At 60.0% G+C, this 56,550-nt stretch carries 57 protein-coding genes and 2 pseudogenes (2 of these 59 cut by a window edge); 28 read left to right on the forward strand and 31 right to left on the reverse strand.

Annotated elements, in window-relative coordinates; genetic code table 11:
- Positions 1-301, forward strand: partial view of a GntR family transcriptional regulator gene (locus N2601_RS28720; RefSeq protein WP_260304444.1) — the end only. Its footprint begins 425 nt before the window's first position; the window shows 301 of its 726 coding nt (coding positions 426-726); its start codon lies beyond the left edge, outside the window; its stop codon occupies positions 299-301.
- 62 nt (positions 302-363) lie between these two features.
- Here the strand turns inward: N2601_RS28720 and N2601_RS28725 are convergent, their stop codons facing one another.
- Complete coding sequence (locus tag N2601_RS28725) at positions 364-621, reverse strand: hypothetical protein (protein ID WP_260304445.1); 258 nt, start codon at positions 619-621, stop codon at positions 364-366.
- Between the two features lie 260 nt (positions 622-881).
- Between N2601_RS28725 and N2601_RS28730 the strand changes: the two genes are divergently transcribed.
- Positions 882-1,760, forward strand: a complete 879-nt coding sequence (locus tag N2601_RS28730) for a hypothetical protein (protein WP_260304447.1) — start codon at positions 882-884, stop codon at positions 1,758-1,760.
- A 145-nt stretch (positions 1,761-1,905) separates the two neighbouring features.
- Here the strand turns inward: N2601_RS28730 and N2601_RS28735 are convergent, their stop codons facing one another.
- Entirely contained in the window at positions 1,906-2,868 is a 963-nt protein-coding gene (locus tag N2601_RS28735) for an asparaginase domain-containing protein (protein ID WP_260304448.1), read from the reverse strand.
- Positions 2,865-4,316, reverse strand: a complete 1,452-nt coding sequence (locus N2601_RS28740; protein ID WP_260304449.1) for an amino acid permease — start codon at positions 4,314-4,316, stop codon at positions 2,865-2,867. The genes N2601_RS28735 and N2601_RS28740 overlap by 4 nt, the downstream gene beginning before the upstream one ends.
- A 283-nt stretch (positions 4,317-4,599) precedes the next feature.
- On the opposite strand from N2601_RS28740, the gene N2601_RS28745 reads away from it, so the two are divergent.
- Entirely contained in the window at positions 4,600-6,027 is a 1,428-nt protein-coding gene (locus N2601_RS28745) for an aspartate ammonia-lyase (RefSeq protein WP_260304450.1), read from the forward strand.
- Here N2601_RS28745 and N2601_RS28750 read toward each other — a convergent pair.
- The gene (locus tag N2601_RS28750) at positions 5,999-6,712 is read right to left on the reverse strand and encodes a FadR/GntR family transcriptional regulator (protein WP_260304452.1); all 714 of its coding nucleotides are present in this window, start codon (positions 6,710-6,712) and stop codon (positions 5,999-6,001) included. The two genes, N2601_RS28745 and N2601_RS28750, sit on opposite strands and share 29 nt — an antisense overlap.
- 280 nt (positions 6,713-6,992) lie before the next feature.
- Between N2601_RS28750 and N2601_RS28755 the strand changes: the two genes are divergently transcribed.
- From N2601_RS28755 to N2601_RS28780, 6 genes are all read left to right on the forward strand, one after another.
- Positions 6,993-7,961: an AraC family transcriptional regulator gene (locus N2601_RS28755; protein WP_260304453.1), complete on the forward strand. Its 969-nt coding sequence runs from the start codon at positions 6,993-6,995 to the stop codon at positions 7,959-7,961.
- A gap of 115 nt (positions 7,962-8,076) precedes the next feature.
- Positions 8,077-8,730, forward strand: a complete 654-nt coding sequence (locus N2601_RS28760; RefSeq protein WP_260304455.1) for a nitroreductase family protein — start codon at positions 8,077-8,079, stop codon at positions 8,728-8,730.
- 34 nt (positions 8,731-8,764) lie between these two features.
- Positions 8,765-9,310 (forward strand): carboxymuconolactone decarboxylase family protein, encoded by a 546-nt coding sequence (locus N2601_RS28765; protein ID WP_260304456.1) that lies wholly within the window; start codon positions 8,765-8,767, stop codon positions 9,308-9,310.
- A gap of 43 nt (positions 9,311-9,353) precedes the next feature.
- On the forward strand, positions 9,354-10,010 hold the full coding sequence (locus tag N2601_RS28770) for an FMN-dependent NADH-azoreductase (protein ID WP_260304457.1): 657 nt from the start codon (positions 9,354-9,356) through the stop codon (positions 10,008-10,010).
- A gap of 118 nt (positions 10,011-10,128) precedes the next feature.
- Positions 10,129-10,596 carry a DUF3788 domain-containing protein gene (locus N2601_RS28775; RefSeq protein ID WP_260304458.1) on the forward strand — a complete coding sequence of 156 codons (468 nt, stop codon included), beginning with the start codon at positions 10,129-10,131 and terminating at the stop codon, positions 10,594-10,596.
- A gap of 180 nt (positions 10,597-10,776) precedes the next feature.
- Positions 10,777-11,694 carry an NADP-dependent oxidoreductase gene (locus N2601_RS28780; RefSeq protein ID WP_260304459.1) on the forward strand — a complete coding sequence of 306 codons (918 nt, stop codon included), beginning with the start codon at positions 10,777-10,779 and terminating at the stop codon, positions 11,692-11,694.
- A 285-nt stretch (positions 11,695-11,979) separates the two neighbouring features.
- Here N2601_RS28780 and N2601_RS28785 read toward each other — a convergent pair whose 3' ends face one another.
- Together N2601_RS28785 and N2601_RS28790 are read right to left on the reverse strand one after the other, a co-directional pair.
- Positions 11,980-13,098 (reverse strand): site-2 protease family protein, encoded by a 1,119-nt coding sequence (locus tag N2601_RS28785; RefSeq protein WP_260304460.1) that lies wholly within the window; start codon positions 13,096-13,098, stop codon positions 11,980-11,982.
- 272 nt (positions 13,099-13,370) lie between these two features.
- Positions 13,371-13,736, reverse strand: coding sequence for a winged helix-turn-helix transcriptional regulator (locus N2601_RS28790; RefSeq protein ID WP_260304461.1), 366 nt, complete (start codon positions 13,734-13,736; stop codon positions 13,371-13,373).
- Between the two features lie 347 nt (positions 13,737-14,083).
- Between N2601_RS28790 and N2601_RS28795 the strand changes: the two genes are divergently transcribed.
- Positions 14,084-14,503 (forward strand): GlcG/HbpS family heme-binding protein, encoded by a 420-nt coding sequence (locus N2601_RS28795; RefSeq protein WP_260304462.1) that lies wholly within the window; start codon positions 14,084-14,086, stop codon positions 14,501-14,503.
- Between the two features lie 23 nt (positions 14,504-14,526).
- A complete protein-coding gene (locus N2601_RS28800) occupies positions 14,527-15,543 on the forward strand; it encodes a zinc-binding alcohol dehydrogenase family protein (protein ID WP_260304463.1) in 1,017 nt (338 codons plus the stop codon).
- 412 nt (positions 15,544-15,955) lie between these two features.
- Here the strand turns inward: N2601_RS28800 and N2601_RS34275 are convergent, their stop codons facing one another.
- Together N2601_RS34275 and N2601_RS28805 are read right to left on the reverse strand one after the other, a co-directional pair.
- Positions 15,956-16,396, reverse strand: a complete 441-nt coding sequence (locus N2601_RS34275; RefSeq protein ID WP_445945022.1) for a tetratricopeptide repeat protein — start codon at positions 16,394-16,396, stop codon at positions 15,956-15,958.
- A gap of 422 nt (positions 16,397-16,818) precedes the next feature.
- The gene (locus N2601_RS28805; RefSeq protein WP_260304464.1) at positions 16,819-16,956 is read right to left on the reverse strand and encodes a hypothetical protein; all 138 of its coding nucleotides are present in this window, start codon (positions 16,954-16,956) and stop codon (positions 16,819-16,821) included.
- A 218-nt stretch (positions 16,957-17,174) separates the two neighbouring features.
- Between N2601_RS28805 and N2601_RS28810 the strand changes: the two genes are divergently transcribed.
- On the forward strand, positions 17,175-17,357 hold the full coding sequence (locus N2601_RS28810) for a hypothetical protein (protein WP_260304465.1): 183 nt from the start codon (positions 17,175-17,177) through the stop codon (positions 17,355-17,357).
- Between the two features lie 455 nt (positions 17,358-17,812).
- On the opposite strand, the gene N2601_RS28815 is transcribed toward N2601_RS28810, so the two are convergent.
- Positions 17,813-19,138 carry an aminotransferase-like domain-containing protein gene (locus N2601_RS28815; protein ID WP_260304466.1) on the reverse strand — a complete coding sequence of 442 codons (1,326 nt, stop codon included), beginning with the start codon at positions 19,136-19,138 and terminating at the stop codon, positions 17,813-17,815.
- Between the two features lie 101 nt (positions 19,139-19,239).
- On the opposite strand from N2601_RS28815, the gene N2601_RS28820 reads away from it, so the two are divergent.
- The 6 genes from N2601_RS28820 to N2601_RS28845 all read left to right on the forward strand — a co-directional run bounded on the left by N2601_RS28820 (position 19,240) and on the right by N2601_RS28845 (position 26,691).
- Positions 19,240-20,220, forward strand: coding sequence for a nitrate ABC transporter substrate-binding protein (locus tag N2601_RS28820; RefSeq protein ID WP_260304467.1), 981 nt, complete (start codon positions 19,240-19,242; stop codon positions 20,218-20,220).
- A 34-nt stretch (positions 20,221-20,254) separates the two neighbouring features.
- Positions 20,255-21,145 (forward strand): ABC transporter substrate-binding protein, encoded by an 891-nt coding sequence (locus N2601_RS28825; RefSeq protein WP_260304468.1) that lies wholly within the window; start codon positions 20,255-20,257, stop codon positions 21,143-21,145.
- Entirely contained in the window at positions 21,142-22,092 is a 951-nt protein-coding gene (locus N2601_RS28830; protein ID WP_260304469.1) for an amino acid ABC transporter permease, read from the forward strand. Before N2601_RS28825 ends, N2601_RS28830 begins: the two co-directional genes overlap by 4 nt.
- The gene (locus tag N2601_RS28835; RefSeq protein WP_260304470.1) at positions 22,092-22,871 is read left to right on the forward strand and encodes an amino acid ABC transporter ATP-binding protein; all 780 of its coding nucleotides are present in this window, start codon (positions 22,092-22,094) and stop codon (positions 22,869-22,871) included. The genes N2601_RS28830 and N2601_RS28835 overlap by 1 nt, the downstream gene beginning before the upstream one ends.
- Positions 22,872-22,945: 74 nt before the next feature.
- Complete coding sequence (locus tag N2601_RS28840; RefSeq protein WP_260304471.1) at positions 22,946-24,127, forward strand: M20 aminoacylase family protein; 1,182 nt, start codon at positions 22,946-22,948, stop codon at positions 24,125-24,127.
- Positions 24,128-24,918: 791 nt separating this feature from the next.
- A complete protein-coding gene (locus N2601_RS28845; RefSeq protein WP_260304472.1) occupies positions 24,919-26,691 on the forward strand; it encodes an adenylate/guanylate cyclase domain-containing protein in 1,773 nt (590 codons plus the stop codon).
- A 383-nt stretch (positions 26,692-27,074) separates the two neighbouring features.
- Here N2601_RS28845 and N2601_RS28850 read toward each other — a convergent pair whose 3' ends face one another.
- The 3 genes from N2601_RS28850 to N2601_RS28860 form a co-directional block, all read right to left on the reverse strand.
- Positions 27,075-28,364, reverse strand: a complete 1,290-nt coding sequence (locus tag N2601_RS28850; RefSeq protein WP_260304473.1) for an MFS transporter — start codon at positions 28,362-28,364, stop codon at positions 27,075-27,077.
- 140 nt (positions 28,365-28,504) lie between these two features.
- Positions 28,505-28,921 (reverse strand): GlcG/HbpS family heme-binding protein, encoded by a 417-nt coding sequence (locus N2601_RS28855; protein ID WP_260304475.1) that lies wholly within the window; start codon positions 28,919-28,921, stop codon positions 28,505-28,507.
- 71 nt (positions 28,922-28,992) lie between these two features.
- Positions 28,993-29,691, reverse strand: a complete 699-nt coding sequence (locus N2601_RS28860) for a type 1 glutamine amidotransferase domain-containing protein (RefSeq protein ID WP_260304476.1) — start codon at positions 29,689-29,691, stop codon at positions 28,993-28,995.
- Positions 29,692-29,843: 152 nt separating this feature from the next.
- Between N2601_RS28860 and N2601_RS28865 the strand changes: the two genes are divergently transcribed.
- Positions 29,844-30,755, forward strand: a complete 912-nt coding sequence (locus N2601_RS28865) for a LysR family transcriptional regulator (protein ID WP_260304477.1) — start codon at positions 29,844-29,846, stop codon at positions 30,753-30,755.
- A 157-nt stretch (positions 30,756-30,912) separates the two neighbouring features.
- On the opposite strand, the gene N2601_RS28870 is transcribed toward N2601_RS28865, so the two are convergent.
- The 6 genes from N2601_RS28870 to N2601_RS28895 form a co-directional block, all read right to left on the reverse strand.
- Complete coding sequence (locus N2601_RS28870; RefSeq protein WP_260304479.1) at positions 30,913-31,782, reverse strand: nucleotidyl transferase AbiEii/AbiGii toxin family protein; 870 nt, start codon at positions 31,780-31,782, stop codon at positions 30,913-30,915.
- Complete coding sequence (locus N2601_RS28875; protein ID WP_260304480.1) at positions 31,775-32,392, reverse strand: type IV toxin-antitoxin system AbiEi family antitoxin domain-containing protein; 618 nt, start codon at positions 32,390-32,392, stop codon at positions 31,775-31,777. Before N2601_RS28875 ends, N2601_RS28870 begins: the two co-directional genes overlap by 8 nt.
- A 306-nt stretch (positions 32,393-32,698) precedes the next feature.
- Complete coding sequence (locus tag N2601_RS28880) at positions 32,699-33,124, reverse strand: hypothetical protein (protein WP_260304481.1); 426 nt, start codon at positions 33,122-33,124, stop codon at positions 32,699-32,701.
- 74 nt (positions 33,125-33,198) lie between these two features.
- A complete protein-coding gene (locus N2601_RS28885) occupies positions 33,199-33,696 on the reverse strand; it encodes a histidine kinase (protein WP_260304482.1) in 498 nt (165 codons plus the stop codon).
- A gap of 623 nt (positions 33,697-34,319) precedes the next feature.
- A complete protein-coding gene (locus tag N2601_RS28890; RefSeq protein WP_260304483.1) occupies positions 34,320-35,399 on the reverse strand; it encodes an alkene reductase in 1,080 nt (359 codons plus the stop codon).
- A 30-nt stretch (positions 35,400-35,429) separates the two neighbouring features.
- Positions 35,430-36,170, reverse strand: coding sequence for an SDR family oxidoreductase (locus N2601_RS28895; protein ID WP_260304484.1), 741 nt, complete (start codon positions 36,168-36,170; stop codon positions 35,430-35,432).
- A gap of 101 nt (positions 36,171-36,271) precedes the next feature.
- Here N2601_RS28895 and N2601_RS28900 point away from each other — a divergent pair, with 101 nt between their 5' ends.
- Both N2601_RS28900 and N2601_RS28905 read left to right on the forward strand, forming a co-directional pair.
- Complete coding sequence (locus tag N2601_RS28900) at positions 36,272-37,240, forward strand: LysR family transcriptional regulator (RefSeq protein WP_260304485.1); 969 nt, start codon at positions 36,272-36,274, stop codon at positions 37,238-37,240.
- 23 nt (positions 37,241-37,263) lie between these two features.
- Entirely contained in the window at positions 37,264-37,398 is a 135-nt protein-coding gene (locus tag N2601_RS28905) for a hypothetical protein (RefSeq protein ID WP_260305289.1), read from the forward strand.
- Between the two features lie 7 nt (positions 37,399-37,405).
- Here the strand turns inward: N2601_RS28905 and N2601_RS28910 are convergent, their stop codons facing one another.
- The 3 genes and pseudogenes from N2601_RS28910 to N2601_RS28920 form a co-directional block, all read right to left on the reverse strand.
- A complete protein-coding gene (locus tag N2601_RS28910; protein ID WP_260305291.1) occupies positions 37,406-37,627 on the reverse strand; it encodes a hypothetical protein in 222 nt (73 codons plus the stop codon).
- 4 nt (positions 37,628-37,631) lie between these two features.
- Positions 37,632-37,810 (reverse strand): annotated as a pseudogene (locus N2601_RS28915) (metal transporter); the annotation flags it as partial.
- Positions 37,804-38,304 (reverse strand): winged helix-turn-helix transcriptional regulator, encoded by a 501-nt coding sequence (locus N2601_RS28920; RefSeq protein ID WP_260304486.1) that lies wholly within the window; start codon positions 38,302-38,304, stop codon positions 37,804-37,806. The pseudogene N2601_RS28915 and the gene N2601_RS28920, both read right to left, overlap by 7 nt.
- A 138-nt stretch (positions 38,305-38,442) precedes the next feature.
- On the opposite strand from N2601_RS28920, the gene N2601_RS28925 reads away from it, so the two are divergent.
- The 5 genes from N2601_RS28925 (at position 38,443) to N2601_RS28945 (ending at position 44,049) form a co-directional block, all read left to right on the forward strand.
- Positions 38,443-38,967, forward strand: coding sequence for a hypothetical protein (locus tag N2601_RS28925; protein WP_260304487.1), 525 nt, complete (start codon positions 38,443-38,445; stop codon positions 38,965-38,967).
- A gap of 31 nt (positions 38,968-38,998) precedes the next feature.
- Positions 38,999-39,625 (forward strand): isochorismatase family cysteine hydrolase, encoded by a 627-nt coding sequence (locus tag N2601_RS28930; RefSeq protein ID WP_260304489.1) that lies wholly within the window; start codon positions 38,999-39,001, stop codon positions 39,623-39,625.
- Positions 39,626-39,736: 111 nt separating this feature from the next.
- Positions 39,737-41,065, forward strand: a complete 1,329-nt coding sequence (locus N2601_RS28935; RefSeq protein ID WP_260304490.1) for an epoxide hydrolase family protein — start codon at positions 39,737-39,739, stop codon at positions 41,063-41,065.
- Between the two features lie 196 nt (positions 41,066-41,261).
- On the forward strand, positions 41,262-42,578 hold the full coding sequence (locus N2601_RS28940) for an epoxide hydrolase family protein (RefSeq protein ID WP_260304492.1): 1,317 nt from the start codon (positions 41,262-41,264) through the stop codon (positions 42,576-42,578).
- Between the two features lie 421 nt (positions 42,579-42,999).
- A complete protein-coding gene (locus N2601_RS28945; protein ID WP_260304494.1) occupies positions 43,000-44,049 on the forward strand; it encodes a DMT family transporter in 1,050 nt (349 codons plus the stop codon).
- Between the two features lie 352 nt (positions 44,050-44,401).
- On the opposite strand, the gene N2601_RS28950 is transcribed toward N2601_RS28945, so the two are convergent.
- The 7 genes from N2601_RS28950 to N2601_RS28980 form a co-directional block, all read right to left on the reverse strand.
- Positions 44,402-44,845 carry a DUF411 domain-containing protein gene (locus tag N2601_RS28950; protein ID WP_260304495.1) on the reverse strand — a complete coding sequence of 148 codons (444 nt, stop codon included), beginning with the start codon at positions 44,843-44,845 and terminating at the stop codon, positions 44,402-44,404.
- Between the two features lie 29 nt (positions 44,846-44,874).
- Entirely contained in the window at positions 44,875-46,329 is a 1,455-nt protein-coding gene (locus N2601_RS28955; protein WP_260304496.1) for a multicopper oxidase family protein, read from the reverse strand.
- A 119-nt stretch (positions 46,330-46,448) separates the two neighbouring features.
- Positions 46,449-46,808: a hypothetical protein gene (locus N2601_RS28960; protein ID WP_260304497.1), complete on the reverse strand. Its 360-nt coding sequence runs from the start codon at positions 46,806-46,808 to the stop codon at positions 46,449-46,451.
- A 233-nt stretch (positions 46,809-47,041) separates the two neighbouring features.
- On the reverse strand, positions 47,042-50,212 hold the full coding sequence (locus N2601_RS28965) for an efflux RND transporter permease subunit (RefSeq protein ID WP_260304498.1): 3,171 nt from the start codon (positions 50,210-50,212) through the stop codon (positions 47,042-47,044).
- A complete protein-coding gene (locus N2601_RS28970; RefSeq protein ID WP_260304499.1) occupies positions 50,209-51,666 on the reverse strand; it encodes an efflux RND transporter periplasmic adaptor subunit in 1,458 nt (485 codons plus the stop codon). Before N2601_RS28970 ends, N2601_RS28965 begins: the two co-directional genes overlap by 4 nt.
- Entirely contained in the window at positions 51,663-52,070 is a 408-nt protein-coding gene (locus N2601_RS28975) for a FixH family protein (protein WP_260304500.1), read from the reverse strand. The genes N2601_RS28970 and N2601_RS28975 overlap by 4 nt, the downstream gene beginning before the upstream one ends.
- A gap of 123 nt (positions 52,071-52,193) precedes the next feature.
- The gene (locus tag N2601_RS28980; protein WP_260304501.1) at positions 52,194-52,556 is read right to left on the reverse strand and encodes a hypothetical protein; all 363 of its coding nucleotides are present in this window, start codon (positions 52,554-52,556) and stop codon (positions 52,194-52,196) included.
- Positions 52,557-52,725: 169 nt separating this feature from the next.
- Between N2601_RS28980 and N2601_RS28985 the strand changes: the two genes are divergently transcribed.
- Positions 52,726-53,913, forward strand: a complete 1,188-nt coding sequence (locus N2601_RS28985) for an IS481 family transposase (protein ID WP_104822956.1) — start codon at positions 52,726-52,728, stop codon at positions 53,911-53,913.
- Positions 53,914-54,306: 393 nt separating this feature from the next.
- Positions 54,307-54,558: pseudogene (locus tag N2601_RS28990) on the forward strand (carboxymuconolactone decarboxylase family protein); the annotation flags it as partial.
- Between the two features lie 60 nt (positions 54,559-54,618).
- Here the strand turns inward: N2601_RS28990 and N2601_RS28995 are convergent.
- From N2601_RS28995 to N2601_RS29005, 3 genes are all read right to left on the reverse strand, one after another.
- Positions 54,619-55,002, reverse strand: a complete 384-nt coding sequence (locus N2601_RS28995) for a DoxX family protein (protein ID WP_260304502.1) — start codon at positions 55,000-55,002, stop codon at positions 54,619-54,621.
- 104 nt (positions 55,003-55,106) lie between these two features.
- On the reverse strand, positions 55,107-55,856 hold the full coding sequence (locus tag N2601_RS29000; protein WP_260304503.1) for an SDR family oxidoreductase: 750 nt from the start codon (positions 55,854-55,856) through the stop codon (positions 55,107-55,109).
- 437 nt (positions 55,857-56,293) lie between these two features.
- Positions 56,294-56,550, reverse strand: partial view of an MBL fold metallo-hydrolase gene (locus N2601_RS29005; RefSeq protein WP_260304504.1) — the 3' portion only. It continues 559 nt past the right edge of the window; 257 of the gene's 816 nt are visible here — the last part of the coding sequence; its start codon lies beyond the right edge, outside the window; it ends in the stop codon at positions 56,294-56,296.

The raw sequence follows: 56,550 nt of genomic DNA on the forward strand, positions 1-56,550 counted from the left end.
AAGGTTCCATCGCGCCTTTCATGCGCTTCTCATTGGCGGCTGCGGATCGAAGCCTCTGATCGGCTTTTGCGAACAGCTTGCTGACCGGCTTTACCGCTATCGAGCCCTTTCAATTCGCAAGGCCTTTCGGGTCCGCAAGGTCAGCGACGAGCATGCTCGTATCCTGAAAGCCGTGCTTGATCGAGATACCGCTGAAGCTGAGCGGCTATTGCAGCAACATTATGAGAAGACGGCAGAGATCATCCGCGTTGATCTTGAAGCTGAAACAGTGAGCTCTGACCCGCGAGGCAGAGTAGCCTGATCCCGTCATGAAAGAGCTCGGCAGCGTCTACTTAAAAAGAACGAGGGCGTCGGCGTCGCTCCTCAGTCGAATTGTTCACCATGCCCGATCTGTTCACGAACCGCATCGCCAATTGGCGGATCATCCACCGGATCCGGGTCCGCACTGTTGGCGTCCTCGATAGAGTGAGCCGCCGCGACCAGCGCGCCAAGTACCTCTCGAGTGCCCCACCCCACTTCGTTCGCTGAGGCGATAACTTCTTCTAGGGTTTCTCTGGCCGCCGCCTTCAATTCCTCGAAGCGCTGCTGCAAATCCTGGGATCGTGGTGATGGAAACGGCATGGTCGGCTCCTTTCGTTAACGAGGTAACCCGCAAGACATCGGTCGGTTCCCGCCGACGCCTTAACGGATCCCAGCGGACCAACATTCATCATGACGATGCATAGCTCGCCTCCACAGTTCGCTTGGCGGTATCTTTCTTCAGCCATTGGATGAGAGAGTTGCCAAACATGCCGGTAGCGCCTATCCATCCGGATAGTTTCTAAATTTCCTCTCTTATACCCCTCGCATTTTTATAAAGATACGCGCTCACTAAAATGCCAATGCATGCTGATTCAGCCAAATTGCGAGACAGGTGCCGCGCTTTCAGCATCGACGATCTGCTGGCAGATTCCTCCTTTGCAGCCGCTCTGCGCGATGCCGCATTGGAGTTGCTGGCGATCCATCGCACGGCGCCGAGAGTGGTGCGCTATGTCGCCGACCTGCAGAAGTGGTTGCTCAGCCAGGCGACATTGGCAATGCATTTCGAGCGCAAGCTCAATCCGAGCTGCCCGCCAGTCACGGTCTCCAACCTGAGAAAATTCTTGGCCGAGAACCATGTTGCCAGCCACAACACGGCGATCGCGCATCTGAAGGAGATGGCGCACTATAAGCTATTCGAGCCGGTAGAAAATGCGGACCGGCGCACCAACGCCATGCAGGCTGCCGCCCATACGGAACAGCTGATCCGGCAATGGCTCGACGGACACCTGCGCTCGCTCGATAGCATAGATGCAGGCGATCGATATCAACGGTCCCAAGCCAATCCGACGATATTATTTCGCGCCCAGCCGCAGATCGCGCGTCGGCTCTTCCATCACCCAGGCTGGTACAGCCCTCCCGAAAGCATCACGCTTTTCGTCAAGTCGGAATCCGGCAGCAACATATTGCACGACCTTATGTCGCGTGTGCCAGCAACCGTGGAGGTGGCTGAGCGCTCATGGATAGGTGCTGTTTCGGCACGACTTGCCGCCGCTGACTATCTCATTTCCCGCACTCATACCGGCAGGATACTCGCAACCGCCCAGTCCAAGGGGCTATTAGGATGGGAGACGGCCAAGAAGAGCGGCGACTGCTGGGTTTCGGCGAACCTGGTGCTCGGCTATAGACGGTGGCAGGCCGTGAAATTTGCCGTCATCTCAGACGTCTTTGCGGATATCTAGGGTTTTCGGGCGGCGGCCGGCGATTGCTGCTCCTTGTGGCGCCGTCTGGCGGGGTGCGACGCGGATCTGTCCTACAGCGAGATCATCCGACGGACCGGCGCGGTCACCCATTATTCAATGACCGGCCAGCTCGCATGGCTGGCGTTCAGGGCTTCGCGTCGCCGGCGAAATCTGCAAACGCTTGTTCGATCAACTCGGCCGTCGCGCCGGAGGCGACGAGAGTTGCCAACAGGATCCTCGCCTGCCCCGGCCGTAGGGTCGAGGAATGACTGGCGCCGGCGCCGGCAAGATCGTGACCGCCACCGCCGCCGCCATAGCTTGAAAGCAGCAGCCCATCCGAAACCCGGCTGGAGACCACGACGGGGACGCCGATACCCGCGCAGCGCCTAACGGCTTCCACCAGCCGCGGATTGGCATTGCCCGAACCGAGAGCGGCAAGAATGATGCCATTAGCATCGGCCCTCAGGCTCGCATCCATATGCACAGAGTCACAACCCGGATAGATCGCCACGACGTCGACACGCACGTTGTCCAATGTTGCTTCAAGACGCGGACTTGGCGGATTTTCGAGCGGCCTTGATTGCCGAAAAGCGTCGGCAACATCCGAGGAATGTTTGTAGAGCCCCCAGGCAGGCAGCAGGCGACCGCCGAAAGAGATGAGTACGCCGCGACCCGCATTGACCGGATCGATCGCGGCGGCCACGGCCGCGCCAAGATTGGCAGGCCCATCAGCTTTGGGATGATCTGCGGTGAATTGCGCACCCGTGAAGACGACGGGCTTGTTCAATCCGTGCTGCAGATGGACGAGCAAAGCCGTCTCTTCCATCGCGTCCGTACCATGCAGGATGACGATGCCGCTCACGGCTGCATCCGCTAGCAATTCACCCACCTTCTTGCTGATCTCCTGCATGTCGGCGAGCGTGAGACTTGCCGAGTCCTTCGCCATCAACTCGATGGGCCTGAGATCGACAGGCATATCGGGCAGAAGCGCGAGTAGGCTCCCCCCCGACAATGACGGCGCGCTTGCGCCATTCTCGGCCCGCTCGCTTGCAATGGTGCCGCCGGTGGCAATGACTGCCACCAGCGGATTTATGCCTGTTGCCGTCACGAGTAGCCCCGCTCGATCGCCAGTTGCTGGATGCGGTCGCGCAACAGGTACCAGCCTATGACAAGGGCCGGCGCGATCAGGACGAGCGACGCGATCGTCCAGGTGCCGACGGGATAGTCGAGCGCCATCAGCACTAGCACCGCGAAGAGGAAGACAAGGGTCAAAATGCCGGTATAAGGTGCGCCGAACATGCGGAAATCCGGGCGTGCCATCTCACCGCGCTTGGATAGCTTCCAAAGCTTCAATTGGCACAACACGATAACGGCCCAGGCCGAGATGATGCCGAGCGCCGAGAGATTGAGCGCAATCTCGAATGCCGCTGACGGGACAACGGCGTTCAGCGCCACGCCGATGACGGTCACGGCAGCCGTTACCGCAATGCCGCCATAAGGCACGCCGGCCTTGTTCATCTTCGCAAGCGCTGCCGGCGCCGAGCCGGAAACCGCCATTGAATGCAGGATACGGCCGGTGGAATAGAGACCTGCGTTGAGCGAGGACAGAACGGCCGTCAGCACGACGAGGTTCATGACGATGTCGGCGCCTTCGATGCCGATCGTCCCGAAAAAGGTAACGAAGGGGCTCTCGCCGGCCTTATAGGCCGTATAGGGCAGAAGCAGCGACAGAAGCAGAACCGAGCCGACATAGAAGATCAGCAGGCGTGCAACGACAGTGCGGATCGCACCTGGCATGACCTTACGGGGATCCTCGGTCTCGCCTGCCGTCGTACCGATCAGCTCGATCGACGCATAGGCAAAGACCACGCCCTGTATGATGACGAAGGCCGGCAAGATGCCATTCGGGAAGAAGCCGCCGCTATCGCCGATGATGCTGAACCCTGCCGAATGACCGGCAATCGGCGTTCCGGAGACGACGAAATAGATGCCGATGACGAGGAAGCTGGCAAGCGCGAGAACCTTCACGAGGCTGAACCAGAATTCGAGTTCGCCGAAAACCTTGACCGACAGTAGGTTCATGGAAAGCACGACCATCAGCGCGATCAGCGCAAAGACCCACTGATCGACGCCTGCGAGCCATGGAACGTATTGCTTAAAAAAGTTCATGTAGAGCGCGACGGCGGTCACGTCGGCAACGGAGGTCATGGCCCAGTTCAGCCAATACATCCAGCCAACCGCAAAGGCCATCTTCTCGCCGTAGAATTCGCGGGCATAGGAGACGAAGGAGCCGGAGCTCGGGCGATGCATGATCAATTCGCCGAGCGCGCGCAGCACCAAGAAGGCAAAGAAGCCGCACAGCGCATAGACGAAGATCAAAGCGGGACCGGCTGCGGCAAGCCGCCCGCCTGCCCCGAGGAAAAGGCCGGTGCCGATCGCGCCTCCAATGGCGATCATCTGGATCTGCCTCGGCTTCAGCGCCTTGTGATAGCCAAGCTCCTCATTGGCCGGCGGCCGGCGATCTGCCGGCACATTCTGGATGGTTTTGACTGACATTGCTCCTCCCTTGAGCCGTTTGTCCGTGGACGGGTCCGGGGTGCTCTTTGCACCCGATAGGATGCCGTTCGCTTTGATCAAGCCGTCGATCGCGGTTTACGATCTCCGGTCATGCTGTAATGCTGTAATGCTGTATGACAGATTTTTCCTCTTACACGCTGAATTTGGTGCAGGTCAACCCGGCTCTAAACTTATTGACGCGGTTGGGCGCAATCGATAACAGCTATGCAATCTGTCTTACAGCTTGACAGATATGGCTTGATTTCGACTGCAGGAGGGTAATGTGATCAAGACACGAAGCGAATATGATCTACTGGGCGAAAAGGATATTCCGGCCGATGTCTATTGGGGGGTGCACACCGCACGAGCGGTTGAAAACTTCCAGGTAACGGGCACGCCGATCGGGCGTTACACGCATCTCATCCGCGGCCTGGCCTTCGTCAAGGAAGCGGCTGCCCTTGCTAATCACGAACTGGGTCTGCTCAGCAAAGAAAGGCTCGATCCGATCGTGCGCGCCTGCCGCGAAATTCGTGCCGGCGAGCTCCATGAACAATTCGTCGTTGATGTCATTCAGGGAGGTGCCGGCACCTCGACCAACATGAATGCCAATGAGGTCATCGCTAATCGCGCGCTTGAGCTGCTCGGCCATCCCAAGGGCGATTATGCCCACCTTCATCCGAACGATCACGTCAATCTCAGCCAGTCGACCAATGATGCCTATCCGACAGCCGTCAACGTCGCTGTGATCGAAGCCATCGACAGCCTGGCTGCAGCAATGGAGACATTGCAGACAGCCTTCGAGCGGAAAGCCAAGGAATTCGACAGCATCCTGAAAGTCGGCCGCACGCAACTGCAGGACGCGGTACCGATGACGCTCGGCCAGGAATTTAGAACCTTCGCCATCATGCTCGGCGAAGACAGATCGCGGCTGATCGAATCGGCGGCCCTCCTGCACGAGGTCAATCTCGGTGCCACCGCCATCGGCACAGGCCTCAATGCGCCCCTCGGCTATGCGGCGCTTGCCTGCGCCCATCTGGCCCGGCTCACCGGCCGGCCTCTGGTTACCGCAAGCGACCTCATCGAAGCAACGCAGGATCCCGGCGCCTTCGTCCATCTCTCCGGCGTGCTGAAGCGCGTCGCGGTCAAGCTGTCGAAGACCTGCAACGACCTGCGCCTCTTGTCTTCCGGACCACGGGCCGGCATCGGCGAGATCACACTGCCAGCCATGCAAGCAGGTTCGAGCATCATGCCCGGCAAGGTTAATCCGGTCATTCCGGAAATGGTCAACCAGGTGGCCTTTTCCGTCATCGGCAACGACATCACTGTCACCATGGCTGCGGAAGCAGGCCAGTTGCAGCTCAATGCCTTCGAACCGATCATCGTGCGCTCGCTATCGGAAAGCATCATGCATCTGACCGCAGCCTGCCATATCCTTGCAGAGCGCTGCGTCGACGGCATCACGGCCAATCCGGCTCTCATGGCGCAGCGCCTTCAAGAATCGATCGGCCTTGCCACGGCGCTCAATCCGTTGATCGGCTATCAGGCTGCCACCAAGGTTGCCCGCGAGGCGCTGGCAACGGGACGCACCATACCAGAAATCGTGCTCCAGCATGAATATCTGACCGCCGAACAACTGGTCGAGGCACTACGGCCGGAGCGGCTGGCCAACCTGCCCGCCGCTCTCAATGCTGCGGTTGATCCTCGCCAATGATCGTGGTCACCGCACGCTTCACCTGACCGAGATGCGCTTCCATCGCCGCGATGGCCCCTTCTTCCGATCCCGCCGCAATCGCTTCAACGATGTGGCGGTGCTCGACATTCGAGGCCACGCGGCGCTGCGCCATCATGTTGACCAGCTCAGATTGCTGCATTAACGCATCGCGGGCATCCGTCACGATCTTGGCGAAGACGGCATTTCCCGAGGATTCCGCGATCATCGAGTGAAATTCAGAGTCCAAATTCACCCACTTCAAGGGATCCTCTTCGTGGTCCATCACATCGCAAAGCTCAAGCAGGCGTGCGAGCTGCTGCTCTGTCCGCCGCAGAGCCGCCCAGCCTGCGGCGGGAACCTCAATAAATGGGCGGGCCTCAATCAAATCACGTGCAGAATAACCGCCGTAACGCAGCTCCGGTCCGGGTGTCGACGTTATGACATAGGTGCCGCTGCCGGTGCGAGTCTGGGTTAAGCCGAGTGTCTGAAGGGAGCGGAGCGCTTCGCGGATAATCGGGCGACTGACACCATAACGCGAAGCAAGCTGCGCCTCAGCGGGCAGTCGCGTCCCGACCACCAACCGTCCCGATGTGATTGCCGAACGAATATCCTCAAATACTGCCTCAGCAGCATTTTTCCGACTGATCGGACTTGTATAAGATAACCAATCAGCCACCTCACTCATGCCATCCAACCTTCACAAACATTCTCTGCTTGTCAAGGATCGAACGCCAAACGGGCGCAGCTCTGCGATTCCCTGCCGAACGGCGGCGCCTTGAAGGAATCAGAACCGTCACGCCCCTGAAAATTGGGCCAAGATATTGATTTTTCTGTTACGTCATAAATACTGTAGGGCGATTCCGATTGTCTGTCATATGCTACCGCGACGATCCATTAATTCACTATTGATACAGCCATCGTGCGAATAGGATAGGACGCTTGAGCGTTCTAAGTCCCGAGGTCCTATGTCTGAAGTCGACTGGCTGAGCCATCTCCTAGAAATCATCACGGTCACTGGTCAGCTCGAGGTCCGCTGTGCCTACGGTGCGCCATGGCGGGTGGCCTGGGGCCGCGCGGCGGCGAACGAAATCCCCTACCACGTCATCGTCAAGGGTCGAGCCGTTTTCGAGAATCCGGAGACGAGAACAGCGAGGGAACTGGTGAGCGGAGATATCGTGCTGTTACCTCACGGTGCGGCGCATGTGCTGCACGACGGTAGCGGGCAAACACCCATCCCCACTCAGCAGCGTCGAGGGTCTGCCGGTTGGATGCTGAGCGAAAACGCCAGCCAGGGTGAGCAGCTCGATCTGTTGTGTGGTCGATTTTTTATTGCACCGCCGCATGATCGACTGATCCGCAACTACCTGCCCACAAACCTCGTGGCGCGGGCCATGGATGGCCAGGGAGAAGACGGTATCGGTTCCGCTTCCAACCAGCTGGCCAGTCTGGTGGGGCTGATGCGAATGGAATCGACCGGCGACCGAGCCGGAGGGCGCGCGGTTCTCAATGCACTTTCTTCGGCCCTTTTCACACTCGTGCTTCGCGCCGCGAGCGAGTCCGAGAGAGCCCCCGAAGGTCTATTGGCGCTGGCCGCCCATCCGCGGCTGGCTCCAGCCATCGCGGCCATGCTTGCCGACCCAGCCCAGCCTTGGAAACTGCCTGATCTCGCGGCCTTGTGCGGCATGTCACGTGCTACGTTCATGCGGCACTTTCAAGACAGGCTGGGTTGTTCAGCCCTCGATCTCTTGACTGATCTGCGCATGAGCCTGGCAGCCAACGAGTTGAAAAAGCCTGCGATCAGCACGGAGGCTGTGGCCGAAACGGTTGGCTATCAATCTGTTTCGGCATTCCGACGTGTCTTTGCCGAGAGAATGGGGATGACGCCCGGGGAATGGCGCAGACAGGCGTATGGCGGCGAGACGGGCGCGGGTTAGGTTAGACACGCGGGATTTGATCCTTTCGCGCATCATATTGAGGTAATAAAGTCTCGTTATTCTCAAATAGGTCAGTAAATTGGGCTCCGTAATCACTTGATGAGGGAGCCACTCAATGAACTACATCAGCAACGCAGCCAACGAACCGACGCCGACGAATGCCGTCATCGAAACCATTCTGAGTCGTAGCGCTGCCAAATACTACGACACCACCGCCGCGCTGAGCGACGATCAGATCCGCGATTTGGTGCGGATCGGCACTTCCGCGCCGACATCGTTCCACCTGCAGAACTGGCGGTTTATCGCTGTCCGTACGCCAGCGGCAAAGGCTCGGTTACGTCCGATCGCCTGGAATCAGCCGGCGATCAGCGACGCCGCCGTTACCTTCATTATCGTCGGCCGGTTGGCCGATGCCAGCACCGTGCCCGCCCGTCTGGCGCCGGTGGTGGAAGCCGGCATCATGCCGGCGCATCTGGTGCCGGAATGGGAAGCGCCCGCTCGCGGGCTCTATGACGATCAACCCCAGCGACAGCGCGACGAGGCGGTACGCACTGCTACTTTTGGCGCCGCGGCGATCATCTATGCAGCGCGCTCCCTTGGTCTGGGTTCGACGCCGATGATTGGGTTCGACGCAGAAGCCGTGCACAGCGAGTTCGGCCTGGCCGAAGACGAAATCCCAGTCATGCTCCTGAGCGTAGGGCCGGAGCGGGCCGGCAACTGGCCGCAGAAGCCGCGCCTGCCGGTGGCCGATGTCCTGGACTTTGCATAATTCGCAACCCAATCAGAAACTTACGGAGATTATGATGCCTAGAACTATTGCCCTGAAGCCTGAACAGGTCCCGGCCGAATCGAAACAGACTCTCGATGCTTTCACCAAGAGCATCGGGTTCACCCCCAACATGATGGCGGCCTTCGCGCAGAGCCCGATCGCGTTCAACGCGTGGGCCATTCTGCTCGGCTCCCTGAGCAAGGCGCTTGACGTGAAGACACGAGACAGCATCGGCCTCGCCGTCTCCGAAGTGAACGGTTGCAATTATTGCCTGACGGTTCACAGCTTCACCGCCGAACACATGGCCAAGCTGCCGGCCGATGACATCATTCTCGCCCGGAAGGGTCATGCCAACGATCCGAAACGAGATGCCGCCGTCCAGTTTGCGCAAAAAGTCATAGAGACTCGAGGGCAGGTCAGCGACGCCGATCTGAGCGCCGTCCGCGATGCCGGCTACACCGACGCGAACATCATCGAGATCGTCACACTGGTGGCGATGTACTCCCTGACGAACTTCTTCAACAACGTATTCGATCCCGAGAAGGATTTTCCCGCGGTACTGCCGGCCGGGTCGATCTGACCCTATCCCGTCGCAACATCTTGAAATCATTGGGATCGATCACATGAACATCCTCCATCTTGATAGCAGTTCGCGTCGACAATCGCATAGCCGTCAGCTGTCGGCGGCGATCGTCGAAAAGCTTCTCGAGGTTGCGCCTGGCGCAAGCATCAGCCGGCGTGGTTTGGGGACCGAACCCTTGCCTCACGCCGTGGCTGATTATGCGGTCGCGCTATCGACGCCGGCCACATTGGCCGCCCCACCGAAGGGTTCTCTGGATCTTTCCGAAGCGCTTGTCCAGGAGGTGGAAGCGGCCGATGTGGTTGTCATCGGAACGCCGATGCACAACTTCACGATCCCCTCGGCCCTCAAAGCTTGGATCGATCAAATCCTGCGCGTCGGTCGCACGATGAAGTCGACGCCGGCGGGGAAGGTAGGAATGCTTCTAGACCGTCCGGTGTTTATCGGCGTCGCCTCCGGCGGCATTTTTAGCGGTGGCCGAGCCAACCAGCCGGACTTTCTCACGCCCTATCTGTCGCTGGCACTCAGCTCCATCGGGCTGAAAACCCAGCAGTTTCTCCTCCTGCAGGGCACCGCGTTTCTCGACTGGGACCAAGCACCCTTGGCGAGAGAGAAAGCCCTCGCCGCTCTCGACCTTACTGTGGTGAGGGAGCTTGAAGTCATGCACAGCGGTCCTGCCGTCCTGTCGAGCGCCGGCTGACCCTAACGCGATGCTGCCTGCTTTGGAGGGTGTCGCCAGACACATTCTGCGCCGCAAGCTTGGCACAGCCGCATCCTAACCCCTCCGGCCCACCGGACTACGAAAACGAGGCCTTCAGATGACTTTACCAACCAACCCGCGCCCCCAGATCGGCGACAGGATCATCGACAATTCAGCACCGCCCGATGACAGCGCAGTTCGAGAATGGATCGGACCGCAGGCATTCGGACATTGGGCGGAACTGCGGAATTGGATCGACGAGTTCTATCCTGCCGTTTTCGAGCCGGACTGGCTCTACGGTGGCAAGAACCGCGGTTGGTCCTTGCGCTACAAGAAAACCAAGGCATTCACCACCTTGGTTCCGGAATACCGGCGGTTTTCGGCTGTCATGGTCATGGGCGGAGCAGAACGAGAGAAGTTTGAGGAGCGGCGTTATGTCTGGCGCCCACAACTGGTCAAGCTCTACGATGAAGCCAAAACATACATCGACGGTAAATGGCTGACCCTTGGCATCGCATCGACAGACGATCTGCACGATGTAACTGCGCTTTTAACGATGAAGCGCCCGCCACCATCGTGCGGTTGAACGTCACGGAAATCACCGATTTGTGGCGCCGCGGCTCCGCGGAACTCGAGCGGCGGTCTCATCGACATCGCACACCAATTCAAAATCAAGGTCATCGCCGGAGCGAGAGACAGCCAAGATCGAAAGGCTTTCCGCAAGCAATCTAGTCTGAACCAACAAATGTCTGAGGAGATAATTCCCATGAAAGCGATCATAGCAACTAATCAAGCCGCGGGAACGGCCGGCATGAAGCTGGTGGAGCAGCCCGAGCCGCAGGCGGCCATAAACGACGTCATCGTTGAGGTTCATGCGTCGGGGTTCGTCCCGACCGAACTGACCTGGCCCTCGACCTGGGTCGACCGCGTTGGCAACGAGCGAACACCGTCGATACCCGGGCATGAGCTGGCCGGGGTGGTCACCGCTCTAGGTTATGGCACGACGGGACTGTCGGTAGGTCAACGGGTGTTCGGCCTCACGGACTGGTATCGCGACGGGACCCTGGCGCAATACGTGGCTGTCGAGGCGCGCAACCTTGCGCCGCTGCCGGGTGAAGTCGATTTCACGGTGGGCGCGAGCTTGCCAATCTCAGGCCTGACCGCGTGGCAGGGATTGTTTCAGCACGGCCGTCTCCAGCCCGGCCAGAGTATCCTTGTTCATGGTGCCGCCGGCGCAGTTGGCTCGCTTGTGGCACAGTTAGCGCGCGACTTTGGTGCCTATGTCATTGGCACCGGGCGCTCCGCCGACCGTCACAAGGCTCTCGAGTTCGGCGCGCAGGAGTTTGTGGATCTTGAAAACGATGTCCTCGAAGACGTGGGTGGCGTCGATCTGGTGTACGATGTCATTGGCGGCGATATTGGAAAGCGTTCCGCAGGCCTGATACGCGCAGGAGGAACGCTGGTGTCCATTGTTGGGCCAGTCGAGACGCGGCCCGCCGACGGTCTGGCGATCGACTTCGTCGTCGAATCCGATCGTGCCCAGCTGGGCGAAATCGTCCAGCGGATACGGGACGGACGCCTACGGACGAACATCGGCAATGTCTCTACGCTCGATAGCGCCGTCGCCGCTCTCAGCTCGACCGAGCGACGCACCGGGAAGACGATCATCCGCATTCGTCCATGAGAGACTTCGGGGATCGATACATCGAGCCACCGGATAGCGAACGCGGTCCTCGACCTGAGTCTTGTCGGCCGAAGCAACAACTCCGGCCGACACGCTAGCGAAATTTCCGGGCCGCCAACAACTACGGGGCGGCCGCAGCCGTGCTCTTGAAGGGATGCCGTTCAACATCTGCTGTGACCCGTCTGAAAAGGGAACAGTCTTTGGCGCTATCGGTTGGCTCAATATGGTCTTCGCTTTGTCGCCTCTCGACGTCCATTGCAGCAAAGCTGTAACAAATATTGGCGTTTAGGTGACGTTTGAGGCGTTTGGGACCGTTGTTGGCCGATCCGAATTTTTCCTTGGCTCAAGCAACACATGGCTGATTTCGGCGATGACGCTATCTACAATTCGGGCGGCGAATACGTTTGTCCAATTCTGCGATTGCACGATTGCGGTAGAAATCTCGAGCTCGACAGTCGCCTGATCTTTCCGACCGGCATGGAAATGCGCAAGCCCTCGGAAAGCAGCGTTCAAACAACGGTTCGTGTCATTGCTGTCGTCGGCTTCAGCGAGTAGGGCCAGGGCCTCCTCATGACGTCCGAAACGGGCCAGCGCAGCGCCGCGAGTACCCTTCAACGTGGCAAGTTCGGGCGCAAGCAGGAGCGCTTTCTGTGTCAACCGGTCGAGATATGCGTTATCGCGCAGACCTTCATTTGCGAGGACATGCATGGAGATGCTCTCCATGATTAGGAGTTGCTCACTACGCGAGGGTGCAATGGACAGCTCGTGCTCTAGAGCAACGATTTGCTGCTCAGGCTGACGATGGATCAAGCTGTTGAGTTCGAGAAGAAGATAGGCAATCCGATCCGACTGGCGACTGAGCGCAGGCTCTTCAATACCTGCATAGGGTCGCAATGCATTCAGGTAAAGCTGCCGGTGCATTGCAAGGTAATCGACCTTCGGCCACACGGTTTGCCACAAGGCCAGCATGTCATTCGCCATGCGCTTGCCATATAACGTGGAGTAATGTGGCATGAGATTGGAGTAGATCATAGGGACCTGAAATGCGAGGGCGGGAAAGAGCACCACCCTCAGGGCAACTGCATCACTCGAAAACCGTAAGGCAACGATCAGGATGGCGAACCAGGCCAGATCCATCACTGGCCCGCCAGCAATGAAAAGCAGCCGCGCCGCTTTAGCGTAACGCAACTTCGGAACGCCGGTTACCCTGCCCCCAAGCGGGATGAGCCCGACAATAATTTCCGTCCCAGACCAGCGGCCGCGAAAGATGATCGGCCCTCGGCCGAGACGAATTTCCTGTATCTCCATTTTCACGCTGAGGCCGGCCAGCACATGGCCCATCTCATGCAAGATGAAACTTATCCAAGGGCTGACGAACAGAGACAAAATAAATAAAACAAACATAATAAGAATATTTTCCGCCGGTTTCGGTAGGACTTAGAGGAGTTTCGTGACGAGCGATCCTAAGGCAGGCTCATCGGTTTCCGGTGTCGCAGACAGCTGCGCAGCACCTAGGCGCCGATGCCGATGACACTCTCGCGAACACCCATTAGTTTCGCAGCTCTCTCGTTCAAGCGGCTTCGTCGTCGGGCCGCTCTGGGGTGCGAGCACATGACCGGGCTGGAAGGAGACTGGTGCGCGACGCGGTTTCCTTGCCTTGAAGGACTGGCGAAGAGCTAGGCAGCGTTCGCCGCGACAGGCTTCCCGAACCTGCCGATGTTCCCGTCGCCCCATGCCTTCAATGCGACAAGGATCGGCTCGAGACTGCGTCCCAGCGGCGAGATCGTGTATTCGACCTTCGGCGGAACCTGCGCGTAGACCTTGCGCTCGATCAGACCGTCGTCCTCGAGCTCGCGCAACTGGTTTGTCAACGTGCGCTGCGTGACACCCGCCACCTGCCTGCGGATCTCGTTGAACCGCATGGTTCCTCCTAGAAGATGGAAGAGGACGACGCATTTCCACTTGCCATCGATCAGGCTGATCGCCGCCTCGACCGAGCAGCCGGGATTGCAGTCGAAGCGGGAATGACGAGCCTTGGCCATGACGATATCCTTTTGATCCTTAGATGCGTCTTCGCATGTAGTTCGTACTGTTGTAGTTATTGCAGGTTTCTCGTCGCTGCAAGATGCGAGATTCGTATTCCGCGGCCTGCGGCGACATTGGAAAGACGATCACCTAGCGCAAGCAATCTATTGAATTTACGTCGTAAAGACGAGAAGTCGCCGCTTCCTGCAATCAGCTTCACGGTATCCAGAAGGATACTATTGGCAAGCGTTGTGCGTATCCAAACAGAACGCCCGTACGGCTATATGGAGGTGACTGGTTCGACGATCCCACCAACTGGAGGACCGCTGAAGCCACCCAGGAAAGCAACCTCAAGGAATTTCCAATGTCAGAAAATAGCTTCACCTCCCGTTCGATCACACGGGAAGCCGCCGCAAGGCTCGTCGCAGAAACCATCGCCGCATCGGAGCGCGTCGGCTTCGAACCAGTCGTCGCCATCGTCGACGCTGCAGGAAACCTCAAGGCTTTCGAGCGCAGCGACCGCAGCTCGTACCTCGCCGTCAACATCGCCATCGACAAGGCCTACACGGCAGCCTCCTTCGGCCTCTCGACCGCGCAGTGGGTCGACCTCCTTGAAGACCGAGGTGCGTCGAACCTTCGCCACGTCCCGCGTGTGATGGCGGCGGCCGGCGGTTTCCCGATCATGGACGACGGCATGATCGTCGGCGGCCTCGGCATCTCCGGCGGAAGTTGGGCGCAGGACCAGGAAGCTGGCGAAGAAGCGCTTCGCAACTTCGCCAAGTGAAAGCAGTTCAAGGAGCACAGAAAATGAAAGCAGTCGGATACAAGACCCCCTCGGCCGTCGACGGGGCAGATTCCCTCGTAGACATCGAGATCGCCAAGCCGGTCCCGGAAGGCCACGATATCCTGGTCGAGATGAAGGCGGTTTCGGTGAACCCCGTCGATTACAAGATCCGTCGCAGCACGCCCCCGGCGGAGGGCATGGACTGGAAGGTTATCGGATGGGACGCTGCAGGCATCGTCGCCGCCGTCGGCCCCGAGGTCACCAGGTTCGCTCCAGGCGACGAGGTCTGGTATGCGGGTTCGATCCTTCGGCCGGGCACCAACGCGGAGTTCCATCTCGTCGACGAGCGCATCGTCGGCCACAAGCCGTCCAAGCTGGACTGGTCCGACGCCGCCGCTCTGCCGCTGACCACGCTGACAGCCTGGGAAGCTCTCTTCGACCGGATGAATGTGAAAAAGCCGGTGTCGGGTGCTGCGAACGCCATTCTGATCATTGGCGGTGCCGGCGGCGTCGGCTCGATCGCCATCCAGATTGCCCGGCAGTTCACCGACCTGACCGTCATCGCCACCGCGTCGCGTCCGCAGACGCGTGAGTTCGTGACGAAGATGGGCGCCCATCACGTCGTCGACCATTCGAAGCCCCTGGCACAGCAGATCGCGGATCTGGGCATCGGCGCGCCTGCCTTTGTGTTCTCCACCACCCAGACGGAGAAGCATGTGGTGGAGATCGCAGAGTTGATATCGCCGCAGGGCCGCTTCGGCCTAATCGACGACCCGAAGAGCTTCGACATCATGCTGTTCAAGCGCAAGGCAGTGTCGATTCATCACGAGCTGATGTTCACCCGCTCGATCTATCAGACGCCCGACATGATCGAACAGGGACGGATTCTCGACGAGGTCGGCGCCGCCGCCGATGCCGGCCGCATCCGCTCCACGGCGACGGTGCGCCTCGGCACGATCAATGCCGACAACCTGAAGAAGGCGCATGCTCAGCTCGAGAGCGGCTCGACCATCGGCAAGGTCGTCCTCGAAGGGTTCTAACAACCGAGAGCGGCCTTTCGCGGCCGCCCTTCTGTTGCATCCGACGTTCCTATTCGTCGCCACTGCAAAATCCGGGCAGACGCAAATCCGTTTGATCCGAAGTGGGACAGCTACTTCACTGCGAGGAGGGTCTGCCATCGAAAATTACAGATCCACGCGGTGAGTCCGCATACTCTCCCGACACACAGGAACCGGCGGCTCTGGTCAAACAGGGTTTAGCGGAGGCTTGAGCCCTATGCGGGGAAACTCGCACGTACAGTTCTTAGGGAGGAGCGACCCCGCAACGGATCGTTCCTATCCGCGGCTGCCTGAATTGGGCAGCCCTGCGACGCTGCATTAAGGATCAGATGACCGACCGGCGAACACAAGAGCGTAAGCACGGAACGTAGCCGCGCCACTATCACTGCATCCGTCACCTGCTCCCTCGGAACGGGACAGCGCTATCGCCTGCCACACTAGGGAAGACACTCGCCAATTCTCGGTAACTTATTGTCTGGTCCCGACAACGCATAATCACCGTCCTTGCTTCTACGAGACCTTGATCGGCTGCTTTGCGAAACCAGGCTAGGGCTTCGGCCTTGTCCTGAGCCACACCCCACCCGCGCGCATACATATTCCCAATATGATCCTGCGCAACCGCGTTTCCTTTATCCGCCGCCTTGCGGTACCACAGCATTGCCTGGCTGTAGTCAAGGGGTGTTCCTTTGCCACAAACATACATATCGCCAACGTTAACTTGGCCGGCGGCACTACCGGCATCTGCCGCCTTGGGGCAGACTAAGCTAACCGCACTTTTCGATTGGTTTTTCGGAAGGTCGCGTACCAACCCAATCCAATTTCGCTTTTCGGCCATTCAACACCGTTGCGCAATTGCAAATCATATATTTTGATTGCGCATCACTGCCTGAAATCACCATCAGCAGCAACTGAATTTATTGCGTTTTCCCGGCTGAATGCAATGGTGTGTAAACGATCCTTAACGGGTGGTTTTTTGAACTACACCACGAAGATAGGTGCACCGGCATCCTACCCCGTCTGGCCCCGCTTGGGGAGAGCTGTTTGATTGTCGATATACAGTAGTGACTGGTCTGTCTGCGGCTTTCCTGCCTAGCTTCCTCACCGAAAGTGCGGGATTCCGATGAGGCCGCAGGAGCAACGATGCGATGCATTATCTCAAACCCGCGCGTCAATGCTCTCATAGTCTGTCGCAGACATAGGGTGGCGGGAAGTGCAGCGTTTCAGTGCGGCTCAGTGAACGATATTGCAACCAGCCTTCTAAATATGGAGATGTTGTCTTCTCGATGATTGAATCGGCTCACCATAGGCTGCAGGCAAGTCGAGGAGACCGCTCATGACGCGCAGGCAGTTTGCGATATCCAGCAGCATATTCACAGTGGTGATGATCGTATTCATCGCTAACTTTCCATTTCTACTTATGACCCTTGTACGCATGACCCACTGCGCGGCCGATACATGTGGGGCTGTCGGACTCGTCTTTGGTATGTATGGTCGGATGCTGGGTGTTCTGATCTACGGGACAGCAATGTTGCCGTCATTTCGCTCGCTGCTGGTTGAGTTTCTGGTGGGTTGTCGCGTCGTTCTTTTGGCTTCTCGCTGCCCGCGACGCGCTGATGACCGGCTTGAATTTTTGGGCCGTAGGCTTGTCCTTGGGAATTCTGTCGTTCCAATGGCCGGTGACGCTGATTTTCCTTCTCGCCTTCCTTATCTTCCTCTCGCTCTGGAAAGGGTTCGACGAGAACGCCGTCGGCCGGTCCGCCATCGACGGTTTTAAGACGCATGGGATGGGTCCTTGAGCCACGTTCCAAATTGTAACAATGCGAGCTATTTGGTGACGGTGGAGGCGCCGATAACTGTGGATGGCCAGCCCGCAACTGTAAGCGTACGTCCGGCTTCGTGGCTGAGGTGGCTTGCCCTACACAATGAAATTGGGGCACCGCTAGTTGCAATTAGCTGTCACTTGCCGGGGCCAGACCGTTACCAGATTGTAGTCAGCGGCGCCGTATACGGCTGTGTCTCAAACGAAATTGACCTAAACCCGAAAGGCGCTGCTTATGTAGTCGCCTCGGGCCTGGCTTTTTCCCCTCTTGAGAAAAGACATGGATGTTATTCGCGGCATCGCAAATGACATTTCCGATGTACGTCATCGTCGCATTTGGAGCGACGATCGAGATCATCGGTATCTGGCTCACGATGCTTTCTCGCAAAATGGAACGCGCCAGCAACCGCTCCACCGGCGAGTAACGCCCCATCACTGCACGGCGGCGAGCGCAATGCCGTCGGCGACTTCCTGGCAGCGATCGGTCAGAGTGGCGGTCGCGACACGCAGATGGCTGCTCGGCAGTACCGAGAATTTCGCTCCGGGATGAACGGCAATGCCCCTCGCCGCCAGCGTGACCAGCGCAAACGGTTCCGAGGACACAGGGATCCAAGCGCAAAGACCACCTCCATGGGCAGCCTCGACGCCGCGCTCGGCGAGCGCATCGATCAGTGCCGCCCGGCGTTTGGCGTAGAGGTCGCGGGCCCGGAAGAGCGTCTCGTCCGTCGCCGGATCGCGCAATAGCCAGGCCGCCGCCGATTGCAGGATGCGGCTCGTCCATCCGGCGCTGAAGGCACGGTAGGACTGGATCTGTTCGATCATTGCCCGCGAACCGGACAATACGGCGAGCCGGAGGTCCGGTCCGTGCGTCTTCGAGAAGGACAGGACATGAATGACACGGTCGGGATAGAGTGTGCCGAGCGAGTGGCGCGGCGCCGACGAGATGTCGGCCACCCCGTCATCCTCGACGACCAGCGTATCGCTATCCTTGAGGATCGCGCCCAGTTTTTCCATGCGCGCGGCACTGACGCTTTGGCCGGTAACGGAGTGAACGCGCGGCTGGAAGATGAAAGCGGCCGGCCGGTACTTCATCGCATTCTCCAGCGACGCCGGCACAGGTCCCTCGTCATCGCACTGGACCGGCAGTATACGGACTCCGCGATCTTCGAGAATATCGAGAAGCCGCATGCCTGTCGGCATTTCAATTGCGACTGAAGCGCCCGGCGTTACCAGGGCATGGATCAGCGTATAGACGGCATTGTAGCCGCCATTTGTCGCGAGCAATGCTTCCGGCTGATAGGGCCATGAGCGTCTGACGGCTTCTTCCAGCTCGGGGAGAATGCGGCTGCGCTGGTAGCTGTTTACATTCTCCGCATTCGCGCCATAGGCCATCGCCTCGGCAAGTTTCGGCAGCAGCCGGACATCCGGCACTGCTGCCGTCAGGTCCAGAACGCCCTCGCCGTAGTCACCGACGCTCGCCAGACGCTCCGGCTTGGCGATGAAGCGGTCGCCGCTCACCCAGGTGCCGTTTCGGCCGCGGCCGCTGATGATTTTCTGCCGCCGCAGCTCGCTCCAAGCTTCCGAGATGGTTGCCGGGCTGATTCCGAGCGCAAAGGCGAGGTTACGGATCGCCGGCAATTTCGTGCCCACAGGCAGTGCTCCGGCCCGGATCAATGCACTGGTTTCGATCGCGATTCCGCGAATCGTACGATCTTTCAATTTTTCTGCAAACCAGTTTGCGTCCCCAGTTTCACTCATTTTCGCGCCATTTTTTAATGTTCAATAACGTAATAACATTTGATCAATCTGATTTGAACATTTACCCATTTCGAAAACAAGCTTTTTGAAGGGAAATTCCGATGCCCTTGACGCTCCGCCTCGCCCTTCGTGACTGGGACTACATGACGCCGCTGATTCTCGGTGACGTCTCGTCGCCGAGGCTCGACATCAAGGTCGATCGTGTCGGCACGCTGATCTCGCATGTCGGCAGGAGCGAGGAATATGATGCCGCGGAAATGTCCTTCAGCCGCTACACGCAGCTTCGCATCGACGGCGACGAAAGCGTCACCGGCATTCCGAACTTCATCATGCGCGGCTTCCGCCATCGCTGCATCGTCACGACCACGCACAGCAAGCTTCGCGAACTCGGCGATCTCGCCGGGAAGCGCATCGGCGTCACCGGCTGGCGCGACTCCGGCAACACCTGGACGCGCGCCGCGATCCGCCGCGAGGGCGTCGAGGTCGAGGATGCGATGTGGTACGCCGGCCGCCTGACCGAGGCTCATCCGATCGTCGACCGCCTCGACGGTTTCGGCCGCCCCGGCCGCATAGAAGCGGTCCCCGGCGAACGGCCGATGGTCGAACTTCTAAAGGAAGGGGTGCTCGACGCGATCTTCACACCCTTCATGCCTGAAGGCTATTTCGCCAGCGGATCGCCTTTCCGACAGCTGCTATCCGACTTCCGCGGTGCCGAACGTCGCTATTTCGACGACGTGGGGTATGTGCCCGGCATGCACCTGATCGGCATCAAGTCGAGCATCGCCGCCGAACATCCTTGGGTGATCGAGGAGCTCAGCCGGCTGATCGATGAATCGCAGCGCATGTGGCTTTCCAAGCGGCGGAAGTACGCCGAGACGACGCCTTTCATGTTCGACGAACTGCTGAAATGCGCCGCCGAACTGCCGCAGGGCTGGGACGCGAGCGGTTTTGCGCCCAACCGAAAGATGATCGCCGACTTCGCCGGTGAACTGCACGCGCAGGGCATCCTGCCGCGGCTGATGACGCCGGAAGAACTGTTTCCGCTCGATATCGACGGCAAGCCGATACCTGCCGCCGCCTAACACGCGAAAACGTAAATCAAAAAGGGGAATGACCATGCAATTGAGGAAAATGGCCACTCTTGCGCTCGCCGGCGTCATGCTCTCCGGAGCCGCCTTCGCCGAAGACGCAAGCCTGCCGAAACTCTCGGTCAACGAGGAGCTGAAGGCCAAGTTGCCGGAGGCGATCCGCACCGCCGGCAAGATGATTTCCGTCAACAACGGTTCCTTCCCTCCCTATGAGATCGTCACCGGCACCGAGATGACCGGCGCCAGCGCCGACCTGACCGACGCGCTCGGACGGGTGCTCGGCGTCAAGATCGAGCATCAGACGGTCGGTGGCCTGCCCGCCCTCCTCGCCGGCATCAATTCCGGGCGCTACCAGTTCGCCTTCGGCCCCGTCGGCGATTTCAAGAGCCGCGAAGAGGCCAATGACTTCGTCGATTGGGTCCAGGAGTTCGTGGTTTTCGCGGTCCAGAAGGGCAATCCGAAGACGATCACCTCGCTCGACACCGCCTGCGGCAACCGCATCGCCGTGATGGCTGGCGGCTCGGCGGAAAAGGTCATCCAGGTCCAGGCCGAGAAGTGCAAGACCGATGGCAAGGGTCCGATTGAAGTCCAGTCCTTCACCGATCAGCCGAGCTCGATTCTCGCTGTCCGCTCGAAGCGTTCGGATGCCTTCTTCTCCTCCCAGGCGCCGCTCACCTATTTCGTGTCGCAGGCCAATGGTCAGTTGGAGCTCACCGGCGTCGGTCAGAAGAACGGCTTCGAAGCGCTCTACCAGGGCGCCGTCGTTCCGAAGGGCTCCCCGCTCGGCCCGGTGCTGCGTGACGCGGTCAAGCTTCTGATGGATAATGGCACCTATGCCGCCATCATGAAGAAGTGGGGCCTCGAGAACAATATCATCAAGGAGCCGGGCATCAACCTCGGCGGGACATTGCCGAAATGAGCACTGATATCAAGAACACAGCATCGCCACCCGGCGATGCGGCACGGGATGTGGCACATGCCCACAAGCCCTTCCCCGCCGGTCGTGTCGGGGCCTGGGTTGTAGTCCTGATAATCGCGGCCTACTTCGCCTGGTCGGTTGCCGGAAACGAGAATTTCGGCTGGCCCGTCGTCGCCCGGTATTTCTTCGATCCTGTCGTCATCGGCGGCCTCTACGTCTCGCTTGGCCTGACCGTTGTGGCAATGATCATCGGCGTCGTCCTCGGTCTGCTGCTCGCCGTCGCCCGCATGTCGAAGGACCATCTGGCAAGCTCGCTTGCCTCGCTATTCATTTGGTTCTTCCGCGGCACGCCGCTGCTGGTGCAGCTGATCTTCTGGTACAATCTTTCCACCCTCTTCCCGACACTGTCGATCGGAATCCCCTTCTTCGGACCGACCTTCGTCAGCTGGGACACCAATTCCGTCATCAGCCCGATGACCGCCGCCATTGCCGGCCTTGCCCTCAACGAGTCTGCCTATATGGCAGAGATCATCCGCGGCGGCCTGCTATCGGTCGACAAGGGCCAGTTCGAGACCGCCGAAGCCTTCGGCATGACGCGCGCAAGGGCGCTTCGCCGCATCATCATCCCGCAGGCGATGCGCTCGATCGTTCCGCCGACCGGCAACCAGCTGATCAGCATGATCAAGGCGACCTCGCTCGTCAGCGTCATTGCCATGGCCGACCTGCTCTACTCGGTCCAGTCGATCTACAACCGCACCTTCGAAGTCATCCCAATGCTGCTCGTCGCAGTCACCTGGTACCTGCTGATCACCTCGGTGCTGAATATAGGCCAGAGCTATGTCGAGCGCTATTACAGCCGCGGTGACCGGTACACCGGCACCGCCAATGCCGAAAAGGAGGCCGGCATGCCAGCACCAGCACTTGCTGCCGCACAGGAGGCGAGCTAATGAACGCGATCACGACCATCGAACCGCTCGTGCGCGCCCGCAACGTACACAAATCCTTCGACCAGCTTGAGGTTCTGAAAGGCATCGATCTCGACGTCGCCCCAGGCGAAGTTGTCGTCATCTTGGGGCCGTCGGGTTCGGGCAAGTCGACCTTCCTGCGCTGTATCAACCGCCTCGAAACGATCAAGCAGGGATCGATCGAAGTGGATGGCGAGCAGATTGGCTACAACTTTCGCAAGGGCAAGCTGGTGCAGCTCTCCAATCACGCCGTCGCGCTTCAGCGCCGGAAGATCGGCATGGTATTCCAGCAGTTCAATCTCTATCCGCATATGACGGCGCTGCAGAACATCATCGAGGCACCGGTGGGTATCCACGGCGAAAGCCGCAAGGAAGCGACGGAAAATGCCAAACGTCTGCTCGAACGCGTCGGTCTCTCGGCCAAGGCGGACAACTATCCCCGCCAGCTTTCCGGCGGCCAGCAGCAGCGTGTGGCAATCGCCCGTGCGCTGGCGATCAAGCCGAAGCTGATGCTCTTCGATGAGCCCACCTCGGCGCTCGACCCGGAACTCGTCGGCGAAGTGCTGGCCACCATGCGCGATCTTGCCAATCAAGGCCTGACGATGATCGTCGTCACCCACGAGATCGGCTTTGCCCGCGAAGCGGCCGACCGCGTCGTGTTCATGGACGGCGGCAAGGTCGTCGAGCAGGGTAAGCCCAAGGATGTGCTCGGCAATCCACAACACCCGCGCACCCGAAGCTTTCTGTCGCGCTTCATCTAGTGCGGCATCTTCCTCCTCCCCTTCAGCCGCCTGCCGCAGCCGCTGCGGCAGGCCCATGCAAGATCGGAACCGCCATGCCCCTGACGAACGACTATGCCAGCCTTTCGGATTTCGAGCCTGCCAAGGCCGAGCTGACGGCAATCCGCCGCCATTTGCACGCCAATCCCGAGCTTTCCTTCGAAGAGGCCGAAACGGCGCGTTTCGTCGCCGAAAAGCTGGAGGCCTGGGGTTACGAGGTGACACGTAATGTCGGCGGCCATGGCGTCGTTGCCCGCATGACTGTAGGCAGCGGCAAGAAGAGTATCGCAATCCGCGCCGACATGGACGCCCTGCCGATAACGGAGCAGACCGGTCTCGACCATGCCAGCAAGGTGCCGGGCAAGATGCATGCCTGCGGCCATGACGGCCACACCACCATTCTTCTCGGTGCCGCCGAATATCTAGCCCGAACCCGCCGCTTCAACGGCACTGTGACGCTGATCTTCCAGCCGGCCGAAGAGGCAGGCGCGGTCAGCGGCGCCCCGGCCATGATCGCCGACGGCCTCTTCGAGCGCTTCCCTTTCGACGTGATCTACGGCCTGCACAATCATCCCGGCGCCCCTGAGGGAACCTTCCTGATGCGCACCGGCCCGCTGATGGCGGCCGCCGATACGGCCGAGATCACGATAACGGGCAAGGGCGGCCATGCCTCACGCCCGCATCTGACGATCGATCCCATCGTCGTTGCTTGCCAACTTGTGGTCACCTTGCAGACCGTGGTGTCGCGCAGCGTCGACCCGACACAGACTGCCGTAGTGACCGTCGGCGCGATCCATAGCGGCGAGGCGTCGAATGTCATTCCCGAGAATGCCAAGCTCTTGATGACCGTCCGCTCCTTCGATCCCAAAGTGCGCGAGCATCTGGAAGCACGCATCCGCAAGCTGACCGAAGCCATTGCCGAAGGTTTCGGCGCCAAGGCGGAGATCGATTACGTCCACGGCCATCCCGTCGTCGTGAATTCTGAGGCCGAGACCGAGTTTGCCCGGACGGTTGCCGAGGAACTGGTCGGCACCGACAAGGTGACAACCTGTGCCCTCATCCCGGGCAGTGAAGACTTCTCACATTTCCTCGAGCACAAGCCCGGCGCCTTCCTGCGTCTCGGCAACGGTGTCAGCTCGGCGATCCTGCACAGCGCGAGATATGACTTCGCCGACGAAAGTCTGACGGCGGGTGCCGCCATGTGGGCGCGGTTGACCGAACGCTATCTTGACGAATAGGCTGCCGTTCGAGAGCGCCTGCCTGCCTGCTTGGCAGGCGGCTGGTCCCAGGGAAAGATACCTATTTCATCATGCAGGCGGCCGCCGTTTTCACCGGCTGGTTGGTTTGCTTTCACGCCTGAAATCGCGATGACTTCGTATATCGTTCGTTTAGAACGACTGGCAGTGCATCGGCCTCGCTGGTGATGTCGGGTGACGGCGGCGACGAGATCTCTCGCTCGGTGAAGATCTTACCGGGTCTGGCAGTATTCACTTTCAAAATCGCAATCTCGATCGAGGCCACCAGCCAGAGGTCCGGAGCATCGAGAAACCCGAATGGAAAAGACTAGCTCCTGGCGATTTCGGATCATTGCCCAATGATGGCCCGGCTGAACTTTTGATGATGCTTGCTTTGGAGCAGAGGTTGCTCTTGAACTAACTCGAACCGCCCCACCCTGTTGTTACAAAAGCCATCCGCCTGAAATTCCTCAGCAGCTGACACCGGCTTCGCCTGCATGGAATGACAGACTTGGGCTGTAAGCGGACTGGCAAGTTCCGGCTGCGGATCTTCAATGAGCGGACATTCGAGTGGGTGCGGGCATCGTCGTGACCTGACCCTGAGTGGGCTTTCGAAAGACCGCGTCCGAACGGCCGGGAGGCTGACAGAGCAGTCATTGCGCAGGGCTACAACGTCGGCGCGTCCACATGAGCCATGGCCAACTCGATCTCAACCAAGATCGCTCTGAGCAGCGGCCAAAAGTTCTTTCTTGCCCTCTGTCTCCCTGCTATCGTGGAAGTGAGGAGACGGCGCCATGAGCGAGAACCGAAAGCTGGCTGCAATCCTGGCCGCTGATGTGGTTGGGTACAGCCGGCTTGCCGGCGCCGACGAGGACCGCACCCTAGCGAGGTTGCGGGCACTGCGTAGCGATCTCATCGATCCGACGATCGCCGTGCACCACGGCCGGGTGGTGAAGCGCACCGGCGATGGTGCGCTGGTCGAGTTCCGCAGCGTAGTGGACGCCGTGCGCTGCGCCATTGAGGTGCAGAACGGTATGGTGGAGCGCAATGACGGCGTGCCGCAGGACCGTCGCATCGAGTTCCGGATCGGTATCCACCTGGGCGACGTCGTCGAGGAAAGCGATGGCGATCTGATGGGCGACGGCGTCAACATCGCCTCGCGATTGGAGGGCGTCGCCGCGGCGGGCGCGATCTGCCTGTCCGAGGATGCCTATCGCCAAGTCAAGGCGAGGCTCGACCTCTCGGTTAGCGATCTCGGGAGCACGCAGCTCAAGAACATCGCCGAGCCGATCCGGGTCTATTCGCTGCAAGTTGGCAGCGCCGGGACCAAGGCAGCCGCGACCTCGGAAACCGCGACGAGCCAACCGGCGACGGCAGTGTCGCCGAAGCTGTCGATCGCCGTCCTGCCCTTCACCAACATGAGCGGTGACGCCGAACAGGACTACTTCGCCGACGGCATCTCGGAAGACATCATCACGGCGCTATCGAAGCTGTCGCAGCTCTTCGTCATCGCCCGCAATTCGTCGTTCACTTTCAAGGGCAAGAACGTCCATGTGCAGGAGGTGGGCACGAAGCTCGGCGTGCGGCATGTACTTGAGGGCAGCGTACGCAAATCGGGGAACAGGGTACGCATCACCGCGCAGCTCATCGACGCGACCACCGGCGGGCATCTATGGGCGGAGCGGTTCGATCGCGACCTGACCGACATATTCGCGGTTCAGGACGATGTCACGCAGCAGATTGTCGACGCGCTGGCGGTCAACCTCACAGATGGCGATCGGCAAAGACTGGCGCCGGGGAAGACCCGGCACCCCGAGGCGTATGACTGCTTCTTGCGTGGCCGGGAGCTGTGGCACCGGCTGACGAAGCAAACGAACAGCGACGCCCGCGACCTTTTGCAACGTGCCGTCGAACTGGACCCGAATTTCGCATCGGCACACGCCTTCCTCGCCCTTACCCACGGGCTCGACTACCTGAACCGGTGGAGCGCGTCGCCGCAGCGCTCGATCGAGCAAGCCGAAGAGGCTGCGACGCTGGCAGTAGCGCGGGATGACAGCGATCCCGTGGCGCACTGGGCGCTGAGTCTGGTCAAGCTTTACTCGAGACAGCACGATGGAGCTATCAGCGAGGCCAAGCGCGCGTTAGTCCTCAATCCGAACTTTGCCGAAGGGCAGGTCAGCCTCGGCGAGGCACTTCTCTATTCAGGCAGATCCGAGGAGGCACTCGCCTATTTCGATCGGGCGAGGGTCCTGAACCCGTACTTTCCGGATGTCGTTCTCCACTTTCAGGCCTGGGCCTTTTTTCAACTGGGAAGGTACAAAAAGGCCGTCGAACTGTTGCTGCAGCGGGTGAGCCGCAACCCCGTCACCGATGTCTCGCGCGCCCTTCTGGCCGCCTGTTACGGGCATCTCGGCCGTTTCGAAGAAGCTCGCGCGATGTGGCAAGAGGTGCTACACGTCAACCCCAGCTACTCCTTGGAATACCGTCGCAAAGTCTTGCCCTTCAAGAACCCCGCCGATTTCGAGCTCGTCATGGAGGGGCTACGCAAGGCCGGCATCGTACACTGACGGGTGATTAATGTCCGATCTTGAACCTGTTGCCGCCATTTGCACAGAGGATGAGCAATCGCGACTGCCTGCGCAACCACGACCTCCAGAGTGATCGCCAGCAAGGTCTGCTTTCAGGAAGCTGCGAAGCCGCTCTCTACCGCCGACATGGAGGTGCAAAGCCGTCGTTGAACTTTAAAGTCTTGAGCCCCCCGCATTCGACATCTGGCGCAGTTGATGGAAGCAGAATCGTCGCCCTTTATTTCTTCGATTTATTGACGGCAGGTTTGCGCCGCGTGCGGTCATCACGCGCCGCAAAGATGCCTCCGTCGACCGTCGCTGTTGAGATGCGCTCGAGTAAGGTCCAACCCCGAAGCGTACACTGGGTCACCGTCGTTTCCCGCCTACCCGCGGCGAGGACGAAGGAGTGTGGCCAGTGACAGCTTAAGGAAAGCGACGACGACCAGCATCCAGACCGGAATGACGAACCCGCCAGTGACATCTCGCGCCAAGCCAAGCACGAAGGGACCCAAGGCGCCGGCGAAATAACCAATGCCTAGAACGAAGGCTGTCCAGGCATTCGCCTCGTTTGCATCACACGCGTGGTCGAGCGGCAGGACCATGCCCAGCGTGAAGGAACCCCCAACGCCAAAAGCAATCATGGGAATGAAGAAATACGGCATCGCCGGCAAGAGAGCGATCGCCAGGATGCCCAGCAGAGACGTGGACGCGAATAGAGCAATCACGCGGCGCCGATCGTTCTTCCGGCTGATGAAACCAGCCAGCGGGTTTGCCGTCATAAATGCAGCAGCGAAGCTGGCGAGGAGCAACGAAGCATCCGCCCTACTCATGCCGTGCTCGATATACATAGGCGCAGTCCAGGCGATCAAACCAAAGAACAGGAAGTTATTGAGCGAGAAATAGAGCGCAGCCATCCAAGCCGTGGGACTGGTGAATGGGAGAGCACTCCCTTTCCGAAGAGCAGCCGCATCAGACAAAACCTTCTTCTTCTGCCGTTCTGCTCGCGCGATGACCATCCACGCGCTGATCGCGATCAAGCCAGGTATGGCAAAGACCCCCGCACAAATCCTCCACCCACCGGCAATCTCTGCCAAAGGGCCGGTCACAGCCGCGGATATGGTACTGCCCAGTCCGATAGCCGAGGCATAAATGCCCATGAAGAGCGCCACGTGGCGTGAATAGTTGCCTTTAATAAAACCGGCGACCAAGGCGCCCGCAACGGCAATACCCGCTCCCACCGCGGCTGTGGTGGCGAAAAGGGAGATAACGCTGCCGGCAAACGCGCGCGCGAACGTGGCGATAGTAAGGATTGCCAATGCCACCAGCATTACTTTGTCGCGCCCGAAGCGGCGGGCAAGCCATGGTGTCGGAAAAGCGAGCAGCCCCATCAACACGGCGGGGATCGCTGTCAGCAGCGATGCCTGCGCATTCGAAATCGCAAACTCGTCGCGAATTGAAGGAAGAAGAGGACCGATCGACACGATGGCCGGCCGCAGGTCGATAGCCACCAGAACCACGCATGTGAGGGCGACGGCTGCGGTCAAACCAGCAGACCTGCGGTCATCCTCCTTCAGTGAAGCCGATATTACCATTTCGTTCTCTGACGCGGCTTGCGCATCGGCGCCTGGATGAGGCCTGACGCTATCGAGGGGCAGGGCGCACAGCGCATTCATTTGCTTTCTCCTGTTTTGATGGCAATCTGCAGGACGCACGACGCCGTTGCCTGGGTGTCCAATCCCCGAAGCAAGGCGAACATCTGATTGATGGGAGGGAGCGCGTCACTCCCCGGCAGGGCAACCGTAGTTCCCGAGAATTATTGGAAGGCCGTCAAACCCGCCTCGGCAATGGCGATGTCTTCAGCGACGGTCCCGCCACTGACGCCAATTGCACCGACCGTCCGCCCATCCTCACGAATGGGAATGCCTCCGCCAAAAACTACGACCCTTCCACCATGGGAATGCTGGATGCCGTAAAGTTCAGCACCGGGCTGCGCCAGCGCATTGAGTACATCCGTCCGGCTGTTGAAGATGCGAGCAGTAAACGCCTTGTCGATGGCAAGCTGCACGGACCCTGCCATGGCGCCGTCCTGGCGTGCAAAGGACAACAGCTGCCCCGACGCGTCGACGATGGCAATTGAGCAGGGAACATTTAATGCGCGGGCGGCGGCGATGGCGCTCGTGATCATCTGTTGAGCGTCCGTCAGCAATATCGTCGTGACAGGGAAGGACATGGCAAACTCCGCTTTCCGAAGGTGATCTGCCGCCGACGCAAGTCGTGGCAGATCACGATCTTCAAGCCGACTCAGGCGGCCTCGGTCTTCGTCTGGCTCAGGGCAACCACAAGTGCCTCGGCCGCCTCGCTTGACGAAGCCGGATTCTGACCGGTGATGAGCTGACCATCGACCACTGTGTACACGCCCCAGTCCTTCACCTTGGAGAAGACCGCACCGAGACCGACGAGTTCGTTCTCGACCAGGAACGGCACCACATCGGTCAGACCCACAGCCGCTTCCTCGGTATTGGTGAAGCCCGTGACGTAGCGCCCTTGAACGAACGCTGTGCCATCGGCATTGGTCACGTGGCGCAGGACACCCGGCGCATGACAGACGAGGGCGATCGGCTTGCCGGCCCCGACAAAGGATTCGATGAGCCTGATCGAATGTGGATCTTCAGCCAGATCCCACAAGGGGCCGTGGCCGCCGGGATAGAAGACCGTATCGAAATCCTTCTGGTCGACACTGTCGAGGCGCACGGTGTCTGCGAGCTGCGCCCGGGCAGAGTCGTCGGCGTTGAAGCGTCGCGTGAGATCGGTTTGGAACATCGGCTCGTCGCTCTTCGGGTCGAGCGGCGGCTGGCCGCCCTTCGGCGAGGCAAGGGTGATCTCGGCGCCAGCGTCCTTGAAGACGTAATAGGGTGCCGCCAGCTCTTCGAGCCAAAAGCCGGTCTTCCTGCCGGTGTTGCCAAGGGTATCGTGGGAGGTGAGCACCATGAGGACTTTCATTGTCGGATCCTTTCGTCAGATGGCTGCGTCGCCGGTTGATCTGGAATTCGATCAGCCGCATCGGCCTTTCGATGATCTGACAATGACATCTCTCCAGATATTTTAGAAATTTACTTCTTTGATTTTAGATATTCAGATGGAATTATAGCTTAATGAGATACGATCTGAACCTGCTCCCGGTTTTCCTGGCTCTGATGGAGGAGCGAAGCGTGACCCGTGCCGCCGCGCGACTGGGCATTACCCAGCCGGCGCTGTCCAATTCCCTCAATCGCCTGCGCGAGACCTTGCGCGACCCGCTGTTCATTCGAGAACGGTATGGTATCAAGCCGACGCAACTGGCCGAGGAGATCGCTCCGACAATTGAAGCGGCGCTGGCGCAACTCGACGATCTAATTTTGAACCAGCAGGAGTTTCGGCCCGCAGAGGCCGAACGACTGTTCACGCTTGCGCCCAATAGCTATGTGGAGCTTGTGCTGATGCCCGCGCTCGTGGCGAAAATGCGGGAGCTCGCGCCGGGTATCAAGCTGCGCATGACGGCATTCGGCAACGACCTCGCCGAGACCGGCGTCGTTTCCGGTTCCACCGCCATGGTACTTGGCCGGATCGTCGATCCGCCCAATAATCTCGTCGTGCAACATCTCATGGACGATGGGCTCGCCTGCGTGGTGCGCAGGGATCATCCCGACATTGATGACAGCATTTCACGAGAGCAGTATGAGAGCCTCAAACATGTGAACGTGCTCCCGCCGGGCCGGCTGCGCGTCGGCCTTTTCCAGGCGTTGGGGCAACAAAACCTCAAGCGCGAGGTCGCCGTTTCGGTCACCCACTTCCTTACCGTGCCTGCAATGCTCGCCGTCACGGACTATTGCGCGACGCTGCCGAGGCTGATCTGCCGGAGCCTCGACGGGGATTCGCGCCTGAAGGTACTTCCGACGCCCGTCGATCTCGGAACTTTTCCGGTCGAGATGGCTTGGCACGTTCGCTACCGCCACGACCCCGCCCACAGGTGGTTGCGTTCGGTGATAGGTGAACTGGCAAAGGAAATGGCTGCTGGGAAAATATAGCGATTTCTATGATCCGATTGGCATTGTTCGCCGCCTAAGCGATGGCGCTGAGACCTAGCGCCTTGAAGCGATACGAACCGCCGACCCCATTATTTACTTCCGTCAGCGCAATCGATTTGTCATCGCTCCATAGCCGGACGGTGGTGACCAAACCCGTTCATTTGCCCAGCCTCGCAGCCGCAACAGCGTGCGGCATCAGGAACGTGGCAATCTCCGCGATGACGTCCGTCAGGTTGCCGGGTTCGTGTGCAACGCTTTCAGCGAATGCGTGCCATTGCCGTTGCTTTTCCTCGTCCTTCGCAAAGGCGTCCGTTAGGGCGTCTGGTACCTCAGTGGGGATCGGAGTGTCGCGCCGCTCGAAAGTTGCTGTGATTGCACGCGCCAATCTGTCATCATTGAAATCAAAGGACCTGCTGAGGATCCAAATGTCGTAGAAATCCTTCATCCGGCTGTTTGCTCGCCCAAGCATGACCATTGCCTGGAACTTCTCCGCAATGACCGTCTCTCGCGCATAGGCTCGGAGCCGAGGCGCCGGAAAATCCAGCATGGAGGGATAGTCCAACATCTCCGCTCCTGGTTCGAGCGCATCGCCAAAACCGATGTCGACCGTCAGGTTGACGCGGGCGCCGCTGATCGAAGCGACCATCCGCAGCCTGAGCCCGCCATATTCCAGTCCCTCGCGAATACGATCCACGCGGAGGGTTTCGGCATCGAACGTGACGCCATCATCAGCTTGTTGCGCCAGAATGTCTCGAAAGGTTTCCAACATCGGGTCCGGTTCGGGATCTCCAAAGCCTAGGAGGTCGAGATCACGCGTGCCGCGGTGCGGATCGTCAAACCAACTCATCATCAGCATCGCACCCTTCAGCACAAAACGGCCCGCATGGGGTGACTGGCTGAGCCGGAATAGTAACCGCTCAAGCGCAAAACGGGTCAGAACGAGGTCGAAGGTTTGCCCACTTGCTTTGGCGAGTTGCAACAGGCGGGCGCGCACCGAGGCGCCGAGATTTCTGATTTCTTTAGCCATTGGCGGTCAGTGCCTCAACATACGGCCTGATCACCGTGCCGACGCCACCGCGCTCGGCCTGGTCAGCGATCTCACCAGGGGTGGCCTTACGTTGCCGCAGTGCCTCCTGCAACCCTTCTATCGCCACCGAGAGACCGATCTTGTTGCGATAGCGGAAGCAATCGGCAATTGTCTTGGCAACTCCGAAGATCTTTACAGGAACCCCCTCGACGGTGTGGGTTTCGATACCTTCGTTGAGCAGGTTTTCCGTGAAGCGCGCGACGCGAATGGGTGTGCCATCCGGTTTCGGAGCCCAATCCCTGCGGCCTATGGCGATCCATACGTGTCTTGGAAGCTGGTCCGTCAGGCCGTGGAAGGCGAGGGCCGAAACAAGGCAGATAACAGCTTTCGGAGCGCGCTTGGCAGCCTCTGCCAGACTATGGTTAGTGTCGAGCTCCGCATCGGCAAGTTGATAGAGGCCGCGGGAAAGCCGCATCACCTCGCCATCCCGTTCCATTCGGCTCATGGTGGCCGCCGTCACGCCTGCGTTCCGCAGCTCCGCCAGGCGTGCTATGCCGCGCTCAACTAGCACGGTTCGAGCGATTTGACGTTGGGTGACGGAACCGGGCATTGATACAAAAACTCGGAGGATCAGATCTATTATCCGAGGATTTGTATCACAATTCTTAGCCTTGAGAAAGGCGTCGATTGGCGAAGCCGTGAACCTGCCGCTGTTACAGCATTCTAGCTATGCGGCCACTCTTGGCCTCTCTCCGGAACTCGAGTTCTCGTCACGGACGATCATCAAAGTCGCCAAAGAGCGAGCCTAAGAGTCAGAAGGCCTCTCGACCTGCCCTGCCGTTAACCTCCAGTCACTCTTTGCAGGCTTCTACCAATCGCGGGGTTGAAGTCGAGTCCTTGCGTGCGAGAGAAAATCTTACTCCTGGTCTTCGTAGCTGTAGATGGCACAGCTCTCGTCGTCGCTTCGCGGCGGCCTCGAACCGGTGAACACCGCGATCGCCGTGGAGCCGTCGCCGTCGCTCCACGTGGCGAGATAGGTGACCTTGCCTGCGCCGCAGAGACGGTTGCCGTTCTTCAATTCCGGATCAAGCGGCTGCGCGACGCGATAAACCGATCCCGGCACGCGCTTGCCATCGACTACCAAATTGTCTGCGATCAAATCCGAAAAGGTAAGCCCCTTGCCGTTCTCAAAGGTGATCCCGTCATCATCCATATCGATGTCGCCGGTAATGCTCATGGCGGTGTTGCTGCTTGCTGAGTAATGGTCTGCCGCCGTTGCGGATGAAAAGCAGGCAGCGCTGGAGATTGCTGCGAGAAACACGGTGATAAGGGTCGTGCGCATCTTGCCCTTTCGAGGTCGGGGAGCGGTTTGATTGTACTCGGGGCGCCGGCGGAGGCCGGCGCCCCGATCCGTGATCAGTCGTTGATCGGCTTCAGGGACGAGATAATCCCACTGACCGCGTCATCATGCTTGGCCTCGTCTTCCCTCGAGCCCCAATAGGTGATGACCAGCATCTTGTGTTCGGACGGCTGCGCAAATGCGAGTTGCACATGCACCGGACCGTCCTTATCGGTGCCATCCCACTCAAGATGGCCGAGCTTCATGCCGTTTAGGGTCGTGTCAGGAAACTCATGCTTGCTCTTCGCATCGATATTCACGCCATTCTTGACGAGGAAATCGACGGCGTTGTCGACCGTCTTGTCCATGGTTGCATCATCTGCGATATCGATCGAAAAATAGATGGCGGAATCTGGCGAGGTTGCATCAATTCCGGTTTCAGTTTCCTTCGGTCCCCAGCTGTGCGGGATAGACACCTCAGCTATCGGCTCTTCACTTGGAAACTGCAGCGTCTCGGCATGAGCAAACATCGGAAAGGAGATCGCGAGAGCCGCGACCAAAAGCGTATGTTTCATGATAGGTCCTGATTAGAAGATTAGTAACGTCGGCGTTGCGGGGCGCAACCGCCGAAAGATGATGCCCCCATTATGCCGAAAATATTCCTAATCCCTGTGCAGGCGATCGGACCATTTCTGGTGCTGTTCGCAGTAATATCGTCGGCGGTCGACATACTTCTGTGACAAGGAAAGCCGGCCCCGTTCATTGCCGAGTAATTCATCAGGATGGATGAGAACGAAATCGCCGCTCGTGGTAGAGACTCAAAATTGGGTTCGCTCGCATTGGGTCTAACCTCATTCCCATCGCCTGCGTGCCGCGCGGCGTCTTCGGAGATGACGGCAGCACACGCATATCCCGTCCTTTCACGTCGCTGAGCATTGGAGCGGCAAAGCTTGCCGCGCCCGGTTGGTCTAGTTTTCGGACCCTGCCTTCATCTCTTTCATTTCCGCCGCACTGAAAGGTTAGACTTTTTTGCTCTTGAAGGGATGTGAACCTACGGCCCGCACGTCATTTTTCCCGAATATCGTTTGCGAAAATACTTCGCTTAACTGGCTGATTGAGTTTTTCATTCAAAGCCTAATGAGCACTCTCATCTTCAACCTACGAACAAACAACGGCACGAGCGCGGGATCTCAATAGGTCAGATCAGGTTCCGCGGATAGTCGATGTAGCCCTCAGGTCCTTGAGTAAACCACGTGTCTCGATCGTCCACCGTGAGCGGTATGCCTTCGACGAAGCGCCTGGGAAGATCGGGATTGGCGATGAACGGCCGGCCGAACGCGACCGCATCGTCGACGCCCGCGTCGAGTTCCGCTTGAGCGCGCGAGAAGTCGAAGTCGGAGTTCAGGATCAGCGGCCCCTTGAAGGACCCGCGAAGTTCGCGTGCCAGAGGGTCGATCTCACCGATCCCGAACGTGCCATCGACCGGTGGTTCCCTGAGCTCCAGATGTGCGATGCCAATCCCAGAAAGCATTTCCAGGGCCGCAGTGAACACAGGCAGCGGATCGCTGTCTCGTACCCCTTGAGTCTCGCTGTTTGGCGAAAGCCGCACACCAACTCGGTCCCCGCCGATCACGTCTGCGACCGCGCGAGTCGCCTCGCGCAGAAACCGGATCCGGTTTGCGACCGAGCCGCCATAACCATCGTCTCTAAAATTCGAGCTGTCTCGCAAAAACTGGTCGATCAGGTAGCCGTTTGAGGCATGGAGTTGCACCCCATCAAATCCTGCCTCCCTGGCGTTGACCGCCGCTTGGCGGAAATGTCCGACCACGTCGGCGATTTCGTCAATGGTGAGAGCCCTCGCTTCCACATACGGCTTCTTGCCGTCGTATGTGTGGGCATGGTTCGGCGCGGTCGTTGCCGAAGCTGAGACAGGCCTGCCGCCCTTTAGGAAGCTCGGATGAACGACACGGCCCATCTGCCAGAGCTGTGCGATGGTCCGTCCGCCGTTTTCGTGGACGGCGTCGGTGATTCCGCGCCAGTCAGCGATCTGCTCCGCGGACCACAGGCCCGTCGCATAGGGCCATCCGAGGCCGAGCTGGTTGATGCCGATCGCCTCGCTGATGATGAGACCGGCGGAGGCGCGCTGTGCATAATAGTCTGCCATGATCGGCGTCGGCAGGTGCTCGCGGGTGCCGCGGGCACGCGTCATCTGAGCCATCAGGATGCGGTTCGGCGCCCTGATGGCCCCGAGTTCGATGGGATCAAAAAGACCAGGCATAACAAACACCCTTCAGAGTTCAGTTTGCGATCAGACGAGGCGGGAGCCGCCGTCGACGTTGAGCACGGCGCCGTTCATCCAGCCATTGGACATCAGGAACACGACGGCGGCACCTGCTTCTTCGGCCGTTCCGAGGCGGTGGAGCGGCAGGCTCCGCGTGAGGGACTCGACAAACGCGCCCCTGCCCTCACCAAGCGTCTTCGACAGGATTGGCGTATCGATCGGGCCAGGCGACAGCGTGTTGACGCGACGAGGGGCAAGTTCGACGGCGAGACCGCGGGCGAAGGCCTCCATTGCAGCGGAGGCGGCAGCGAGCACGGCAGTTCCATAAGCGTTCGGACGGTCTGCGAGCGCACCAGAAATCAGAGTGATCGAGGCATTGGGCGCAAGCTTTTCGCCTAGCGCACGCAAAACATGGACCGCCGCCCAGATGCGCTCATCAAAGGCCTTGCGCAGGTGCGCGACGTCTGCCTCCAATACCTTGCCGGCGACGAAAGTGCCTGCAAGAAGCACGAGATGATCTACCTGTCCGACGTCGGCGAGCGCCGCATAGATCGTCTCCGAATCCGTGACATCGGTCGCCCGCCAACCCTCGAAGCCGTTCTCGACGGCGACATTGCGCGATCGGTCGCGGTCGGTGCCGACGACAGTCACCCTCGCTCCTGATTGTTTCGCCTGGCGGGCCGCCGCAAGGCCGATGCCCGAAGTGCCGCCAATGATCAGAACGTGCTCGCCGGCAAGCGTCGGGTTGCTAGCTGTGGTCTCGGTCATTTCATCTCTCCTAGAAGCGCCGCGATGGCGCGATGGAGAAAGATCTAGACTATCGCTCATGGCTTGATAATCAGGTTTGCTTTCGCTTTACTAATGCCATCATGGAACAAATTGGAATTGACCGGCTAACGGGGATCATTGCTTTTGCCAGAGCGGCGTCGCTTGGCAGCTACACGGCGGCGGCCCGCTCGCTATCGATCTCGCCGTCAGCTGTCAGCAAGAGCGTGCAGCGCCTCGAACAGCATTTCGGTGTCAGCCTGTTCACCCGCACGACGCGGTCCTTGTCCCTCACTCCTGAAGGCCGGGATCTGCACGAGAGGGCGCTGAGGCTTCTGAGGGAAGCGGAGGAGATCGAGCAGGCGGCGGTGGCCGCCCGTGCCGAGCCCGCAGGCTTCATGAAGGTAACGGCACCACTGCCGATCGGCGTCCATCTGATCGCCCCCGCCCTGCCAATGTTTCGAAAGCGGTACCCAAAGGTCATCGTGGATCTGCGGCTCGGCGACCGCTTCACCGACCTCGTCGAGGAGGGAGTCGACGTTGCGATCCGGGTCGGAGAACCAGCCGATTCGAGGCTAATCACCAAGAAGCTGGCCCCCAACCGGATTTGTGCGTTCGCCTCTCCCTCCTACATCAAAACCAGAGGCCGCCCGGAACACCCGGACGATCTCGTCGGCCACGACTGCGTGAACTTCAGGTACCAGAGCAGTGGACAGACGCTACGCTGGCCGTTTCGGATCGGCGACAAGGTGATGGAGATCATCCCCAACGCGGCGACGATCCTCGACAACAGCGATGCGGTTGCAGCGGTGGTCGTGGCCGGCGGCGGCATCGGCATATCGCCGACCTATATTGCCGCCCCGTATCTGAAGCGCGGAGAACTGATGCCGGTCCTGAAGGACTTCGCAGTCGACCGGAGTAGCATCGCAGCGTTCTGGCCCGAGAGCCGGCGCGGCAATCCGAATGTCAGAGCCTTCGTATCGTTCCTCGAAGAGATATTCCCAACGCCGACGCCCTGGGATCTCACGTTCGAGAGGAGCCCGATGGCGGGGGTTAATACCTCATCAGCCTGATCATCTACCGCAAATCACCGCCTTTGCTGAACGGCCGCATCGACTGGACGACGATCGGTGAAGCCTCCCGGATCGGTGACGACATCACACCAGAGCTGAAAAAGCACCTGCGCCGTGGCGTCGATGCGAAACCCCTGTTTGCCGAAGCGATTGCATAACCGAGCCTCAACGGCGCGTCGCATATCTCGTCAACTGGACATGGTTCTCGATCGTCCAGGCGTAAGACAGCCTGCCGTTGCTCGCGCGGCGGCCGAGCTGCGCCTGTCGGCGCGCCAGGTCTACAAATCTGCTTGCCCAATATCGGGACGAACGGATCGTCATGGCCCTGCTGCCGCGCGCCGCCGCAACCCGGCGAAAGTAGCTTGCGGGCGAGATCAAGGCAATCATCAGCAATGCCTTCCGTGATGTTGTGCAGCGTAAAGCCCATCACGAGGAATGTCCCAACCCCGGCCGGGCCTGCAGCAAAGGCAGCGCCAAGCGCGATATAGGTGGCGAGCGCAAGCCCGCTTGGCCTCCCCTCGCGTGCGCGATCGCCATCAGCAACAGAAACGCCGCGACAGGGATCAAGATAGTGCCTTAAACGCCTCCCACCGCGCTTGGCGTTCGGCCTGGTATGCAGGACTCGGGTCGGGGATCAGGTCGTCGCGGCGCAGCGTCTGGCCGCAGCCTTCGCAAACGGGACCGAGCCCTGTGGGCTTGCCGCATGTGCGGTGCAGATAATTGATGGCCCGGCCCTCGTCAGGCAACTTGCACCATGTTTCCCCCCAGGCCCGTAACGCCAGAATGACCGGGTAGAAAGCCTCGCCCTTCTCGGTCAGATGGTATTCGTAGCGCGGCGGCCGCTCTGTGTAACGACGGCGCTCGACCAGGCCGTCCTCCGCCAGCTTCTTCAGGCGCGCCGCGACCATTTGCGGTGTGCCGCCGGTCTGGGCCTGGATTTCCTCAAATCGATGACTGTGCATGAATAGTTCACGCAGGATCAGCACGGTCCAGCGATCGCCGACAACTGCCTCCGAACGGGCGATCGGGCAAAGCGTTTTGATAGCAGAATTTTTCTCTTCCATATCACTTTCTTTTTCATAGGTACTTGCAACTATGATTTTCATAGGCAATATAAGGGAACGTTGAAACACATGCAAGCCCTCGAAGGCGTTGCAAGGCAACGTCGTAATCAAGCTTGTCCAGTAACGAAGGAGCGCATCATGAACGACTACGAAATCGTCGATTCAAGCTTTGCCGCCGTCATCAACGCACCGATCGAGAAGATCGACATTCCGAAATGGTGCTTCACTCTTCCGGAGGACGAGTACCAACGCTGCTCTCCGGCACACATCGCCGCCGGCTTCACCACGGCTCCGGACGGCAAGCGCATGTCCATCAACGTCGAGACGGTCGGCGGCAGCCTGATGGTTCAGCACTATGTCGAGACCCTGGGTGAAAAAGATCACCTGATCCTGGAATCCGTTTCGGATATAGTCACGCCGGTAGGCCGCACTACGATCCATGTGCTTTGGGAACTGAGCGTCCGACGCATCGACGACCAGACTTGCGAGTTCACGAACCACGTTCGTTCCAGAGCAACGGAAGAGTTCAAGGCCTTCCTTGACAGGCAGGGCATCCCTTTCGACGTCTTCCGCTCACAGCGACAGCCGATGTCGATCGCGCACAACAAGGGCGAAACGCCGCTCTTTGCAGCGAGCATCGAGCGCGCCGCACTTCGTAATTGAGTCCCAACACCTCAGGTTATTGGAGACAGTCATGTCAAAGCCAAATTACAGCAAGCAAACGACCGCCTTGCTCCTCGTCGATCCCTACAACGACTTCCTGTCCGAGGGCGGGAAAGTTTATCCACGCCTCAAGCCGGTCGCCGACGAGGTCGGCCTTCTCGACAACCTCTGCCGGTTGGATCGCGCCATCCGCGCGGCCGGCATTCAGGTGGCCATCGCCCCGCACCGGCGATGGGAGCCGGGTGACTATGAGGATTGGGATCACCCCAACCCGACCCAACAACGGATCATGCACCAACACCAGTTCGCGCGCGGCGAATGGGGCGGCGAATGGCACCCAGATTTTGCGCCGAAGCCAGGCGACATCGTCGCCAAGGAGCATTGGGGGCAAAGCGGCTTCGCCAACACCGACCTGGATTTCCGGCTGAAGCAGAGGGGGATCACTCACGTGATCGTGGTTGGACTGCTGGCAAATACCTGCATCGATACCACCGCTCGTTTCGCCATGGAACTCGGCTATCACGTGACCCTGGTCCGCGATGCGACCGCCGCCTTCTCACACGAGTTGATGCACGCCGCACATGAATTGAGCGCGCCGACCTTCGCCCATGCGATCCTGACGACCGCCGAAGTGATTGCAGCGTTGCCCAAGGCGTAACGACCGCGCTACCCGCCGGCGCTTAACGGCGGCCATCATGAAACGAGTGCCATCGCGTCGCCGCCGGCCAAGGCCCGGCGCACGACTAAGCACGACCTGAAAGGTACGACAATGACCAATCTGGAGAAGACGCATCAGAGCGTCGCATCATCAATACTGCAAACGCCGACACGCCGCGAACTACTCGCCGGTGCGGCAGCTGCAGGGGCCATCAGCCTGCTCCCCCGGGCGTTGCGCGCGGCGGTCCCGAGCGACTCGATCCGCCCCTTCCGCGCCGACATTCTGGATGAGCAGATCGCCGATCTCCGCCGGCGCATCCTCACCGCTCGCTGGCCCGACAAGGAGACCGTCGCGGATTACTCCCAGGGCGTGCCGCTCGCGACGATGCGGGACCTCGCCCGCTATTGGGCGACAGACTACGACTGGCGCAAGGGTGAGGCGAAACTGAACGCCTTTCCGCAGTTCATGACCGAAATCGACGGGCTGGACATCCACTTCATCCACGTTCGTTCGAAGAATCCGGATGCACTTCCATTGGTTATCAATCATGGATGGCCGGGCTCTGTCATCGAGCAGTTGAAGATCATCGAACCGCTCACCAACCCCACGGCCTATGGCGGGAGCGAAGCGGATGCCTTCCACGTGGTGATCCCGTCGATGCCGGGCTATGGCTTCTCGGCCAAGCCGACGAGCACCGGCTGGGGTCCAGAACGCATGGGGCGAGCCTGGGCCGAACTGATGAAGCGCCTCGGCTATGACCGCTATGTCGCCCAAGGCGGCGACTGGGGCGCGTTTGTCGTCGACCAGATGGGCTTGCAGAAACCTGCGGGGCTGCTCGCCATCCACACAAATATGCCCGGGGTGGTTCCAGCAGACATCGACAAGGCGACGTTGGCTGGCGAGCCACCACCATCCGGTCTCTCAGCCGAAGAAAAACGCGCCTACGAGCAGCTCCTCTTCACGTACAAGCATGTGGCAATTTACAAGATGATGGCGGAGCGGCCCCAGACCTTGTACGGCCTCGCCGATTCTCCCATCGCTCTCGCCGCCTACATGCTCGACCATGGCGACGGTGGCGGCCAGCCCGCAGCGGCGGTTCTCGAGGCCCTGGACCGACACGAGAGCGTCTCCGGTGAACTGACCCGGGACGAGATCCTCGATAACGTCACGCTTTATTGGCTGACGAATACTGGCGTCTCTGCGTCGCGGCTCTACTGGGAATATAAAGGCGGCTTTTTCAACGCCAAAGGCGTCTCCATTCCCGTGGCCGTGACCGTCTTCCCCGGCGAGCAATATCAGGCCCCACGCAGTTGGACCGAGCAGGCCTATCCTAACCTCATCTATTACAACATGGTCGACAAGGGCGGCCACTTCGCCGCCTGGGAGCAACCAAGGATTTTTGCTCAGGAACTCAGGGCGGCGTTCAGATCACTGCGCTGAACTGGAGGGCGCAGACGGCTTCCTCCCGCCGTCCGCGGCACTCCTCCCGAACTGTATAGCTGATCAGGGCGCGCTAGTTGAATCGATAAACTATCAACGAGGCGACTGACCCGCCACCGGAGGAAGGGTGGAACCGCCCGCTCAGGCTGATCCCTGGGCGGGCGCGGATGCAAATCTCAAACAACAGGAGGCTATCATGCCACGAGCTTCATTTTCACCGACAAGGCGTGAACTGCTGATCCTTTCTGCCGCGACCGGAGCCATCGGTTTTCTCCCGAAACGCGGTGGCGCAACGAACGCAAATGCCTTGATCCGTCCCTTCACCGTCAACACCCCGCAAGCCGAGATCGACGATCTCCGACGCCGCATCGCTGCGACCCGCTGGCCTGAGCGCGAGACGGTCGCCAACGAATCGCAGGGGGTACCGCTCGAGACGCTCCGGGAACTCGCCCACTACTGGGCGACCGACTACGATTGGCGCAAGTGCGAGGCGAAACTGAATGCATCTCCTCAGTTCATGACCGAGATCGATGGGCTCGACATCCATTTCATCCACGTTCGCTCGAAACACGAAGAGGCATTGCCTCTCATCGTAACGCATGGGTGGCCGGGGTCAATCATCGAGCAACTCAAGATCATCGATCCTCTGACAAATCCAACTGCGCATGGCGGCATCGCAGCGGATGCTTTCGACCTCGTCATACCGTCAATCCCCGGCTACGGCTTTTCGGGCAAGCCGACTGCCACGGGTTGGGACCCGGCCCATATCGCACGCGTCTGGACCGTGCTGATGAAGCGCCTCGGATATCAGCGATTTGTCGCGCAGGGTGGCGATGTCGGCGCACTGATCACCAATGCGATGGCCAAACAAGCGCCACCGGATTTGCTCGGTATTCATTCTAATTTCCCGGGCACCATTCCTGCCGAAATGTCCAAGGCGCTCCAGACTGGTGATCCGCCGCCAGCCAGCCTTTCTGCGGAAGAGAAACGCGCGTTCGAACAGATCAGCGATTTCAGGGCAAAGCACTTCGCCTATGCCGCAATGATGTCGACGCGGCCACAGACGTTGTATGGGCTGGCGGATTCGCCCGTGGGGCTGGCGGCGTGGATGATCGATCACGGCGACGGCTACGCACAACCGGCGGCATCCATCACCTCCGCGATCGCAGGACAAACGATCAGCGGGCGCAGCGCGGGTGCGGTCACACGGGACGACGTGCTCGACGGCATCACACTCTACTGGCTGACGAACACTGCCATCTCGGCCGCACGCTTCTATTGGGAAAACAAGGGGATGAGCGCTCTGAACGCCGTCGATATCTCGATTCCCGCAGCCGTGAGCGTCTTTCCCGGTGAAATCTATCAGGCGCCCCGAAGCTGGACGGAACGGTCGTACCACAAACTCATCTATTACAATCAGGTTGAGAAAGGCGGACACTTTGCCGCCTGGGAACAGCCTGAGCTGTTTGCCGCCGAACTCAGAGCTGGTTTCCGATCTCTCCGCCGCCGGTGATCGTCATTGGCGAAAGTACGAGGCCGAAACAAGTTGCGGGCCACGTATCTCCGCAGCCAGTCGGCCATGCCCCGTCCTCTAGACGCTCCGCGCCTTAGACCGCGACTTGCCCGACCTCGAGCGGTTGTAGCCGACCGATGCACCAGACGGTGCGCCTGGTTTCGGGCTCAGGAGGACTGAGTGACCAGACGCGACTTGCAGCTTGCCGGCTGCACAAGCTGCCATGCGCGGAACGAACGCAGCCGTCGTTGGAATCCTTGCCGCCGCGCTCTACGTCACGTATGGACGGGCACCGTTCTCTCTTTGGGATTTCGCGCTGGCGCTAGGCTGCTTTTCTGCTGCTGATCGTCTGGACGGCGTCATCTTGAGTCGTCATTCTGCTGCTGGCGATCGCCAGTGTCGCTATCGGTGGAGTATTGCAATGAACCGTATCGGCGTCGTCCTGGCACTGTTGTCTGCGCTCCTGTTCGGAGCCAGCACGCCCTTTGCCAAGCTGCTTCTCGGTTCGGTCAGTCCATGGATGATGGCCGGCTTACTCTATCTTAGTGCAGGTCTCGGCCTTGCGGTCATCCATGGATCGCGCGCGGCATTACGCCTGCCGGCACTCGAGGCCCCGCTGCGGCGCGCGGACATGCCATGGCTCGCTTTGGTGATCCTCGCTGGCGGGCTGCTCGGTCCGTTGCTGCTCATGTTCGGCCTGACGCGGACCGACGCTGCGACGGCCTCGCTGCTCCTGAACCTTGAAGGCCTTGCGACCATGGGCATCGCCTGGATTGTGTTTCGCGAGAATGTCGACCGCCGGCTTCTGGTCGGCGCCTTTGCAATCCTCGCTGGGGCCGCCATCTTATCCTGGCAGGGACAGGCTTCGATCCAATGGGGCGCCTTATTGATCGCCGGTGCCTGCCTGTGCTGGGGGATCGACAACAATCTTACACGCAAGCTGTCGTCCGCCGACCCTGTCCAGATCGCTATGCTAAAAGGGTTGGTCGCGGGAACGATCAATCTCACCATCGCCGCAGCGAACGGCATCGCATTTCCGCCGGCGGGCTTTATTCTCGCTGCCGGCGTGATCGGCGTGTTGGGTTATGGCGTCAGCCTTGCGCTGTTCATTCTCGCGCTGCGCCATCTCGGCACCGCGCGGACGGGGGCCTATTTCTCGCTTGCACCGTTCGTCGGCGCCGTGCTTGCCGTTCTGATGCTGGGCGAACCTCTGTCGATGACGCTCATCATCGCCGGGTGCCTGATGGCGGTCGGGTTATGGCTACATTTGTCCGAGCGGCACGACCATGAACATGTTCATGAGGCGCTCGAACATGAACATCGGCATAGCCACGACGAACATCACCAGCATGAGCACGGGCCGGATACGCCGCCCGGCGAGCCGCACACCCATTGGCATCGGCATGCTCCGCTGGTGCATCGACATCCGCATTATCCCGATCTGCACCACCGCCACGATCACTCCCATTGAAGAGTGGCATCCAATGTCATGTAGGTTTTTTAGCTTCTACGGCCACAGAGAGATAGAACGTCCCCGATAAGAAGGTCAGTTCGCCGATCGAGATGATTGCGCGGAAGTCGGCAAGCGAGAGCGGCTGGCCCGCATCGCTGAACCGAAGCGCTGGCAAGGTTGCCGGCGCTTGATGCTGTAGGAATTTGTGCGGACGGCCGCTGTTTTCTGGTCCAGGAGCTGAAGCCTGGTTCGGATCGCACCACGCGCGCCAGACAAACACGGTGGCGACGACGCCGTACCGATGCTATCCAGTCATACGTCGTGGTCCTGTCCGCTGATCGGGTCATGCGGTCGGTCTCCCGTCCCGACGTCATGCCGCCGCATATATGGTCGGTGCCTTGCCGTCCTTGGTGACGGCGTAGATTATGAAGTTCTCGGTCTTGGTGCCGGCCATCCCGGGTGAGCCCATCGGCATGCCCGGCAGGGTGATACCGGCGATCGCGGGCTTCTCGGCGAGCAGCTTCTCAACGACATCCACCGGCACATGGCCATCGATGACGTAGCCGTCGATGAACATCGTATGGCAGCCCTCGAATCCTTCCGGCACGCCGGCCTTGCGGCTGATTTCGGCAAGGTCGTTGGTGGGTTTGACGTCGACCTCGAATCCGTTCTGGCGCATGTAGTCGGCGTAGCCCTCGCAGCAACTGCATTGCGGGTTCTTGTAGAGGACTGCGTGCTTGCCGCTGGCGGCGAGTGCCGGAAACGGCAGGAGCAGAATGGCGGAGCTTGCGAGGAGGAAAGTTCGTCTTTGCATGGCAGTATTCCTTTCATCAGGGTTGGGGTTCAGGCGACGCGCAGCACGGTCATCAGGCCGCTCATCTGGTGGTCCATCACATGGCAGTGCAGCATCCAGTCGCCGGGATTGTCGGCGACGAAGGCAACCTCCACGACATCCTTCGGCGCCATCAGTACCGTGTCCTGCCACTGGCGATGCGGCACGGGCTCGCCGTTCCGGGTCAACACCCGCATGCTGTGGCCGTGGAGATGCATCGGATGCCACCACGCGGTCTCGTTTCGAAGCGTCAGGACGATGCTGCGGCCGCGCTGGAACGTCAGCGCCGGTTCCATTCCGGCATGGCCGTCGCCGGTCATCGACATGCCGTTGATCGCCCAGGCAGCGCCGCCGCCCATGCCCATCATCCCCCGCATCATTCCGCCACTCATCATGCCGCCCATGCCAGCCATCGCGCCGCCGCCCATCATGCCGCCCTGCAGCGTCAGGTCATGGCGCTCCGCTGCAGCAAGATCGGGCTCCGGCAAGGGATTACGCGGGAGATCGGTTGGCGTATCGGGTGGATGGGACCGCAGGGGCGGCTTGTCGTCGTAGGCGAGTTGTGTGACGGGATAGGACAGGCCGTCGTAGAAATCGTCGATGACGGCGTAGCGCCGGCCGGGTTCGCCCTGCATGTCGAGCACGACGTCGATACGCATGGCGGGGCCGAGGAGCATGCGCCCACCCTCAGGTTCATGAGGATCGCAGGGCTGACCATCGATCGCCACGATCATCGGCCGATGTCCCTCGAAACGCAGCGCCATGATCCGGGCGAGCGACGCGTTGACGAGGCGCAGGCGAATGCGTTCGCCAGCCCGGACTGGTTCGGTCTCCGAGACCCGACCGTTCAGCGTCACGGTGTTGCCGACGCGGCCGGACATCGCCGCCTCCATTGCATTGCCGAAACCGGCGGCGATCTCTCCGTCGGAGGTCAGTCGCCAATCGGCAAGCAGCCACAGAAGGTCGCGGTCGACGGTGACAGCATCGCGCTCCTCGACGATGACGGCGCCGGCGAGACCGCGGCCGAGCTGTTCCAGACTGTTGGCGTGCGGGTGATACCAGAAGGTTCCCGCATCCGGCGGCGTGAATTCGTAGGCGAAGCTCTCTCCGGGTCTGATCGGTGGCTGCGTCAAGCCGGGCACGCCATCCATGGCGTTGGGAAGCCTGATGCCGTGCCAATGGACCGTGGTCCCCTGGTCGAGGCGGTTTTCGACGACGAGCCGGGCGGATTCACCCTGGCGCAGGCGGACGACGGGACCCGGTACAATGCCGTTATAGGCCCAGACATCTGTCTCCGGATCATCTGCGCCGTGAAGGCGCACCCGGCCTAGAGCGGCGATGTATCGCTGCTCGACGGTCGCGGCGGCCCGCGCTGTCAATGGAGACACGGATGCAGATAGGAGGAGGCCAGTCGCGGCTCGTAGCAGGCTCCGGCGCGATATTCGGTCATGAGATTCAGTATGCACGTTCGATCCTTCCGATCATCGTCGATGATGGAACGCGCAGCCTCTTTGGTCATATGGGACGAATGGCGAGGACGCGTTCGTTCGCTCGGCTCGGCCGCTTGCGGGCGACAGCCGAGATGTCAGCCGATGTCGGAGGTTCGCGGTGGATCGGGTTCGGGGAGCTGGTTCCTGCCGTGAAGGAGCAGATCAGAGACGAAGGCGGAAACCACCTTCTCCCCGTCTGGGACGACTGCCGCAAGCGGTAGCGGCGCAATGAGGGGACTGATACAGACGGTGCTGCAAACGATCGCCTTCATGCCGTTGTCATCCGCCTTGCCGGGGCAATCCGGGCAACCGCCGTGATCCGGCATGTCAATCGCGGACATCGTCGCCATTTGCGCGGCCACGGCGCTGGCTCGAACGACGGTCAGGCTCATCCCCGCGGCGACAAGGACCGCGAGGAACAGAGCGACAAGCTTTCGAGCCTGAACGTGTCTCATGGCAACAGGAGGATGATCCCGAACCGCGCCGAAAGCAAGCCATGTCCTCAGCCGCACCGGCGCCCGCAACATGGACTCTACCCACGACAGGAACATCGTCGTCAGCGGTAGAACAGATATTTGATCAACGCCGCGATCACCAGTACGACTACGACGATCCCGAGCAGACCCGCAAGGCCCATGCCCCACATCATGCCACCGCCCATCATGTCGCTCATCATCGGCTCCTCCTTTCATTCGGCTGCCTCGAGATTGCGCTCGTCTTCCTCGACGAACCCGCCCTCGGCAGATGCGGCCGGCAGCCGCCATCCTTTGACCAATCCATAGACCGCCGGGATGACGATCAACGTCAGCAGTGTTGAGGATATCATGCCGCCGATCATCGGTACGGCGATGCGCTGCGTGATCTCCGAGCCGGTCCCGGTCCGCCACAGGATCGGCACCAGACCGGCCATGATGGCGACGACGGTCATCATCTTCGGCCGGACGCGTTCGACCGCGCCGACCATGATGGCCCGATTGAGGTCCAGCCTGGAGAAGGAACGGCCCTCCTTCTCGCAGGCTCCGCGCTGTTCCTTCATGGCGTGGTCGAGATAGATCAGCATGATCACCCCCGTCTCGGCCGCCACGCCCGCAAGGGCGATGAAGCCGACGGCGACCGCCACGGAGGCGTTGAAGCCCATCCACCACATCAACCAGATGCCACCGACGAGTGCGAAGGGCAGCGACAGCATGACAATCATTGTCTCCGTCAGCGCCTTGAAGTTCAGATAGAGCAGCAGGAAGATCAGCGCCAGCGTCAGGGGGACGACGATGGCAAGCCGTGCCTCGGCGCGTTGCAGATATTCGAACTGGCCGCTCCAGGCGACGGAATATCCGGGCGGCAGCTTGACGCTTTTTGCCACCGCCTGCTGTGCCTCGGCGACATAGCCGCCGAGATCGCGGCCCGCGATGTCGACATAGACGTAGACGGCAAGCTGGCCGTTTTCTGTGCGGACCGTCGTCGCACCGCGGGTCAGCTTGACATCGGCCACTTCGCCGAGCGGAACCGTTCCGCCGCCCGGCAGTGAGATCTGCACGTCGCGGGCGATCGCCTGCGGATCACTGCGCATGGCGCGCGGATAACGCACCGCCACGCCATAACGCTCGCGGCCCTCGACCGTCGAGGTCACGACCTCGGAGCCGAGCGCCATGCCGATGACCTCCTGGACGTCGTTGACGGTCAGCCCGTAGCGGCCGAGCGCGGTGCGATCGGGGCCGATGTCGAGATAGTATCCGCCGATCACCCGTTCCGCATAGGCGCTCGACGTTCCGGGTATGGTCTTCAGCACGTTTTCGATCTGCCGCGCCACCTTTTCCATCTCTCCGAGATCCGTGCCATAGACCTTGACGCCGACCGGCGTCCTGATGCCGGTCGACAACATGTCGATGCGGCCGCGGATCGGCATGGTCCAGGCGTTGGAGACGCCGGGAAACTGCAGTGCCGCATCCATCTGCTGCTTGAGGCTGTCGACGGTCACACCCGGCCGCCATGCGGACTTCGGCTTCAACTGGATGATCGTCTCGAACATCTCGGTCGGCGCCGGATCGGTGGCCGTCAGTGCCCGACCGGCCTTGCCGAAGACACTCTGCACCTCGGGGAAGGACTTGATGATGCGATCCTGCGTCTGCATCAACTCGGCCGCCTTAGTGACGGAGATGCCGGGCAGCGTCGTCGGCATATACATCAGCGTGCCCTCGTCGAGATTGGGCATGAACTCGCTGCCGATGTGTTGCGCCGGCCAGACGGTCGCCGCCAGGATCAGGACCACCACGCCGATCGTCAGGGTTTTCACCTTGAGCACACCGGAGATGACCGGGCGGTAGAGCCAGATAAGGATGCGGTTTACCGGGTTCTTCTGTTCGGGCACGATATGCCCGCGCACGAAGACGACCATCAGGGCGGGAACGAGCGTTACCGACAGGAGTGCGGCGGCCGCCATCGAGAAGGTCTTGGTGAAGGCAAGCGGCCCGAACAGCCTGCCTTCCTGCGATTCCAGCGTGAAGATCGGCAGGAACGACACGGTGATGATCAGCAGGCTGAAGAACAGCGCCGGTCCCACTTCGCTTGCCGCCTCGACCAGGATTTCCACACGCGCCTTATCCGGCGGCGCTCGCTCAAGATGCTTGTGAGCGTTCTCGATCATGACGATCGCTGCGTCGATCATCGCACCGATGGCAATGGCAATGCCGCCAAGGCTCATGATGTTGGCGCCAAGGCCGAGCATCCGCATGGCTATAAAGGCAATCAGGATGCCGACCGGCAGCATGACGATGGCGACGAGCGCACTTCGAACGTGCAGGAGAAACGCGATCGTCACCAAGGCGACGACGATCGATTCCTCCATCAGCGTGCCCTTCAGGGTTTCGATGGCCGCCTCGATCAGGGTTGAGCGGTCGTAGACGGGCACGACCTCGGTGCCGGACGGCAGGCTGCCTTTGACATCGTTCATGCTCTTCTTGGCATTCTCGATCACGGTCAAGGCGTTTGCGCCGAAGCGCTGCAGCACGATGCCGCCGGCCACTTCGCCCTCGCCGTTGAGCTCGGTGATGCCGCGCCGTTCGTCCGGAACGAGTTCCACCCTCGCAACGTCGGCAAGCCGCAGCGGCACACCGTTCTGGCTCTTCAGCACGATGTTCTCGATGTCGGGAATGCCCTTGAGGTAGCCACGTCCGCGCACCATGAACTCGAATTCGGACAGCTCGATCGTGCGGCCGCCGACATCGGTATTGCTGGCGCGCACGGCGTTGGCAACATCATTGAGCGAGACTCCTTGCGCCTTGAGGCGAGCGGGATCGACGACGATGGAATATTGCTTCACGAAGCCGCCGACGCTTGCGACCTCGGCGACACCTTCGGACTTCGAGACGCCGAAACGCACCACCCAATCCTGCAGAGAGCGCAGTTCGGCAAGCGAGAGCTCCTTGGCGACGAGGGCATATTCGTAGACCCAGCCGACGCCCGTCGCGTCCGGCCCGAGCGTTGGCGTGACGCCTTGCGGCAGGCGGCTTTGTGCGGCGTTCAGATATTCGAGCACGCGGCTGCGCGCCCAGTAGGGATCGGTGCCGTCGTCGAAGATCACGTAGACGAAGGAAACGCCGAAGAAGGAGAAGCCGCGCACGACCTTCGACTTCGGCACCGTCAGCATCGAGGTCGTCAGCGGATAGGTGACCTGGTCCTCGACCACCTGCGGGGCCTGACCGGGATATTCGGTGTAGACAATCACTTGAACGTCGGAGAGATCGGGGATGGCGTCGAGCGGCAGGGAGCGCAGCGCATAGACGCCGCCCGCCACGGCAAGTGCTGCGCCGACGAAGATCAGCACGAGGTTATGGGCGGACCAGGAGATGATGCGCGAGATCATGGTTTGGCCTCCTCGGGCGTCATGGCGCTGAGCGCAGCGTTGAGATTGCTTTCGGCATCGAGCAGGAAATTCGCCGAGACGACCACCTTGTCGCCGGCGGCGACGCCCTGCTGGATCTCCGTATTGTCGTCGCCACGGACGCCGAGCTTGACGTCCTTCGGCTCAAACCGTCCGTCTCCCTTGTCGATGAACACGACCTGACGATCACCAGTGTCGACGATCGCGCTGTTGGGAACCGAGACGACGGGGCTTAGAGCGCCGGCTTCGATCTCGACATCCGCGTACATGTTGGCCAACAGGGTGCCGTCCAGATTGGGAAGCTCGATGCGCACCTTTGTCGTACGCGTCTGCATGTCCACCGCGGGATAGACGAGATCGACGGTGCCATGGAAGGTCCTGCCGGGGAGGCTGCGGATTGTAACGTCAGCCTTCCCGCCAACCTTCACGGAGGCGAGTTCGTATTCCGGAACGTCGGCGGTCACCCACATGTCGGAGGTATCCGCGATACGGAACAAGGTGTCGCCGGGCTTCGCCATCATGCCTGCTGTTGCCGTGCGTTCGAGGACGACGCCGTCGCGCGGGGCGGTATAGGCCATGCTCGTCGGCACCTGACGTGTCCGGGCAATATCGTCGATCACATCCTGCGGAACGCCGAGGTTCTTCAGGCGCAATGCCGAGCCGGCGTCGTTGCTACCGCGCGAGCCGTCGCGGCCGGCGGCGTATTCCGAAGCGGCGGTGGCGATCTCTCTCGAGTAGAAGCGGAACAGCTTCTCGCCCCTGCCGATATGGTCGCCTGTGGTGACGTCAGCGACGTCGTCGACGAAGGAATCGGCCCGCATCGAGATCACGCTGACGAGGCGCTCGTCGAGCGTCACGGTGCCTGGCACCTCGACCTTGCGGCTGATGCTGGCCATCTCGGCCGTGGCTGTCTTCACACCGGTGCGTTGCAGCTTGCCGAGCGAGACCTTGACGGTCGAGGCGTCGGACTGCTCGCCCTCGTAGACAGCGATGTAATCCATGCCCATCGAATCCTTCTTCGGCACCTTCGAGGTGTCGGGCAGACCCATCGGATTGCGGTAGTAGAGGATTTTCCCCTTCGTCGGCTCGGCCGCCGGCTTGTTGTCCGCCACTTTTGCGACGGCCGGCTTGGCGGTCTGATTTGCGTCGAAGGACAGATCTTCGCTGGCGTGGACGCCGAGGAAATCCCGGCCGTCCGGTGTTTTCGTCGGCACCGCCGAATAGGCAGGACGGCCATCGGGGTCACGATAATAGATGATCGGCCCCGATGCCGCCGCTGTTGCCGTCGCGGCGACCGCGACGCTTTCAACGCCGACGATCGAGCGCAGCCATGCAAGGTCAGGCAGCGCGACACCACGCTGCCCGGCCCAAAGGCCCCCTGCCCCCGCCGCCAGCACGGCGACGAGGGTGAGGCCGGTTCGACCGGCTTTTGTCATGGGACGGCCTTGAACTCGAGCTTGTTTTCAAGGCTGTCGGTCTCGCCCTGGACCTTGGCGCCGAGCGACAGGCGCCAGCCGCCAGCCATCGGAATCTGCGCCTTGAAGCGGTAGACACCGGGCTCGACCGTTGGCAGCGCCTCGATCGGCTCGGCCATCATTTCCATGCCGTCGGGCGCCATGTCGACGCGCTGGGCGAAGATCACCGCGTCGGGGACGAGCTTGCCGGACCTTTTGTCGACTAGGCGCACGGCGATCTCGGCCGCGTTGCCCGCCTTGATCTCGTTTTTGACGAGCTGGAACTCATAGTCCTGGACTTGAGCCCAGGCTTGGGAGGTAAGGCCCGTGAAGGTCAGGCCGATCAGCGCTGCGATAGCCGCAGGCTTCAAAGTGAAAAGCGTCATTGTTGGTTTTCCCAAATTCATCGTTGGTTCGTGCGAATGCACGGGATAGCTATGGCGCAAAGCCACGCATTCACCGCTCGGGGTTGGCCGAACGGTTACAAAGTCCCAAAGGACGCGATGAATTCAGGTTCGTGGAGGTCGGTCCGGCGGCGCACCGATCGTCGGCTCCCGCATCCGATCGCGGAAAAGGTCGACATTGGCGCCACGATCGAGGCGAAACAGGGCAAATTCCCCGTGCGCGAGACCCGGAACGCATTTCGCCATGCAGATGGCTGCGAGCGGACAGGACTTCTGGCAGTCTGGCAGGGATTGTTTCTGATCCGGGCAGCACGGCATGTCGTCAGCCATTGCCGCCATGTCCATCGTCTGCATCATCGCCTCGGCCGTCATGGTTTCAGCCGCCGAAGGCACAGCCATCGGAGCGGTCAGAAAGCCCAGGATCGCAAGGACCGAGAGCAGACGGGCGATAAGGGACCAGAGTCTCATGACCGCAAGGCATGGCATATTGTGCGTCACAGGAAAAGACGGGCCATGTTCACGTTTTCGACAGATCGTTGCGACAGCACATCATTTCCGGCGCTGCCCGACCTGAGAGATAGGTGACGTTTTGTACCGGAGACATGGGTGACACTTTTCGCTTTGGCGGGAGGTGTTGATGCCGTGGAGAGAGACTTCGGTTATGGAGGAACGTCTTCGATTTGTCGCCCGTCTGCTTGAGGGCGAAGGCATGAGCGATGTGTGCCGTGCGTTCGGCATCTCGCGCAAGACCGGTTACAAGATCTTCAACCGTTACAAGGACGAGGGGTTGGAGGCACTGACGGATCGGTCACGTCGGCCGGTGCGCTATGCCAATCAGTTGCCCGAGCCGGTCGAGGCGATGATCGTGCGGCTCAAGAAGGACAAGCCGCATTGGGGTGCGCGTAAGATCCGCGAGTTATTGGTCAGGAAGCTTGCCGGCGATATACGTGTGCCCGCCAAAAGCACGGTGCATGCCATTCTCGACCGGCACGGGCTGGTCGCTCATGCCCGCAAGCGGCAACGCCATCGAGCCGAGGGAACGGCCTTATCCCAGGCGCTCATGCCGAACGATCTGTGGTGCGCCGACTTCAAGGGCGAGTTCAAACTTGGCAATGGCGGATACTGTTACCCGCTGACGGTGACCGACCAGGCCTCGCGTTTCCTTCTTGCCTGCGAAGCCTTTGAATCAACGCGCGAGCAGGGCGTGTTCGAGGCCTTCTGCCGGCTGTTTGCCGAGCGCGGCCTGCCGCTCGCCATCCGCAGCGACAACGGCTTGCCGTTTGCCTCGCCCAACGGCCTCTACAATCTGTCCAAGCTGTCCGTTTGGTGGCTGAGACTCGGCATCGTGCTCGAACGCATCAGGCCAGGCCATCCGCAAGACAACGGCCGGCACGAGCGTATGCACCTGACGCTGAAGAAAGAGGCTACCCGTCCGCCCGGCAGAAACATCCTGCAGCAGCAGGCCCGCTTCGATGCATTCGTCAGCGAATTCAATACCGAACGGCCGCACGAGGCACTGAACATGAGAACGCCGGGCAGCCTCTATGTCTCATCATCGAGATCCTATGAGGGCCTGCCGGAGATCAATTACCCCTTCCACGACAGGGATGCGCTCGTCACCAACTGCGGCCGCATCTGCATGCACCGCAAGAAGATCAATATCTCGACCGTTATGGCAGGACAAAAACTCGGCATCAAAGAAGTCGACGACGGCATTTGGCTCGTCAGCTTCATGCATTATGATCTGGGATATATCGACCTGGAACAGAGGACCTTGCAAACCATCGACAACCCGTTCGGCACGAGGTTGTCACCCATCTCTTAGGGACAAACTGTTACCTATCTCTTCGGTATGGACACGCAGCATTATATCGCCTTGAACGGATTCAAACCAGCGTACCTCTGATCATTCAACAACTAAGTCACTGAAAACAATAGAAATGTGGCGGAGGCAATTTATGGAACTTGCACGCTTTGCTTATCTGCTTCACACCTTCACAGTATCCGAGGAAGCCTAGTTTACGCTTGCATCGCAGACAGCCGTCATCTGATTGACTCGAAACATTGGAGGATTGGCTGAACTACTGCGCAAATGATTGAGCCGCTATTAGCGTTGCAGCGGCACTATCTTTAGAAGAGGCTTTTCGATCGATTTCGCTTTGAGACTTACTATCGTATTTTGTAGATGTGTTTCGACCTCGATAAATTCTATTCCTTCATCTCCGGCTATAGCGTACTGGCAAAGGCCGCAGATTCAGCCAAGCACCTCGACGGAAAAACCCGTGAACCGATAACCCTCGCCATGGCTGTCATAACTCGATACGATGGCTGCATCGCGAACCGCGTCGAGACAGTAATCAAACATGGGACGACGCGGGAAAAAATCGCCGAGGCTCTCGGCGTCGCAATATCCCTCAACGCCGGCGCCGCATCGTGGCCGGTTCACGTCTTAGGATTTATCCCGTCGTGAACCGCCTTCTTAACATTGGACCAGTGTCGAACACCGTAGACTTAATCGGCCTTTGGCCGATCAAATCGCCTTAAAGCGGAGAGCGCCCCTTTGAAGATACATGATCCCGAAAAGGATCAGGCCGAACACGATCGGATGAATCCAGTCGTGATGAAAGACCGTCAACTGCGTGGCGAAGGCACCGATATCGATCGGCACCAGCAGCAGTAGGGCGGCCCACGGAGAGACACGCGGCACCAGCACACCCGCCCCGCCGACAACTTCCAAAGCCCCGGTTAGATACATGAACCAGAGGCCCAGACCCAGACGGTTGAAATCTTCAATCATCATCGGCGTTGCCAACAGTTTCATCATGCCCGTAGCAATGAAAACAAAGCCCATGAGCCCGCGTAGAACCCAAAGCGTTGTCTTCCATCTAGGTGTCAGTACAGAATCCTTAGCCATGAAACTTCCCGTCCATTCCAATTAGCGTTAGTCAATCCAACCTGAAAGCTCACCCACCTCGGATGGACCGGATGAACTTGCTCTGCTTGGAGGTGGCGCGGTTCTCAGACTTGATTCCAGCCGCCATCGACGCAAAGTTCGCTGCCCGTCAGGTAGGACGAGTCGTCGGAAGCGAGGAACAAGACGGCTTTTGCGATCTCCTCGACAGTGCCGCTGCGATGCATCGGAATTTGCGTATGCACCTGGGCCTTGGTTTGTTCGATCATTTCCTCGCTCACGCCCGATTTGCGCGCCTGATCGGTATCGATGTAGCCAGGCGCCATGGCATTTACCCTTATGCCTTTGTCGATGAGTTCCACGGTGAGCGATCGCGCCAAAGAGCGAATAGCGGCTTTGCCCGCCGAATAGACGCTGACATAGGGCATGCCCTTCGTGGACAAAGTCGTGGTATTGAGAACGATCGAGCCACCAGAGGTCATGAGCGGCAGGAGCTTCTGCACCGTGAAGTAGGTTCCCTTGAACGTGCAGGCGATCGTGAAATCGAATTCTTCTTCGGACATGTATTCAAACATGTTCGGGCGCGCCGCACCGGCGTTCGCGAAAAGGATGTCGACACGGCCGTACTCTCTCTCGACAAATTCGCGTAGCGCTTCGATGTCCGCTAACTTGGAAATGTCGCAGGCGATCGCGCCGGTGCCGTTTCCGATGTTCTGGGCCGCGATATCAAGCCTCGCCTGATCGCGGCCAGTGATGACAACCGTCGCGCCTTCGCTGACGAACAGCTTGGCTGTCGCCAGCCCCATTCCATCGCTGCCGCCGGTGATAAGAGCGACCTTTCCATCCAATTTACCCATATTCATCTCCAATTCGTCTTTGAATGCGCCCGACATAAACCGCACCATTGCAGGACGCGGGGGGACTGGAGAAACATATATGAAGTATCTTTCAGTTTTTGAATTCGCTTATTGGAAGCGCTCGTAGTGGCCGACAACTCATTGAAACATAATGGGGCATGGCCAACTTGCAGCCGCTGCGATCCTCATTTTCGAGGCGGCTATTCAGGTTTGAGGCGGACTTACCCTACTCCACACAGTATGCCCCCGTGCCAGCGTATTGCCTCACGGTGACCAGGAGCGCACTGCGCCAGACCTGATCCTGAGCTGTCCTCGAGGAAGCGGTCGGACCCGAACAAGCTTCGGGTTCCATCGATGAGGGAGCAGGCCTTGCACTCTGCGTCCTCATCAACTCTCAGGCTCAGGTCAGGTCCGAGATTTCGGCGTACTCCCGGGGGTTACGGCTGATGCCCCAATCTCACCACCATCTTGGGGTGACGCTCACTCAAGGCTTTCAGCGCGAGCAAGCTCTTCCGTTCCTTTGCCCGGTCGTAGGTGTAAGTTCCAGGTTCAACGCCATGATCCCACCCCCAACGGGTGTGACAGGCGTCACCGGTCAAGAGAACCGGACCTTCGGGAGTGCGCGCCACAAAGGAAACATGGCCTGCGGTATGTCCGGGAGTAAGGATCGAAAAAAGCGTTCCGTCTCCGAAAA

It is taken from the genome of Rhizobium sp. CB3060, from assembly GCF_025200735.1.
Classification (GTDB): domain Bacteria; phylum Pseudomonadota; class Alphaproteobacteria; order Rhizobiales; family Rhizobiaceae; genus Rhizobium.

Coding starts and splice junctions, on each gene's coding strand:
- N2601_RS28960 (WP_260304497.1), bottom strand. CDS start 46,808: ATGAGACACGTTCAGGCTCGAAAGCTTGTCGCTCTGTTCCTCGCGGTC.
- N2601_RS28775 (WP_260304458.1), top strand. CDS start 10,129: ATGACTTTACCAACCAACCCGCGCCCCCAGATCGGCGACAGGATCATC.
- N2601_RS28940 (WP_260304492.1), top strand. CDS start 41,262: ATGCCACGAGCTTCATTTTCACCGACAAGGCGTGAACTGCTGATCCTT.
- N2601_RS28725 (WP_260304445.1), bottom strand. CDS start 621: ATGCCGTTTCCATCACCACGATCCCAGGATTTGCAGCAGCGCTTCGAG.
- N2601_RS28855 (WP_260304475.1), bottom strand. CDS start 28,921: ATGTCCTTCCCTGTCACGACGATATTGCTGACGGACGCTCAACAGATG.
- N2601_RS28985 (WP_104822956.1), top strand. CDS start 52,726: ATGCCGTGGAGAGAGACTTCGGTTATGGAGGAACGTCTTCGATTTGTC.
- N2601_RS28890 (WP_260304483.1), bottom strand. CDS start 35,399: ATGCCTGGTCTTTTTGATCCCATCGAACTCGGGGCCATCAGGGCGCCG.
- N2601_RS28805 (WP_260304464.1), bottom strand. CDS start 16,956: ATGAATACGATCATCACCACTGTGAATATGCTGCTGGATATCGCAAAC.
- N2601_RS28925 (WP_260304487.1), top strand. CDS start 38,443: ATGAACGACTACGAAATCGTCGATTCAAGCTTTGCCGCCGTCATCAAC.
- N2601_RS28980 (WP_260304501.1), bottom strand. CDS start 52,556: ATGAGACTCTGGTCCCTTATCGCCCGTCTGCTCTCGGTCCTTGCGATC.
- N2601_RS28810 (WP_260304465.1), top strand. CDS start 17,175: ATGACCGGCTTGAATTTTTGGGCCGTAGGCTTGTCCTTGGGAATTCTG.
- N2601_RS28765 (WP_260304456.1), top strand. CDS start 8,765: ATGCCTAGAACTATTGCCCTGAAGCCTGAACAGGTCCCGGCCGAATCG.
- N2601_RS28920 (WP_260304486.1), bottom strand. CDS start 38,304: ATGGAAGAGAAAAATTCTGCTATCAAAACGCTTTGCCCGATCGCCCGT.
- N2601_RS28935 (WP_260304490.1), top strand. CDS start 39,737: ATGACCAATCTGGAGAAGACGCATCAGAGCGTCGCATCATCAATACTG.
- N2601_RS28970 (WP_260304499.1), bottom strand. CDS start 51,666: ATGACAAAAGCCGGTCGAACCGGCCTCACCCTCGTCGCCGTGCTGGCG.
- N2601_RS28825 (WP_260304468.1), top strand. CDS start 20,255: ATGCAATTGAGGAAAATGGCCACTCTTGCGCTCGCCGGCGTCATGCTC.
- N2601_RS28750 (WP_260304452.1), bottom strand. CDS start 6,712: ATGAGTGAGGTGGCTGATTGGTTATCTTATACAAGTCCGATCAGTCGG.
- N2601_RS28770 (WP_260304457.1), top strand. CDS start 9,354: ATGAACATCCTCCATCTTGATAGCAGTTCGCGTCGACAATCGCATAGC.
- N2601_RS28950 (WP_260304495.1), bottom strand. CDS start 44,845: ATGCAAAGACGAACTTTCCTCCTCGCAAGCTCCGCCATTCTGCTCCTG.
- N2601_RS28930 (WP_260304489.1), top strand. CDS start 38,999: ATGTCAAAGCCAAATTACAGCAAGCAAACGACCGCCTTGCTCCTCGTC.
- N2601_RS28830 (WP_260304469.1), top strand. CDS start 21,142: ATGAGCACTGATATCAAGAACACAGCATCGCCACCCGGCGATGCGGCA.
- N2601_RS28760 (WP_260304455.1), top strand. CDS start 8,077: ATGAACTACATCAGCAACGCAGCCAACGAACCGACGCCGACGAATGCC.
- N2601_RS28815 (WP_260304466.1), bottom strand. CDS start 19,138: ATGAGTGAAACTGGGGACGCAAACTGGTTTGCAGAAAAATTGAAAGAT.
- N2601_RS28755 (WP_260304453.1), top strand. CDS start 6,993: ATGTCTGAAGTCGACTGGCTGAGCCATCTCCTAGAAATCATCACGGTC.
- N2601_RS28780 (WP_260304459.1), top strand. CDS start 10,777: ATGAAAGCGATCATAGCAACTAATCAAGCCGCGGGAACGGCCGGCATG.
- N2601_RS28910 (WP_260305291.1), bottom strand. CDS start 37,627: ATGATTGCCTTGATCTCGCCCGCAAGCTACTTTCGCCGGGTTGCGGCG.
- N2601_RS28785 (WP_260304460.1), bottom strand. CDS start 13,098: ATGTTTGTTTTATTTATTTTGTCTCTGTTCGTCAGCCCTTGGATAAGT.
- N2601_RS28965 (WP_260304498.1), bottom strand. CDS start 50,212: ATGATCTCGCGCATCATCTCCTGGTCCGCCCATAACCTCGTGCTGATC.
- N2601_RS28850 (WP_260304473.1), bottom strand. CDS start 28,364: ATGAATGCGCTGTGCGCCCTGCCCCTCGATAGCGTCAGGCCTCATCCA.
- N2601_RS28740 (WP_260304449.1), bottom strand. CDS start 4,316: ATGTCAGTCAAAACCATCCAGAATGTGCCGGCAGATCGCCGGCCGCCG.
- N2601_RS34275 (WP_445945022.1), bottom strand. CDS start 16,396: ATGGCCGAAAAGCGAAATTGGATTGGGTTGGTACGCGACCTTCCGAAA.
- N2601_RS28795 (WP_260304462.1), top strand. CDS start 14,084: ATGTCAGAAAATAGCTTCACCTCCCGTTCGATCACACGGGAAGCCGCC.
- N2601_RS28880 (WP_260304481.1), bottom strand. CDS start 33,124: ATGCGCACGACCCTTATCACCGTGTTTCTCGCAGCAATCTCCAGCGCT.
- N2601_RS28840 (WP_260304471.1), top strand. CDS start 22,946: ATGCCCCTGACGAACGACTATGCCAGCCTTTCGGATTTCGAGCCTGCC.
- N2601_RS28870 (WP_260304479.1), bottom strand. CDS start 31,782: ATGGCTAAAGAAATCAGAAATCTCGGCGCCTCGGTGCGCGCCCGCCTG.
- N2601_RS28860 (WP_260304476.1), bottom strand. CDS start 29,691: ATGAAAGTCCTCATGGTGCTCACCTCCCACGATACCCTTGGCAACACC.
- N2601_RS28865 (WP_260304477.1), top strand. CDS start 29,844: ATGAGATACGATCTGAACCTGCTCCCGGTTTTCCTGGCTCTGATGGAG.
- N2601_RS28975 (WP_260304500.1), bottom strand. CDS start 52,070: ATGACGCTTTTCACTTTGAAGCCTGCGGCTATCGCAGCGCTGATCGGC.
- N2601_RS28945 (WP_260304494.1), top strand. CDS start 43,000: ATGAACCGTATCGGCGTCGTCCTGGCACTGTTGTCTGCGCTCCTGTTC.
- N2601_RS28895 (WP_260304484.1), bottom strand. CDS start 36,170: ATGACCGAGACCACAGCTAGCAACCCGACGCTTGCCGGCGAGCACGTT.
- N2601_RS28820 (WP_260304467.1), top strand. CDS start 19,240: ATGCCCTTGACGCTCCGCCTCGCCCTTCGTGACTGGGACTACATGACG.
- N2601_RS28835 (WP_260304470.1), top strand. CDS start 22,092: ATGAACGCGATCACGACCATCGAACCGCTCGTGCGCGCCCGCAACGTA.
- N2601_RS28900 (WP_260304485.1), top strand. CDS start 36,272: ATGGAACAAATTGGAATTGACCGGCTAACGGGGATCATTGCTTTTGCC.
- N2601_RS28790 (WP_260304461.1), bottom strand. CDS start 13,736: ATGGCCAAGGCTCGTCATTCCCGCTTCGACTGCAATCCCGGCTGCTCG.
- N2601_RS28845 (WP_260304472.1), top strand. CDS start 24,919: ATGAGCGAGAACCGAAAGCTGGCTGCAATCCTGGCCGCTGATGTGGTT.
- N2601_RS28875 (WP_260304480.1), bottom strand. CDS start 32,392: ATGCCCGGTTCCGTCACCCAACGTCAAATCGCTCGAACCGTGCTAGTT.
- N2601_RS28730 (WP_260304447.1), top strand. CDS start 882: ATGCATGCTGATTCAGCCAAATTGCGAGACAGGTGCCGCGCTTTCAGC.
- N2601_RS29000 (WP_260304503.1), bottom strand. CDS start 55,856: ATGGGTAAATTGGATGGAAAGGTCGCTCTTATCACCGGCGGCAGCGAT.
- N2601_RS28885 (WP_260304482.1), bottom strand. CDS start 33,696: ATGAAACATACGCTTTTGGTCGCGGCTCTCGCGATCTCCTTTCCGATG.
- N2601_RS28995 (WP_260304502.1), bottom strand. CDS start 55,002: ATGGCTAAGGATTCTGTACTGACACCTAGATGGAAGACAACGCTTTGG.
- N2601_RS28800 (WP_260304463.1), top strand. CDS start 14,527: ATGAAAGCAGTCGGATACAAGACCCCCTCGGCCGTCGACGGGGCAGAT.